Annotated in this window: 60 protein-coding genes (2 of these 60 running past the window's edge); 37 read left to right on the plus strand and 23 right to left on the minus strand. The window is 38.7% G+C overall.

The features are described from left to right. Together atpD and WBF63_RS07185 are read left to right on the plus strand one after the other, a co-directional pair. Positions 1 to 1145: the 3' portion of a F0F1 ATP synthase subunit beta gene (gene atpD / locus WBF63_RS07180; RefSeq protein WP_424369033.1), read on the plus strand. The gene continues 367 nt to the left of window position 1, outside the view; the window shows 1145 of its 1512 coding nt (coding positions 368-1512); the start codon falls outside the window, past its left edge; the stop codon is at positions 1143 to 1145. 77 nt (positions 1146 to 1222) lie between these two features. Continuing rightward, complete coding sequence (locus WBF63_RS07185) at positions 1223 to 1516, plus strand: F0F1 ATP synthase subunit epsilon (RefSeq protein WP_424369034.1); 294 nt, start codon at positions 1223 to 1225, stop codon at positions 1514 to 1516. A gap of 147 nt (positions 1517 to 1663) precedes the next feature. Here the strand turns inward: WBF63_RS07185 and ahcY are convergent, their stop codons facing one another. Further along, on the minus strand, positions 1664 to 2977 hold the full coding sequence (ahcY, locus tag WBF63_RS07190) for an adenosylhomocysteinase (RefSeq protein WP_424369035.1): 1314 nt from the start codon (positions 2975 to 2977) through the stop codon (positions 1664 to 1666). Positions 2978 to 3055: 78 nt separating this feature from the next. Between ahcY and WBF63_RS07195 the strand changes: the two genes are divergently transcribed. From WBF63_RS07195 to WBF63_RS07235, 9 genes are all read left to right on the plus strand, one after another. Then, positions 3056 to 3685 carry a 4'-phosphopantetheinyl transferase family protein gene (locus tag WBF63_RS07195; RefSeq protein WP_424369036.1) on the plus strand — a complete coding sequence of 210 codons (630 nt, stop codon included), beginning with the start codon at positions 3056 to 3058 and terminating at the stop codon, positions 3683 to 3685. Between the two features lie 54 nt (positions 3686 to 3739). Further along, positions 3740 to 4435: a Bax inhibitor-1/YccA family protein gene (locus tag WBF63_RS07200; protein WP_424369037.1), complete on the plus strand. Its 696-nt coding sequence runs from the start codon at positions 3740 to 3742 to the stop codon at positions 4433 to 4435. A 52-nt stretch (positions 4436 to 4487) separates the two neighbouring features. After that, the gene (gene pnuC / locus WBF63_RS07205; RefSeq protein ID WP_424369038.1) at positions 4488 to 5159 is read left to right on the plus strand and encodes a nicotinamide riboside transporter PnuC; all 672 of its coding nucleotides are present in this window, start codon (positions 4488 to 4490) and stop codon (positions 5157 to 5159) included. 53 nt (positions 5160 to 5212) lie between these two features. Further along, on the plus strand, positions 5213 to 5905 hold the full coding sequence (gene radC, locus WBF63_RS07210) for a RadC family protein (protein ID WP_424369039.1): 693 nt from the start codon (positions 5213 to 5215) through the stop codon (positions 5903 to 5905). A gap of 87 nt (positions 5906 to 5992) precedes the next feature. Then, the gene (locus WBF63_RS07215) at positions 5993 to 7240 is read left to right on the plus strand and encodes a polysaccharide deacetylase family protein (RefSeq protein ID WP_424369040.1); all 1248 of its coding nucleotides are present in this window, start codon (positions 5993 to 5995) and stop codon (positions 7238 to 7240) included. 31 nt (positions 7241 to 7271) lie between these two features. Further along, positions 7272 to 7703, plus strand: a complete 432-nt coding sequence (locus tag WBF63_RS07220) for a hypothetical protein (protein ID WP_424369041.1) — start codon at positions 7272 to 7274, stop codon at positions 7701 to 7703. A gap of 95 nt (positions 7704 to 7798) precedes the next feature. After that, a complete protein-coding gene (locus WBF63_RS07225) occupies positions 7799 to 7909 on the plus strand; it encodes a hypothetical protein (protein ID WP_424369100.1) in 111 nt (36 codons plus the stop codon). Continuing rightward, positions 7909 to 8823 (plus strand): hypothetical protein, encoded by a 915-nt coding sequence (locus WBF63_RS07230; protein ID WP_424369042.1) that lies wholly within the window; start codon positions 7909 to 7911, stop codon positions 8821 to 8823. Before WBF63_RS07225 ends, WBF63_RS07230 begins: the two co-directional genes overlap by 1 nt. 93 nt (positions 8824 to 8916) lie before the next feature. After that, a complete protein-coding gene (locus tag WBF63_RS07235; RefSeq protein WP_424369043.1) occupies positions 8917 to 10071 on the plus strand; it encodes a hypothetical protein in 1155 nt (384 codons plus the stop codon). A gap of 1 nt (position 10072) precedes the next feature. On the opposite strand, the gene WBF63_RS07240 is transcribed toward WBF63_RS07235, so the two are convergent. Together WBF63_RS07240 and WBF63_RS07245 are read right to left on the minus strand one after the other, a co-directional pair. Continuing rightward, entirely contained in the window at positions 10073 to 10705 is a 633-nt protein-coding gene (locus WBF63_RS07240) for an acyltransferase (RefSeq protein ID WP_424369044.1), read from the minus strand. Then, entirely contained in the window at positions 10683 to 11951 is a 1269-nt protein-coding gene (locus tag WBF63_RS07245; protein ID WP_424369045.1) for an oligosaccharide flippase family protein, read from the minus strand. The genes WBF63_RS07240 and WBF63_RS07245 overlap by 23 nt, the downstream gene beginning before the upstream one ends. 82 nt (positions 11952 to 12033) lie before the next feature. Between WBF63_RS07245 and WBF63_RS07250 the strand changes: the two genes are divergently transcribed. Further along, positions 12034 to 12732 carry a YjjG family noncanonical pyrimidine nucleotidase gene (locus tag WBF63_RS07250; RefSeq protein ID WP_424369046.1) on the plus strand — a complete coding sequence of 233 codons (699 nt, stop codon included), beginning with the start codon at positions 12034 to 12036 and terminating at the stop codon, positions 12730 to 12732. Between the two features lie 6 nt (positions 12733 to 12738). Here WBF63_RS07250 and WBF63_RS07255 read toward each other — a convergent pair whose 3' ends face one another. Genes WBF63_RS07255 through WBF63_RS07265 form a run of 3 tightly spaced genes read right to left on the minus strand, consistent with a single transcriptional unit; the run spans position 12739 to position 16905 of the window. Then, on the minus strand, positions 12739 to 14037 hold the full coding sequence (locus WBF63_RS07255; RefSeq protein ID WP_424369047.1) for a phenylacetate--CoA ligase family protein: 1299 nt from the start codon (positions 14035 to 14037) through the stop codon (positions 12739 to 12741). Between the two features lies 1 nt (position 14038). Further along, the gene (locus tag WBF63_RS07260; RefSeq protein ID WP_424369048.1) at positions 14039 to 15685 is read right to left on the minus strand and encodes a C45 family autoproteolytic acyltransferase/hydolase; all 1647 of its coding nucleotides are present in this window, start codon (positions 15683 to 15685) and stop codon (positions 14039 to 14041) included. Further along, positions 15685 to 16905: an NAD(P)/FAD-dependent oxidoreductase gene (locus WBF63_RS07265; protein WP_424369049.1), complete on the minus strand. Its 1221-nt coding sequence runs from the start codon at positions 16903 to 16905 to the stop codon at positions 15685 to 15687. The genes WBF63_RS07260 and WBF63_RS07265 overlap by 1 nt, the downstream gene beginning before the upstream one ends. 87 nt (positions 16906 to 16992) lie before the next feature. On the opposite strand from WBF63_RS07265, the gene WBF63_RS07270 reads away from it, so the two are divergent. From WBF63_RS07270 to WBF63_RS07370, 21 genes are all read left to right on the plus strand, one after another. Next, a complete protein-coding gene (locus WBF63_RS07270) occupies positions 16993 to 18510 on the plus strand; it encodes an HAL/PAL/TAL family ammonia-lyase (protein WP_424369050.1) in 1518 nt (505 codons plus the stop codon). 26 nt (positions 18511 to 18536) lie between these two features. Beyond that, on the plus strand, positions 18537 to 19670 hold the full coding sequence (locus WBF63_RS07275) for a WG repeat-containing protein (RefSeq protein ID WP_424369051.1): 1134 nt from the start codon (positions 18537 to 18539) through the stop codon (positions 19668 to 19670). Then, positions 19667 to 20407: a 3-oxoacyl-ACP reductase FabG gene (gene fabG, locus WBF63_RS07280; protein WP_424369052.1), complete on the plus strand. Its 741-nt coding sequence runs from the start codon at positions 19667 to 19669 to the stop codon at positions 20405 to 20407. The genes WBF63_RS07275 and fabG overlap by 4 nt, the downstream gene beginning before the upstream one ends. A gap of 12 nt (positions 20408 to 20419) precedes the next feature. Next, positions 20420 to 21640, plus strand: a complete 1221-nt coding sequence (locus WBF63_RS07285; RefSeq protein WP_424369101.1) for a beta-ketoacyl-[acyl-carrier-protein] synthase family protein — start codon at positions 20420 to 20422, stop codon at positions 21638 to 21640. A gap of 17 nt (positions 21641 to 21657) precedes the next feature. Further along, on the plus strand, positions 21658 to 21909 hold the full coding sequence (locus WBF63_RS07290; RefSeq protein ID WP_424369053.1) for an acyl carrier protein: 252 nt from the start codon (positions 21658 to 21660) through the stop codon (positions 21907 to 21909). An 11-nt stretch (positions 21910 to 21920) separates the two neighbouring features. Continuing rightward, the gene (locus WBF63_RS07295; protein WP_424369054.1) at positions 21921 to 22790 is read left to right on the plus strand and encodes a lipid A biosynthesis acyltransferase; all 870 of its coding nucleotides are present in this window, start codon (positions 21921 to 21923) and stop codon (positions 22788 to 22790) included. A 97-nt stretch (positions 22791 to 22887) separates the two neighbouring features. Further along, entirely contained in the window at positions 22888 to 24027 is a 1140-nt protein-coding gene (locus WBF63_RS07300; protein ID WP_424369055.1) for a beta-ketoacyl-ACP synthase III, read from the plus strand. Continuing rightward, positions 24024 to 24467, plus strand: coding sequence for a hypothetical protein (locus tag WBF63_RS07305; RefSeq protein WP_424369056.1), 444 nt, complete (start codon positions 24024 to 24026; stop codon positions 24465 to 24467). The genes WBF63_RS07300 and WBF63_RS07305 overlap by 4 nt, the downstream gene beginning before the upstream one ends. 92 nt (positions 24468 to 24559) lie before the next feature. After that, entirely contained in the window at positions 24560 to 25465 is a 906-nt protein-coding gene (locus WBF63_RS07310) for a dialkylrecorsinol condensing enzyme DarA (protein WP_424369057.1), read from the plus strand. Positions 25466 to 25479: 14 nt separating this feature from the next. After that, a complete protein-coding gene (locus WBF63_RS07315) occupies positions 25480 to 26619 on the plus strand; it encodes a beta-ketoacyl-ACP synthase III (protein WP_424369058.1) in 1140 nt (379 codons plus the stop codon). Positions 26620 to 26628: 9 nt separating this feature from the next. Further along, complete coding sequence (locus tag WBF63_RS07320) at positions 26629 to 27084, plus strand: hypothetical protein (RefSeq protein WP_424369059.1); 456 nt, start codon at positions 26629 to 26631, stop codon at positions 27082 to 27084. A 51-nt stretch (positions 27085 to 27135) separates the two neighbouring features. After that, positions 27136 to 27540 carry a helix-turn-helix domain-containing protein gene (locus WBF63_RS07325; protein WP_424369060.1) on the plus strand — a complete coding sequence of 135 codons (405 nt, stop codon included), beginning with the start codon at positions 27136 to 27138 and terminating at the stop codon, positions 27538 to 27540. A gap of 81 nt (positions 27541 to 27621) precedes the next feature. Continuing rightward, positions 27622 to 28617 (plus strand): BtrH N-terminal domain-containing protein, encoded by a 996-nt coding sequence (locus WBF63_RS07330; protein WP_424369061.1) that lies wholly within the window; start codon positions 27622 to 27624, stop codon positions 28615 to 28617. 221 nt (positions 28618 to 28838) lie between these two features. Next, complete coding sequence (locus WBF63_RS07335; protein WP_424369062.1) at positions 28839 to 29585, plus strand: ABC transporter ATP-binding protein; 747 nt, start codon at positions 28839 to 28841, stop codon at positions 29583 to 29585. Next, the gene (locus WBF63_RS07340; RefSeq protein ID WP_424369063.1) at positions 29578 to 30870 is read left to right on the plus strand and encodes an ABC transporter permease; all 1293 of its coding nucleotides are present in this window, start codon (positions 29578 to 29580) and stop codon (positions 30868 to 30870) included. The genes WBF63_RS07335 and WBF63_RS07340 overlap by 8 nt, the downstream gene beginning before the upstream one ends. A 63-nt stretch (positions 30871 to 30933) precedes the next feature. Then, positions 30934 to 31347 carry an acyl-CoA thioesterase gene (locus tag WBF63_RS07345; RefSeq protein ID WP_424369064.1) on the plus strand — a complete coding sequence of 138 codons (414 nt, stop codon included), beginning with the start codon at positions 30934 to 30936 and terminating at the stop codon, positions 31345 to 31347. A gap of 33 nt (positions 31348 to 31380) precedes the next feature. Then, a complete protein-coding gene (locus WBF63_RS07350) occupies positions 31381 to 32502 on the plus strand; it encodes a beta-ketoacyl synthase N-terminal-like domain-containing protein (RefSeq protein ID WP_424369065.1) in 1122 nt (373 codons plus the stop codon). 71 nt (positions 32503 to 32573) lie between these two features. Then, positions 32574 to 33221, plus strand: coding sequence for a ribulose-phosphate 3-epimerase (gene rpe / locus WBF63_RS07355; RefSeq protein WP_424369066.1), 648 nt, complete (start codon positions 32574 to 32576; stop codon positions 33219 to 33221). A gap of 102 nt (positions 33222 to 33323) precedes the next feature. Beyond that, positions 33324 to 33926 carry a hypothetical protein gene (locus WBF63_RS07360; RefSeq protein ID WP_424369067.1) on the plus strand — a complete coding sequence of 201 codons (603 nt, stop codon included), beginning with the start codon at positions 33324 to 33326 and terminating at the stop codon, positions 33924 to 33926. Between the two features lie 21 nt (positions 33927 to 33947). Next, positions 33948 to 34613 (plus strand): hypothetical protein, encoded by a 666-nt coding sequence (locus tag WBF63_RS07365; protein WP_424369068.1) that lies wholly within the window; start codon positions 33948 to 33950, stop codon positions 34611 to 34613. A gap of 23 nt (positions 34614 to 34636) precedes the next feature. Then, positions 34637 to 35278: a hypothetical protein gene (locus WBF63_RS07370; protein ID WP_424369069.1), complete on the plus strand. Its 642-nt coding sequence runs from the start codon at positions 34637 to 34639 to the stop codon at positions 35276 to 35278. A gap of 44 nt (positions 35279 to 35322) precedes the next feature. Here the strand turns inward: WBF63_RS07370 and WBF63_RS07375 are convergent, their stop codons facing one another. From WBF63_RS07375 to WBF63_RS07440, 14 genes are all read right to left on the minus strand, one after another. Continuing rightward, entirely contained in the window at positions 35323 to 36291 is a 969-nt protein-coding gene (locus tag WBF63_RS07375) for a YheT family hydrolase (protein WP_424369070.1), read from the minus strand. Next, the gene (locus WBF63_RS07380) at positions 36291 to 36584 is read right to left on the minus strand and encodes a DciA family protein (protein WP_424369071.1); all 294 of its coding nucleotides are present in this window, start codon (positions 36582 to 36584) and stop codon (positions 36291 to 36293) included. The genes WBF63_RS07375 and WBF63_RS07380 overlap by 1 nt, the downstream gene beginning before the upstream one ends. Further along, positions 36581 to 37660, minus strand: a complete 1080-nt coding sequence (gene recF / locus WBF63_RS07385; protein ID WP_424369072.1) for a DNA replication/repair protein RecF — start codon at positions 37658 to 37660, stop codon at positions 36581 to 36583. Before recF ends, WBF63_RS07380 begins: the two co-directional genes overlap by 4 nt. A gap of 103 nt (positions 37661 to 37763) precedes the next feature. Beyond that, positions 37764 to 38717 carry a PorP/SprF family type IX secretion system membrane protein gene (locus tag WBF63_RS07390; RefSeq protein ID WP_424369073.1) on the minus strand — a complete coding sequence of 318 codons (954 nt, stop codon included), beginning with the start codon at positions 38715 to 38717 and terminating at the stop codon, positions 37764 to 37766. Positions 38718 to 38793: 76 nt separating this feature from the next. After that, positions 38794 to 41802 (minus strand): choice-of-anchor L domain-containing protein, encoded by a 3009-nt coding sequence (locus tag WBF63_RS07395; RefSeq protein WP_424369074.1) that lies wholly within the window; start codon positions 41800 to 41802, stop codon positions 38794 to 38796. 172 nt (positions 41803 to 41974) lie between these two features. Beyond that, the gene (locus tag WBF63_RS07400; RefSeq protein ID WP_424369075.1) at positions 41975 to 42949 is read right to left on the minus strand and encodes a TerC family protein; all 975 of its coding nucleotides are present in this window, start codon (positions 42947 to 42949) and stop codon (positions 41975 to 41977) included. A 109-nt stretch (positions 42950 to 43058) separates the two neighbouring features. Beyond that, on the minus strand, positions 43059 to 43931 hold the full coding sequence (gene atpG, locus WBF63_RS07405; protein ID WP_424369076.1) for an ATP synthase F1 subunit gamma: 873 nt from the start codon (positions 43929 to 43931) through the stop codon (positions 43059 to 43061). An 88-nt stretch (positions 43932 to 44019) separates the two neighbouring features. After that, on the minus strand, positions 44020 to 45597 hold the full coding sequence (gene atpA, locus WBF63_RS07410; RefSeq protein ID WP_424369077.1) for a F0F1 ATP synthase subunit alpha: 1578 nt from the start codon (positions 45595 to 45597) through the stop codon (positions 44020 to 44022). Positions 45598 to 45665: 68 nt separating this feature from the next. Next, positions 45666 to 46226, minus strand: coding sequence for an ATP synthase F1 subunit delta (gene atpH, locus WBF63_RS07415; protein ID WP_424369078.1), 561 nt, complete (start codon positions 46224 to 46226; stop codon positions 45666 to 45668). Position 46227: 1 nt separating this feature from the next. Further along, positions 46228 to 46728 carry a F0F1 ATP synthase subunit B gene (locus tag WBF63_RS07420; RefSeq protein WP_424369079.1) on the minus strand — a complete coding sequence of 167 codons (501 nt, stop codon included), beginning with the start codon at positions 46726 to 46728 and terminating at the stop codon, positions 46228 to 46230. 107 nt (positions 46729 to 46835) lie between these two features. Next, positions 46836 to 47036 carry an ATP synthase F0 subunit C gene (gene atpE / locus WBF63_RS07425; RefSeq protein WP_424369080.1) on the minus strand — a complete coding sequence of 67 codons (201 nt, stop codon included), beginning with the start codon at positions 47034 to 47036 and terminating at the stop codon, positions 46836 to 46838. Between the two features lie 33 nt (positions 47037 to 47069). After that, positions 47070 to 48185: a F0F1 ATP synthase subunit A gene (atpB, locus tag WBF63_RS07430; RefSeq protein ID WP_424369081.1), complete on the minus strand. Its 1116-nt coding sequence runs from the start codon at positions 48183 to 48185 to the stop codon at positions 47070 to 47072. A gap of 70 nt (positions 48186 to 48255) precedes the next feature. Beyond that, positions 48256 to 48624 carry a hypothetical protein gene (locus WBF63_RS07435; protein ID WP_424369082.1) on the minus strand — a complete coding sequence of 123 codons (369 nt, stop codon included), beginning with the start codon at positions 48622 to 48624 and terminating at the stop codon, positions 48256 to 48258. Then, positions 48621 to 48845, minus strand: a complete 225-nt coding sequence (locus WBF63_RS07440) for an AtpZ/AtpI family protein (RefSeq protein WP_424369083.1) — start codon at positions 48843 to 48845, stop codon at positions 48621 to 48623. The genes WBF63_RS07435 and WBF63_RS07440 overlap by 4 nt, the downstream gene beginning before the upstream one ends. Before the next feature lie 30 nt (positions 48846 to 48875). Between WBF63_RS07440 and dusB the strand changes: the two genes are divergently transcribed. Genes dusB through WBF63_RS07460 form a run of 4 tightly spaced genes read left to right on the plus strand, consistent with a single transcriptional unit; the run spans position 48876 to position 51834 of the window. Next, on the plus strand, positions 48876 to 49865 hold the full coding sequence (dusB, locus tag WBF63_RS07445) for a tRNA dihydrouridine synthase DusB (protein WP_424369084.1): 990 nt from the start codon (positions 48876 to 48878) through the stop codon (positions 49863 to 49865). A gap of 3 nt (positions 49866 to 49868) precedes the next feature. Beyond that, on the plus strand, positions 49869 to 50252 hold the full coding sequence (locus WBF63_RS07450; protein WP_424369085.1) for an acyl-CoA thioesterase: 384 nt from the start codon (positions 49869 to 49871) through the stop codon (positions 50250 to 50252). Between the two features lie 46 nt (positions 50253 to 50298). Further along, complete coding sequence (locus tag WBF63_RS07455) at positions 50299 to 51168, plus strand: tetratricopeptide repeat protein (RefSeq protein WP_424369086.1); 870 nt, start codon at positions 50299 to 50301, stop codon at positions 51166 to 51168. A 12-nt stretch (positions 51169 to 51180) separates the two neighbouring features. Continuing rightward, the gene (locus WBF63_RS07460) at positions 51181 to 51834 is read left to right on the plus strand and encodes a DUF1287 domain-containing protein (RefSeq protein ID WP_424369087.1); all 654 of its coding nucleotides are present in this window, start codon (positions 51181 to 51183) and stop codon (positions 51832 to 51834) included. Positions 51835 to 51868: 34 nt separating this feature from the next. On the opposite strand, the gene WBF63_RS07465 is transcribed toward WBF63_RS07460, so the two are convergent. The 3 genes from WBF63_RS07465 to WBF63_RS07475 form a co-directional block, all read right to left on the minus strand. After that, complete coding sequence (locus tag WBF63_RS07465) at positions 51869 to 53836, minus strand: putative porin (protein ID WP_424369088.1); 1968 nt, start codon at positions 53834 to 53836, stop codon at positions 51869 to 51871. A 94-nt stretch (positions 53837 to 53930) separates the two neighbouring features. Next, positions 53931 to 55424, minus strand: a complete 1494-nt coding sequence (locus WBF63_RS07470; protein WP_424369089.1) for a RagB/SusD family nutrient uptake outer membrane protein — start codon at positions 55422 to 55424, stop codon at positions 53931 to 53933. Between the two features lie 8 nt (positions 55425 to 55432). Next, positions 55433 to 57671, minus strand: the 3' portion of a protein-coding gene (locus WBF63_RS07475; protein ID WP_424369090.1) for a SusC/RagA family TonB-linked outer membrane protein. Its footprint extends 806 nt past the window's final position; 2239 of the gene's 3045 nt are visible here — the last part of the coding sequence; its start codon lies off the right edge, out of view; its stop codon occupies positions 55433 to 55435.

A 57671-nucleotide genomic window follows, 5' to 3' on the forward strand; every position in this document is an offset into this window, starting at 1 on the left:
AAGATTTATCTACTTCATCAGAAGTTTTATATACAGGTATCAAAGTTATCGACTTGATTGAGCCTTATGCAAAAGGAGGTAAAATCGGATTGTTTGGTGGTGCCGGAGTAGGTAAAACCGTATTGATTCAGGAGTTGATTAACAATATTGCAAAAGGACACGGTGGTTTGTCTGTATTTGCCGGGGTAGGTGAAAGAACCCGTGAAGGAAATGACTTACTGCGTGAGATGTTGGAAGCAGGTATCATCAAATATGGTGATGAATTTATGCATTCTATGGAAGAAGGAGGATGGGATTTGTCAAAAGTAGACAAGGAAGTGATGAAAGAATCCAAAGCGGCTTTCGTATTTGGTCAGATGAATGAACCTCCGGGAGCACGTGCACGTGTAGCATTGTCCGGATTGACTTTGGCTGAATATTACCGTGATGGTGATGGTTCAGGACAAGGACGTGACGTACTTTTCTTCATCGACAACATCTTCCGTTTTACACAGGCAGGTTCTGAGGTATCGGCGCTTTTGGGTCGTATGCCATCGGCGGTAGGTTATCAGCCTACGCTTGCAACTGAGATGGGTGCGATGCAGGAAAGAATTACTTCGACAAAAAGAGGTTCCATTACTTCCGTTCAGGCGGTTTACGTACCTGCGGATGACTTGACTGACCCAGCTCCAGCAACGACCTTTGCTCACTTGGATGCCACAACGGTATTGTCTCGTAAGATTGCATCTTTGGGTATTTATCCGGCGGTGGATCCATTGGATTCTACCTCCAGAATTTTGACTCCACAGATTTTGGGAGACGAACATTACAACTGTGCACAAAGAGTAAAAGAAATCTTACAACGATACAAAGCACTTCAAGATATCATCGCGATTTTGGGTATGGAAGAACTTTCTGAGGAAGACAAACAAGTTGTACACCGCGCAAGACGTGTTCAGCGTTTCTTGTCTCAGCCTTTCCACGTGGCCGAGCAGTTTACAGGAAACCCGGGAGTTTTGGTTGATATCAAAGATACCATCAAAGGATTTAACATGATCCTTGACGGTGAAGTAGACCAATATCCGGAAGCTGCGTTCAACCTGAAAGGTACCATCGAAGATGTGATCGAGCACGGAGAAAAAATGTTGGCTGAAGTTAATGCTTAATTCGTTTAAAGTTTCAAGTTTAAGGTTTCAAGTTGAACTTTAAACATTGAACCTTAAACCTTAAACAAGATTTAGAAATGAAATTACACATCATAACACCACAACATGTGATTTTTGAAGGAGAAGTGGATTCGGTGTCGGTTCCTGGTAAAGACGGTGAATTCCAGATGCTGAACAACCACGCCCCTATCGTTTCTTCGCTTGACAAAGGAACCATCAAAATCAAGTTGCACTCTAAAACAGTTGCCGATTTTGACAATGTTTCAGGGAAATTGGAGAAAGCCCCGGGTAACGAATTGGTTTATCTCTTTGAAGTATCAGGCGGCGTAGTAGAAATGAGCAATAATGTGGTGACAATTTTGGCGAATTAATTCAATCCAAAATAGATACAAAATCCCGAAAGTTGCCTTTCGGGATTTTTTTATTTTCAGAATTTTGAACTCGTTGTGCCACAAAAAAACCTGTCAGGATTTTAAATCCTGACAGGTTTTAATTTAACTTCGAACTTCGTAAATCGATTAATATCTATAATATTCCGGCTTGAAAGGTCCTTCTACTTCCACCCCGATGTATTTCGCTTGTTCAGGCGTCAATGTTTCCAGTTCTACACCCAGTTTAGCCAAATGCAAAGCCGCTACTTTTTCATCCAGATGTTTCGGTAAAGTATAAACTTTGTTTTCGTATTTGTCGGAATGATTCCACAATTCGATTTGAGCCAAAGTTTGGTTCGAGAATGAATTGGACATCACAAAGGATGGATGACCGGTAGCACAACCCAAATTCACCAAACGGCCTTCGGCCAAAATGATGATTTCGTTTCCGTTGACATTGTAAACATCCACTTGAGGTTTTACTTCGTATTTGGTTGAACCAAAGTTTTCATTCAGCCAAGCCATATCGATTTCATTGTCGAAGTGACCAATGTTACAAACGATGGTTTTGTCTTTCATTTTCTCGAAATGTTTTCCCTGAACGATGTTGAAGTTTCCGGTCGTTGTGATGATGATATCGGCTGTTTGCACAACGGTATCCAGTTTTTTCACTTCATAACCTTCCATCGCAGCTTGCAAAGCACAAATCGGGTCGATTTCCGTTACGGTTACGATCGAACCTGCTCCACGGAAAGAAGCCGCAGTTCCTTTGCCCACGTCACCGTATCCACAAACGACTACTCTTTTTCCGGCCAACATCACATCCGTTGCACGACGAATTGCATCCACTGCCGATTCACGACAACCGTATTTATTATCAAATTTGGATTTGGTTACCGAGTCATTTACGTTGATGGCCGGCATCACCAAAGTTCCGTTGACCATTCTTTCGTACAAACGGTGAACACCTGTAGTGGTTTCTTCTGAGAGACCTTTAATTTCAGCGGTTAATTCCGGGTATTTATCAAAAACCATATTGGTCAAATCCCCGCCATCGTCCAAAATCATGTTCAATGGTTTTCTGTCTTCACCAAAAAACAAAGTTTGTTCGATGCACCAATCGAATTCTTCTTCATTCATTCCTTTCCAAGCATAAACCGGAATTCCGGCAGCTGCAATTGCAGCCGCAGCATGATCTTGAGTCGAGAAAATATTACAAGAAGACCAAGTAACTTCAGCGCCCAAAGCAACCAAAGTTTCAATCAGAACAGCCGTTTGGATGGTCATGTGCAGACATCCGGCGATTCTTGCTCCTTTCAGCGGTTGTGAAGGCCCGTATTCTTCACGGATGGCCATCAATCCGGGCATTTCGGCTTCCGCCAATTTGATTTCTTTTCTTCCCCAGTCAGCCAGCGATATATCTTTTACTTTGTAAGGAATGTATTCAACTTGTGTACTCATATTCGGTTTATTTATTATAATTTTGAAATGTTTAAGTTTTCGGAGTGCAAAGGTACAAACTAATTTTACAAAGTTAAAATGCCCCTTATCAATTCTTTACATCATGATGAATTCACACGGATCGTGGGTTGGAAAACTACGGAGTCCGACGAGGAATTGCTGGAATATCTTCAGTTGAGTCCGTATCGGATTATGAAATACCTGACTTTGGGTCCGAAACAAGCCAAAGAATATTTGGGACTGCGCGCTTGTCTGAAAGAATTAGATTTGGATTTTGATGTCTATTACCACAAAAACGGAAAACCTTATTTGCCGTCGAGCAAACAACTTTCCATCACGCATTCATTTGATATGGTATGCATCGGACTTAGCAAGTTCAACATTGGGATTGATATTGAAAAAAGCCGTCCGCATAAAATTTTAAACATCAAGGAGAAATTCATTCGTGAGGATGAAGCCGATTGGATTCCCAAGGAAAGAGAAGAAGAATACCTGCATGTGATTTGGGGAATTAAGGAAGGATTGTACAAACTAAACGGCGGAAACCTCTGGAATTTCTTGCATCATTATCGGGTAGAACCCTTTGAGTTAAAAGAAAACACACCGATTTCAAGTTGGATTTCCGATGAAAGGAAAAGCGAGAAATTTATTTCCTACTACACCAAAGTGGAGGATTATTACCTGGTTTGGGTGCTGGATGTAGAATGAATTAAAAACTTATTCACATCTGATTAATTTTTTATCTTTAGCAAAATTTAACTAATGGAATACACTAATAACCCTATTCTGGTAGCCCAAGCTACTGAGATTGAAAAAGCAACATTTTATAGAAAAACATATTCACATGTGGCGCTTGGGGTAGCTGCTTTTATCCTTATCGAATCGTTTTTCTTACGATCAGAAACCATTGTCAACATGATGTTGTCTTTACAAGGATACTCATGGTTGCTTTTATTGGGTGGTTTTATGGCCGTGACTTGGTTTGCTCAAAATTTAGCTTACAAAACCGCCAATAAAAGCCAGCAATATTTAGGTTATTTACTCTATATCGTTGCTCAAGCTTTGATTTTTGTTCCGATTCTTTATATCGCAATGTATTACGGCGGTGGCCCTCAAATGGTGATGCAAGCCGGAATTATTACAGCAGGTATGTTTTTAGGATTGACAGCGGCAGTTATGTTAACCAAAACCGATTTCTCATTTTTACGAACCGGACTCACCGTTGGTTTTTTTATCGCCTTAGGTTTAATTGTCGCAGGCGTCGTTTTTGGATTTAATTTAGGTTTATGGTTTTCGGTTGGAATGGTTATTTTAGCCTCGGGCAGTATTTTATACTCAACTCATCAAATCAAAAATGAGTATTCAACCGACCAATATATCCCCGCTTCGCTATCATTATTTGCTTCCTTGATGCTATTGTTTTGGTACATCTTGCGTATTTTTATGTCTAGAGATTAATTATTTAATAATACCTTAAGCTCGACTACTGTCGGGCTTTTTTATTGGATTTATGAGTGAAATTTTAGCGTATTTGATAGAACCCTACAAAACCTACGAAAACTTTCAAATCATCCTGGAATGCATTGCGGCATTTTTGGGAATTGCCAGTGTTTTCTTTTCCATGAAACGAAACATTTGGGTATATCCCACCGGAATTGTTTCTACGTTTTTGTATATCTATTTGTATTTTAACTGGGGATTGTACGGAGAAAGTTTGATTAATTTCTACTATACGATTATGAGCGTTTACGGTTGGGTTCTTTGGCGAAAAAACACGGAAGAAGACCATGTACATGTTCAGGTATATTGGGCTTCTAAACAAGATTATCTGAAAGCAGCCGGATTATTTGTTTTCACTTTTTTATTCATACTGGCGGTTTATTATTATCGCCCTTTGATTGACAGCGGATTTAACTTCGCGCTCGATCATCAATTGGGTTTCTTTTATACAGCAGTGGATTATATCGATGCTTCTCTGACCGGAATTTTCTTAATTGGTATGTGGATGATGGCCAAACAAAAAGTAGACAACTGGATTTTTTGGATTATTGGTGATTTAATTATGATTCCTTTATTGCTCTACAAAGGTTATGCGATTTCGTCTATTCAGTATTTGGTGTTCACCATTTTAGCGGTAAATGGACTGATCGAATGGAAGAAAAACGCTCGGATGAGCCAATAATTTGTTTTCAGGAATTTATTGGCTAATTTTAGACTACCCAAAACCTGAAACAAATGAATTACCAACAGAAATCCATTAAAAATTGGGCGGAGGATGACCGTCCGCGTGAAAAACTTTCACTAAAAGGAGAGCGTGCACTTTCCGATTCGGAACTATTGGCCATCATCATGGGAAGTGGTTCCCGGGAAGAATCGGCGGTGGAACTTGCCAAACGAATTCTGAATTCGGTCGATAATAATTGGAATAATCTTTCACGGCTCAGTATCAAGGATTTGTGCAAATTCAAAGGAATCGGTGAAGCCAAGGCCATTAGTATCATTACGGCCCTTGAAATCGGTCGGCGAAAAGCCATTCAGGAATTGCCTGAAAAACCCAAAATTACCCGAAGTCGCGATATTTTCCAGGTCATGCAGAGCATCATTGGCGATTTGAATGTGGAAGAATTCTGGGTTTTGTTCTTAAATCAAGGAAATTTCGTAGTGAAAAAAGAACTCATCGGTCGAGGTGGCATCAGTTATGTGGCGGTGGACGTTCGGATTATCATGAAAATTGCCTTGGAAGAATACGCCACCGGAATTATTCTGGCGCACAATCATCCGTCCGGGAATCTCAATCCCAGCCGTGACGATTATAGACTTACCGAAAAAATCAAAACGGCAGCCCGAACTTTGGACATCGAACTGCTCGACCACCTGATTTTAAATCAGAAATCGTACTTTAGCTTCGCCGATGAAGGGAAATTGTGAGTTAGAACATAGAGAATAGAAAACTTTCTGCTGTCGTGTCAAATACAATTAACTTTGAACCTTAAATTTTAAACATCAAACTTTTAAATGCAGAAAATCCTGATTTATACCGAGAAAATTTCACCACGTGTTCAGTATATTTTTGATTTTATATTGCGTGAATTCTCGGGATTGGATTTTGAACTGACAAGTAATGTCCAGTTTTTTGAAGCATCGGATTTGCCTAAAATAAATTATTCAAAAGATCAATTTTCCGATGAAATTCATTTGAAATCCGATGAGTTTATGCAGGAAACCGGGATTTTTGGTTCGGTGAAATTTGAAGCATTGCATCCGGTCGGGAAACTGTTTTTTGCCTTGAGTCGATACGAAGAATATTTACCGCAAGAACGAGATTTGCACGGTCGGATTTCCGGCAAAGGAAAAGTGTATAAAACGCCTTTTGTGGACAATTGGATTTTGGAATTTCAGAAAGAATTGAAATCGAAACATCCGCAAATGGAATTTAAAAAAAGGAAATTTGAACTAGTTTTAACTTGTGATGTTGATCAGGTTTGGAAGTATCGGAACAAAGGTTTCAAACGAACCTATGGCGCTTTTCTGAAAGATTTCACCAAGCTGAATTTCAAAGAATTGGCGAAGCGAAGAAAAATTATTTCAGGAAAAGAAAATGATCCTTTTGATACATTTGAATTCTTTCAATCTTTTTTAGATTCCTCGATTCCTCGGAATGACAAAAAAGACAATAACATCAGCATGATTTTTTTTTGGTTGATGGCCGATTATGGAAAGTTCGATAAAAATAATCCGGTTGGGAATTTGAATTTTGCACAAAAAATAAGAGAAGTTTCGCAGTGGGCGGAATCAGGAATTCATCCTTCCTATGCTTCCAATTCGCAGCCTGAAAAACTGAAAAAGGAAATCGAAAGATTGGAAAAGATCCTTGGTCAGAAAATCAAGAAATCCAGACAACATTATATCATGCTTCGTTTTCCTGAAACTTATCGAAACCTGATTCAGAACGGAATCTGGGAAGATTATTCGATGGCTTATGCCGATGAAACCGGATTCAGAGCCGGAACTTGTACACCGTTTTTCTGGTATGATTTATCGAAAGAAATTAAAACCAAATTAAAAGTTCATCCTTTTTGTGCGATGGATGTGACGTTGCGCAACTATATGAACTTATCGGTAGAAGAATCGATTGATGAGGTTCAAAGATTAAAATCGGAAATCGAAAAAGTCAATGGAGAAATGGTTGTGCTTTTTCATAATTCCAATTTCCGCGAGCAGTGGGAAGGTTGGGGAAAAGTGATGGAAAGTTTGGTTGAATAAAAATTTAGTAACTTTGGGAGGATTGAATTCCATGAAAAATTTAAAAAATGAACTACAAAATCTCATTTTCGGAAATGAATCGAAAGGCAGAAGCAAATCTTTCAAAAAATTCCAGCTATACCTTAGAAGAAATGAAAAAGCAAGTTCAGTTTCTTCAAAAGAAAAGTACTTCAAAAAAGAAGAAGCAATCTATTTATCAGAGTTTATAACTAAGGAAGACTTTTGGTTTGAGTCAGAAATTTCTTCAGATAATTATTTAACAGAAGGTGCTGAGCAAAAGGTTTATCGGCTAGATGATCAATATGTTATTAAGCTTAATGATGCTATTTTTTATGAGTCTTGGTCAGATTATTTCAACAGCCTACTAATTCACAATTACTTTTTTCCTTCTACTGAATATGAACTTTTAGGATTTAGAAAAATAAATGAAGAATTACATTCAGTTGTAAAACAAAGTTTATAACTTCCACTGAAATGGCTGATTTGAAGCTTGTTGAGCTATTTTTGTCAAACAATCATTTCGAGAGAACCCGAAATAATGACTAATTTAATAAAGAAATTGGATTAATTTTCGAAGATTTGCACGATGAGAATGTGATCTCGAATAATGGAATATTATATTTTATTGATACAGTATTTTATTTAACTCCGGAATTTTATCAGTCATAATGTTCAAACTCCAAAAAATAAAACGCAAAGATTTAGATGTAGATAAATATTCGAAAGCCTTAAATGATGCTTCGAATTATAGGATTTATGCCGAACATTGGTATTTGGATATTTTGACAGAGGAAAAATGGGAATGCTTGGTGTTTGGTGATTATGAGGTAATTATGCCGATTCCTTTGCAATATAAATTTGGGATTAAATTTGTTTTGCAACCGATTTATTGTCAGCAGTTAGGTGTTTTTTACAAAGAAGAAATTTCGGATGAGCTTTTCCGTGAATTCGAAAAAAAACTGCATCGATACAAGGTTCGAGCCTATCATTTCAACGAGGAAAATACGGAACGTTATCAGCCAGAAGGAGAAAGAAGAACCAATTTTATCCTGGATTTAAGTTCCGAATATAAAGCTATTCGTACGGGTTACAAGGACAAAAGGAAGAAAGATATAAACCGATCCAAAAATCATAATTTAGAAGTTGAGAAAAGCTGGAATCTTAACTTTTTTTATAAGCTACAGAAAGATTTTTATTCGCTTCTCAATCCTATTTCTGAAATGGAAATGAAGTCCAGTTTACTTTTAAAGCTTTTGGAAAAGGATTCCTTGCGATTATTTTATATAAAAAAGGAGGGCAAATATATTGCAGCCCAAGCCTTCGTATATTCAAAGAACAGAATCTATTGTCTTGCTTTTTACCGTCATAAAGAATTAGATAAGTATAATTCATCTGCTTTTATCAAAAATCATTTAATTGAAACAGAAGCGACTCAAAACCTTTTATTGGACTTTGAAGGTTCTATGATTCCCGGCGTAGCTTCTTTCATCGAAGGATTTGGTGCTGAAAAAAGATATTTTAAAAATTTTTCAAACTTTGAATTCCCGGCTTTTTTAAAAAAAACACTTAGCAAATTAAGGTAAACCTTTTTAATGATCATTTATAATTAGAAATAGAGTTGGTTTTTCGTAAAGTATAGTTTTTGTAAATTGCAATGACTAAAATGTAGAACTCCAATGAAAAAAATTCTGGTATGCTTGTTTTTAAGTTTTACAATGGGTCTCATAGCGCAAAAAAAAGATCCTGAACATTATAGTTATCCTTTTGCAGAATCCTATCAGCAATTGACCATTCGAGTTAATGCTGTGATTTTATATAAAGATGACGGAACAGGGAATTTTGATTTAAACAATCCGGAAGAAAAAAGTTTATTGCTAGAATATCTGGATCAATCAAATAAAACTTTTTCAAATTTTCAAAAACCTGCCGATCTTACAGGTTGCTATACGGGGACAGATTTTATAAAAGATGCAAAAATCCGTTTTGTTTATAATATCATTCCGGTTAAAAATAGCTACTACTGGGATTATCTCAACAGTGGAGCCCTACCGGAAGAAAAGAAATTTGGAGGATTCAGTCCAACTGAACACTGGTATATAAAGCCGCTAGATGACTCAATCTCTAAACTGAACCTACCCAAGGCTATAAATGTCTATTTTACTCAAAACGGAAAACGGTTTGATGATTTGGTGAAGAAAAAAGGTGAAGGTTATGATCTTGCTGGGAATCTTGCGGCTCAGTTACCAAGCTCCACGGATTTAAACAGGAGTTCACAGCTTCATGCACCCAACAGGTATCCCGCATATTTAATGCAAAAATATCAGTCACCTAAAAATTATGACACAGATTGGTCCGTCACAAAAGGATGGTGGTTAGGGCATGCATTGGCACATGAACAAGGTCATAATTTAGGGCTTTCTCATTCCAATGAATATCATGGAGCCAATAAATGTGTTTTTTCTCTAATGTCGCAAAAGCACAACCACAAAAGAAACTGGCTCCCCCCTACCGAAATCAAGAAAATGCACTGGAACCTGACAAGAACAAACCTTATACAATTTGTCACTCCGGAGTCCGCATACGGTGCAGTCTGGTTCCTGAAAGAAGACACCGTTTGGGACAGACCACGCAGATTTTATCATAATTTTGAACTGGCACGGGACAAAACGCTCGTTATTTCAGATTCAATCATCTTACCGCCCCAATCCTATATAAAACTGAACAAAAACTCAAAAATAATTTTCAAAGGAAAAGGAAAAATCGTGGATGCACACGGACGGGATTTCAAAAATTTCGAAAAACACCGTACATCAATAATACGGAGTGAATAACTCAATAAGAACTGAAGTAATCTTTATACTTTTCCGGAATTTTTCGGTTAAATTCAATCTGATCGAATCTCTCAATATAAGGCTGTTTCTCCTTGATTACTTTGCAAGGATTTCCCACCGCTATAGAATTGGAAGGAATATCTTTTGCCACCACTGACCCCGCTCCTATTACTACATTATTTCCAATCTGAATTCCGGGAAGTATAACTGAATTGGCTCCAATAAAAACATTATTACCGATTCTTATCGGTCGGACTTCATCATGAACCGAATGGTCATTATGATTGTGATTCGAAGAAATAAGCGCCGAACCGGCACCTATTCCCACATTATGGCCGATTTCTATCCCCATGTTTGCCTGTATATAAATCCCGATATTATCTCCTGGATCACTCATAATCCCAGTCTTGATTTTTTCAGGATTTCCTACACGGGAAGTAAAATGAACTGGCCAGGGGACATGACGATTGATTCCAAAAATTTTCTGAGGAATTAAGTTATAAATAAAAATATTCCTATAAGATTTATAGCCATATTTTGGCCGATAATATTCCGGATACGCCCAGTTCACAATCCAGCCAAACAACCAAAAATCCAGTTTCTTTTTCCAGTTAACTTTCTGATACTTTGACATTTTTTTTCAAATTGTATAAAACCATTCCCAGCAATACTAAATAACCGATTCCAGACAGAATCGAGAAAATCCAAACGCAATATAGAAAATCATTTTTCAGCACACCTAAATAAATTGCAATCAAATTTGACAATAATAAATAGATATTGAAAATCAACGAATAATGATTTTTTTTGAGCACAACTACCAAAGGCGCAATCGGATTCATCGCACTTCTTGCAAGAATCCAGAAAGACAAAGCCAGAACATAAGCTCCCACTCCGTCCCAGGCGTCTTTCAGAAATAAGTCGAGCAAATAAATTCCCAGTGTATTCATAAAAATCACAAAGACAAAAATGATGGCCACATTTGAAACAATTACCTTATAGGTCAGTTTCTCCAAACTCTTTTTATTGGAATGATTAAGCGAAACAGCTTTCTGAAAATAAACTCTCGAAACAGATCCCGACAGCAAAACAAGTGGAACCGAGAGAATTTTGAAAGCCATCCCGTACAACCCTACTTCTGCCGATGTAAAATAGAAAATCACCAAAATAGGAAGTATATTATTGGCAATAGCGTTCAAGGAATCAGACGGATAAGTGAATTTGACAATTTCAATATGCTCCTTCACACTTTGTCTAAACATCGGAATATTTACTTTTATAATTTGACCTTTGGAAACTCTCAAATTATAAAGAAAAGAAGCGATCAGCCCCAAAATCCAGCCATAAATCAAACCATTATCAGTCAGACCGATGAAATAAAAAATCGTCTGAAATACAACCGAAAAAACAGAAGAAATCACAAACGCAGTAGAAATTTGTTTAAAAAGTTTATACTTCGTAAACATGTTGTTTTGTGTCAGGTTCCAAGCCGTCAGAATTGATCCAAGTCCCGTAAGAAAAAGGAGAAAATAAGACATCTGAAACGAAAACACATTCAAGAGTTTCATAACAGCCATCACTGTTATCATCAGGAAACTCAGTAAAAAGGAAATGACTATAATTCCGCTGAAAAGATTCCGAACCTCTTTGCTTCCCCTCTGCAAAATCATGATGTTGTCAAGCCGCAGACCTGATAAAACAGGTAAAATCAAAACATAGCTCAGGAAAACATTGTAAAAACCATAACTCTCAGGCCCGTAATAATTTGCGAGAATCATCCCTCCAATCGTCACGATGACCTTGGAAATCGTATTTCCCGCAAGCAAGGAGAGCACGCCTTTGAAATTTTTGGTTTGAAATTGTTTCCGGTTGATTCGCAAATCAAAATGAATTTAAAACAAAACTAATAATTAACCCCGAACATTGAACTTTAAACATTAAACTTTATACTTTTGCAGGCTTATGGAAAACATCAAGCACATCTTTTTTGATTTGGACAACACACTTTGGGATTACAGACGAAACGCCAAAATCACACTTGTCAAACTTTACGAAGAATTTCAGATAAAAGATACCTACGGATATTCATTCGAAGAATTTTATCCGCATTATTATGAAAGCAATGAACAGCTTTGGGCAGATTACCGTGACGGAAAACTGACCAAAGAACAGCTTCGTGCCCGTCGTTTTCCCGAAGCTTTTGCCAATATGGGAATTCCGACAGCAGATTTTGCAATGGAGTACGAACAAAGATTTGTGGATGAAGTAACCACGTCCAATTATGTGGTGGAAGGAACCGAAGAAATCCTCAAATACCTGCACGGAAAGTATCAATTGCACATCCTTTCCAACGGATTTGAAGAAGTCACACACCAAAAAATAAACGGTTGTCTCATCAAAGATTATATGGAAACGATTACCACCGCCGAGGAAGCCGGCGCACCAAAACCGGACGCCAAAGCATTTCTTACAGCAATCGGAAAGTCAGATGCCAGAATTGAAAACTCAGTTTACATTGGTGACGACTGGATTGCCGATATGGTAGGTGCTCATCGCTTGGGTATGCAAGCCATTTTCTTCAACCCGCTCAATGAAAATCATATGTGGGTGGAAGAAATCCCGGTTATCCACAAACTGACCGAACTCAAAAACCACCTCTAAACGGTTTTAACTCTTTCTATTGTCTAAAAATGTGATGGCTTTCCTCGAATTTTCAGGAAATTTTATTTTCAGTATTTCCGGTTCGGAAACAAATTGAATCCGCGGACTCACCCGGACTTTGGCGCGGAAACGGTCTTTGATTCGATCCAGCATCTCATCCGTTTCATTGGTGGAAAAAACTTTGACCTGAATTTCATCTTCGTCAATTTCACTCGAAAAAACTTCAATTACATAATGTTTCACCTCCTCAAAATCATTCAATAAATCGAGCAAAGACGGCGGATAAAGTGAAGTTCCTTTGTATTTAATCATCTGCTGTTTCCGCCCCACAAGTGGCCCCAAACGAAAAGTCGTACGGCCACAACTGCATTTTTCGTGATAAGGCTTTACAATGTCTCCGGTTTTATAACGCAACAACGGCATTCCCCTCACACCCAGCGTCGTAACGACTAACTCACCGGCTTCGCCCTCAGTCACCGGCTGATCATTTTCATCCAGAAATTCGCAGATAATCAATTCCGGATGATGATGACCGCCCATTCCGGCTTCGCATTCGGTAAAAGCCGTCGCCATTTCGGTGGAAGCATAGGTCGAATACAATTCCAAAGGCCATTTTGATTTAATTTTGGACGCCAGAACATTGTCCGAAAAATCCTGATTGCGCAAAGGTTCGCCAATGCAAATTACCTTTTTCACACTTGAATTCCGATAATCGATGTTGTTTTCTTCAGCGTATTCAATCATTTTCAACAAGAACGAAGGAACACAAATCAGCGCATCGGGTTTGATTTTTCGGATGGTGTCCCATTGTAGTTCCGGTACGCCCGAACCCACCCTTACCACGCCAATTCCGGCTTTTCGAGCTCCTAAAAAATACGCCAGTCCGGCCATAAATCGACGATCCAAAGTCGTCGTAAGCTGAAGAGTATTTCCAGTATTTAACCCAGCACAATCATAAGACAAAGCTTCATTGTACGCCAATCGCTCCAAATCTTCATCGGTCATCGCAATCAAGACCGGATCACCCGAAGTACCCGAAGTCGAAACATAATCAGCAATCTCAGATTTGGGAACGCAAAGAAATTTCTCATTGTATTTCTGAAGTTCATCTTTGGTCGTAACCGGAATTTTTATAAGATCTTCTACCGAATTAATTGACTCAATATCAATATTTTGATTCTTAAATAATTCCGAATAATATGCTGAATTTTCTTGAAGGTAACCCAATTGCTTTTTTAGAAGTTCATTTTGAAAAGCTTTGATTTCTTCTTTTGATTTTCTTTCTATTTCGGGTAGTTTTATCATTTTATTTCATCTTTCGTTCCGATTTCCGAATTCTTTTTTCCAAAAATTCACGGTCGGGAACGGTTGTAATTTCCTTTTCCAGAGCAATTTTATAATTTTCCAGGGCTTTTTTATAATTTTTTCTTTCGAAATAATATTCGCCCACCAAAAAATAGGTTTTCCAAAATTCCGGATTTAATTGGATGAACGAATGAATTTCCTTTTCCGAAATCATTTCATCTGTTTCAAAACGTTTCATTTCTTTTTTAAATGCTAAATAATTTTGGAATTCGTCTGAATGCAAAAATTCATCTTCGGGAATGATCAATTCTTCCACCGAAAAATCTCCCCAATCGCCGTTTTCCATTTTTTCAAACACCTCATTCAGGTCATAAGCCACAAAAGCGCCCAGCTGATAGGGATTGGCCGAAACCCACATCAAGCGGTCTTCCGGTTTAAAAATCACGGCGTGATGCGACAAAAGCTGATTGATTGCTTTTTCGTTTCCATATCCGATTTCCAGTTCATTCAATCCTGATTTATTTCGTAAAAAATCGGCTGCAATTTCCGGTGAAACCGGTGGATTTTCAGCGATTAATTCATTCATTTTTTCAAATCGATATTGCGAATGCGACTCAGCAATGGCTTTCTGATTTTTTTTATCGGACTGATAAATTTCGCTTTGAAAATGATTGGAACAAACCAATAAATCGGCGGAACTCGCCACCCGATACACATCGAATTTCCTTGGTGAAACCTCGATTAAAATCGCTGATTTTTCCTCGGCACTGCCGACCATAATCGACTCGGCTACAAAAACTTCTCTTTTTTTAGCGATTTCTATCGCTTCTTCAAAATTTCCGGCATATTGCAAAATCTCTCTCGCCACCAATGAAATTGGCGTTTTAGCGACTAACGGAATGGAAGATTTTCCGGCGTTGATCGTGACGGTAATTCCTATTTCGTTCATTCCGGAAACCGCGCCCACAAATCCCGGCCAAGTGACGATGGCGTGTTTATGACCTTCGTCAGGATTGATGAAAGCAATGATTTTATTTTCAGAAAATTCATCATTGATATAAAAATCGAAGTTTCTACCGAGGATTAATTTTCCATCGGCCGAATTCTCGCCCCAAGCCGCAAAGGAAGTACATCCGACCATTGCCAGATCTTGCAAAGCATGGCCGATGTCGTGTGCAGCGTGAAAGTACAAAGTTCGCCAGAAAACCGGCGCCACGAAATTAAATTCCTCTGATGTGAATTCGGAAATTCCATAAATTTCCGCTGTGTATTCTTCCGTGACATGTTTATGTAATTTCCGATTGAAAAACTTCAGAAAACCACGCACCAGATTTTGTTGAAATTTCGAAGGAACCAATTCTTCGATTTTGGAAACGAAGATTTTTTCCTGTTCGTACATCAATTCTTCGGTGAGATTTCCGTTTGCCAGTCCTCTTTCCAGCGGATTTCCTTCGAGATACAATTCCCAGATATCGTATGAATTCTTTTGCAAAAGATTATTTCCCAATAATTTAAAATCACCGGAATCAATTTTTTCTGGAAAAGGTTCAACCGTGTAATTGAAAGTAGGTAATTCTTTAGGAGCCGCACAGGAAATCAGTGTAAAAACTGAAATCCAGAGCATGATATGTTTTACTAGAAAATTCATCAAGTCAAAACGTGTGCAATGGCCTGAACCGCTCTGTCATGCTTGGACACAAAAGGGTTGGTCTTGTCCCATACATATCCGGCAAGTACTGAACAAAGTTTGCTTTTGATGTCCTCATTTACTTCGGGATGGAAAAACAAGCGTTGCAACTCTCCTGTGTACCAAGTTTTTACATACGAGCGAAATACGCCCACGCCTTCCATGATGTACTGCTCATATTCACTTTCCCAATCAACTGATTCACCTTTAAGTTGTTTGGATATCAGTCGTGCGGCCGTTGCTCCGGACTCAGAAGCAAAACAAACACCTGATGAAAACACAGGATCCAAAAATTCCGCACTATTTCCGGTTAGTGCATAACCCGGACCGTATAATTTTTTGACGGCTGACGAATAAGCCACCAGTTTTTTAGGTTCAAATATAAATTCAAGTCCGTCAAATCTTTCTCTGTAATAATCTGATTGTCGGATGATTTCCCGGAATGTTTCCTCATTATCGCCTTTATCGACTGCTTCCAGGTATTCTTTTGGTGCAACAAGTCCAAGTGAAGAAATATTTTCTGAAAAGGGAATGACCCAAAACCAGTTTTTCTGCGAAAGCACATCAAAGGTAATTTGAGTTCCTTCCACTCCTTTGGGTCTTCTTTCGTCTTTTAGGTGAACAAAAATAGCCGACATCGGATCCAGCGAGCTGGGCACATCCAAATTAAAAAGTCGTGGCAAGACCCTTCCGTACCCACTACTATCGATGATGAATTTCGCATGAATTTCTTTGGTTCCTTTTGCGTTTGAAACGGTTGTAACCGAATCACTTCCGTTGAAAATCACATTTTCCACGGTTGTTTCAAATTCAATGTCCACTCCACGACTTTGGAGTATATCGGTCAGTGTTTTATCGAATTCGGCACGTGGCATTTGCCAGGTCCAGTCCCAGCCTTTTGTATATTTCTGACTAAAATCAAAATGGCAAACTTCCTCTCCGCGAAGAAAACGTGCGGATAGTTTTTTTTCGAAACCTTTTTCCAAAATCCCCTCGATAAATCCCGCTTCATCAAAGTTATCCATACACCTTGGGATAAGACTTTCTCCGATTACAAATCGGGGAAACTTCTCTCTTTCAACTACTTTTAAATTGATTCCATTTTTTTCCAGGATTGCAGCAGCGACAGCTCCGGACGGGCCTGCCCCTATGACGAGAACGTCTACGTTTTCAGTTTTCATTTTTTATTTAAGTCCTAATTCCCACCAAATTTATACAGATATTATTAAATTTGCGACTTCTCTGTAAAAAATATAGAGCTCATTACTATGATTCAAATTAAAGGTTCGGTTTCACTGGGAGATTTCCGAAGTATTGTTTTTGATAATCAGAAAGTTGAATTATCAGAATCCATCCAAAATCAGGTCAGAAAAAGTTTTGATTTCCTGACTGGTTTCGCAGAAGATAAAATCATTTATGGTGTCAATACCGGATTTGGACCTATGGCACAATACCGGATTAATGACGAAGACCGGATTCAATTACAATACAACCTCATCCGAAGTCATTCAAGCGGAATGGGAGAAATTCTTCCGGAAATTTATGTGAAATCCTCCATACTTGCGCGTATGAACACGCTGAGTCTGGGACATTCGGGCATTCACATTTCGGCCATAGAACTGATGAAGGAACTCATCAACCGAAATATCACTCCCGTAATTTATCAGCACGGTGGAGTTGGCGCCAGCGGCGATTTGGTTCAGCTTGCCCATCTTGCACTAACGCTCATTGGCGAAGGTGAAGTTCTTTACAATGGTGAAATAAAATCAACAAAAGAAGTTTTTGAAAAAGAAGGTTTGGAACCGATGAAAATCCACCTGCGCGAAGGACTTGCTTTGATGAACGGGACGTCGGTAATGTCGGGAATCGGAATTGTAAATCTGATTTATGCTGAAAAATTATTTGATTATGCGATTAGCTGTTCAGCACTTATCAACGAAATCATGGGCGCTTATGATGACCATTTGTCAGAAAAGTTGAACTCGGTGAAGAAACATTCCGGACAGCAACATGTAGCCAGCAAAATGCGCGAATTTATTTCGGGTAGTAAACTGATTCGAAAAAGAGAAGAACACTTGTACAACGGGAAGGTCCAGGAAGAAATTTTCAAGGACAAACTGCAGGAGTATTATTCCATCCGCTGTGTACCGCAAATTCTCGGGCCTATTTACGAATGTATTGAAAATGCCAAAAAAATTCTGATTGAAGAAGTCAATTCGGCCAATGATAATCCGATTGTGGATGTGGAATCCCAAAATGTTTATCATGGAGGCAATTTCCATGGCGATTATGTTTCATTTGAAATGGACAAACTCAGAATTGCCATTACCAAGCTGAGCATGTTGCAGGAGCGTCAATTGAATTATTTACTGAATCCTTCCCTGAACGAAAGGCTTCCGGCATTTGTCAATTTGGGAAAACTGGGACTCAATTTCGGAATTCAAGGTGCGCAGTTTACAGCAACTTCCACAACGGCAGAAAACCAGACACTTTCAAATTCTATGTACATTCACAGCATCCCGAACAACAAAGACAATCAGGACATTGTGAGCATGGGAACAAATGCAGCCTGGCTGACCAAAAAAGTCATCGAAAATTCATTTGAAGTAATTTCAATTCAATTATTGACACTCGTTCAGGCGATTGACTATTTGGATTGTTTTGAAAAACTCTCTCCGAAATCACAAAAAATTTATTCAGAAATACGGGAAATTGTTCCTATATTTAAGGATGATATAGTTCTGACGCCTTACCTTCAGAGCATTAAATCATTCATTATGAATTAATTAAAACACTTCTAAAACAAATGATTATGAAAACAAGATTAACAATTTTGCTGAGTTTAATACTTGGAATCCTTTCTGCTCAGCAACTAGCTGTAGTGGGAAAGGGCAAAAATTATGGTTACATGGACAGTTCTGGAAAAATTGTAATCCCCATAGAATACAAAGCTGCCGGAAATTTCTCGGACGGTCTTGCGGCTGTAAATGTCAATGGAAAATGGGGATTTATTGATGCTACTGGCAAAATGGTCATTGAACCTCAGTTTGACCGTGTGAAGAGTTTTAACAGTGGAATTGCATTGGTGGAATCAAACAAAAACTGGATGTACATCGATAAAACAGGAAAAGAAATCACAGGATTTCCTGCTTCTGACAAAAAATATGATTTCGAAGACGGAATCGCATTCATTCGTCAGGGCGATAAAGTCGGGTTTATAGATACCAAAGGAAATACTGTACTGGCGCCTGCATACAAAGACATCAAACCTTTTTACAAAGGATGGGCAAAATTCAACGACAACAATAAGTGGGGGTTGCTCAGCAAAGACGGGAAAATATATATTCCGGCTGAATATGATGATATAAATGTATCGGACAACAAAGTTATCATTGCCAGAAAAGGAACTGACTGGGGTCTGATTGGCGCTGACAAGAATTTCAAAGTAGTAAACGGAGCCTCTAAAATATGGGAATTCTTTGGGGAAAACGGCACACTGACGTATGCAAAGAAAAACGATAAAATCGGATTTATTGATACCACGGGAAATTGGGTCATAGAACCTCAATTTGAAAAAGTTCGTGCTTTCAATCAGGGTCTTGCTCCTGTTTTTAAAGATAAAAAATGGGGATATATTGACACCAACGGAAATATGGTTATCCCGAATCAGTTCAAAGACGCCGAAATTTTCAGCAACGACGGACTTGCTCCTGTAAAAAAGGATAAACTATGGGGATTCATTGATAAAACAGGAAATATGATAATTCCTGATCAATATGATATTTCGACTGCCTTCATAGGATTTCTACAAGGAGGCGACCAAAAAGGATTTATCAATGGACTTGCCCGAGTAAAATACAAAAAACAATGGGGCTTTATCAGCAAATCGGGTCAAGTTGTAGGCGAATGGTTTGATAATGCCGAAAATTTTGCAGACACAAAATGAGTAAAGAAAAATATGCATTGATTACGGGTGCTTCACGTGGAATCGGACGTGAAACAGCCCTGAAAATTTCAGAAGAATTGGGTTATGCCATCCTGATTAATTATCAGTCCAACCAAAAAGCAGCAGAAGAAACACTCAAAGCAATTACCGACAAAGGCGGAAAGGCAGAACTACTTCAGTTTGACGTGAACAATGCAGAAGAAGTCAACACCCGGCTTAACGAATGGAAAGACGCAAACCCAGATGCCATAATTGAAGTCATCGTCAACAATGCCGGCATCACGCGCGACGGACTGATGATGTGGATGGAAGAAGAAGACTGGCAGAAAGTTTTGAACACAACTTTGAATGGATTTTACAATGTTACCCGGAATTTAATTCAGGATTTATTGAAAAACCGATACGGTAGAATCATCAATGTAGCTTCGGTTTCTGGGATGAAAGGGACCCCCGGGCAAGTCAATTATTCCGCTGCCAAAGCAGGATTGATCGGCGCTACCAAAGCACTCGCACAGGAAATTGCCAAACGCAAAATTACCGTAAATGCCGTCGCTCCCGGATTTATCGAAACCGATATGACCAGTGATTTAAACCAATCCGAATTAAAAAATTTAGTACCTTTAAATCGTTTCGGCAAAGCGGAAGAAGTTGCCGATCTGATTTGTTTTCTGGCTTCACCTAAAGCTTCCTACATAACCGGCGAAACCATAAACATCAATGGCGGAATTTACGCCTAATGAATGAGCGGAATGAAAAGAGTTGTGATTACAGGGATGGGAATTTATTCCTCTTTGGGGAAAAATCTTGGAGAAGTAACAAAGTCATTGACGGAAGGAAAATCCGGGATTATTTTCTCACAGGAGCGTAAAGATTTTGGCTTTCGATCAGCGTTGACTGGATTTGTAGAACCTGTGGACTTAAAAGGCTCACTTTCAAGAAGACAAAGAATCTCGATGGCCGAAGAAAGTGAATTTGCGTTCGTCGCCACTGAAGAAGCCCTAAAAAACGCCGGAATTTCACCTGAATTTTTCGATGAAAACATCGTCGGACTTTTGTATGGAAACGATTCAGTTTCAAAATCGGTCTGGGAATCGATTGAAATTGTCCGTGAGAAAAAAGATACAACACTTGTAGGTTCCGGTGCGATTTTCAAATCGATGAATTCCACAGTGACGATGAATCTATCAACGATTTATAAAATCAAAGGAATCAATATGACCATCAGCGCTGCCTGTGCCAGTGGTTCACATTCCATCGGTTTGGGATTTATGATGATTAAACAAGGTTTGCAAGATATCGTTATTTGTGGTGGTGCACAGGAAACCAATAAATATTCGATGGGTAGTTTTGACGGATTGGGCGTTTTTTCAGTTCGTGAGGACGAGCCTGCCAAAGCCTCACGTCCGTTTGACACCCAACGTGACGGACTGGTTCCGGGCGGTGGTGCAGCAACCATCATTCTGGAAGAATATGAATCCGCAGTGAAAAGGGGCGCAACTATTTTGGGAGAAGTAGTAGGCTATGGATTTTCTTCCAACGGCGACCATATTTCCACACCGAATGTTGACGGCCCAAAACGCGCTATGGAAATGGCTTTGCGCCAATCCGGGATGAGCCCCGAAGAAATCCATTATATCAACGCTCATGCGACCTCAACGCCCATCGGTGATGCCAACGAAGCCAAAGCTATAGACAGTGTTTTTGGGAGCAATCCTTACGTCAGTTCTACCAAATCAATGACCGGACACGAATGCTGGATGGCAGGAACCAGCGAAGTGGTTTATTCGATGCTGATGATGCAGAACGGATTTATTGCACCGAATATTAATTTGGAAGAAGTAGATGATGCAGCTAAAAATTTGAATTTAGTTAAAAATACGTTAAACCAAAATTTTGATGTATTTTTGTCGAATTCTTTTGGTTTTGGCGGAACAAATTCTGCCTTGATTATTAAGAAACTAAAACAATAAGTATATTTCTAAGAACTATGAATAGAGAAGAAATTATTCAGACAATTAATGATTTTTTGGTGGATGAATTCGAGGTTGAAGCAAGTGTTATATCCCCCCAAGCCAACATGAAACAATCTCTGGATCTGGACAGTCTTGACTATGTAGATCTGGTTGTGATTATCGAATCTAACTTTGGCGTAAAACTCGAAGGAAAAGATTTTGAACATATTCACACATTTGATGATCTTTATAATGTTGTAGAAAGCAAGTTTCATGCACTTGCCTAAATAAAATCAAAATGGCAGAATGGGAAGGAAAATCCAAAGGCACGGCCACCGGATATAAAATTTTCATCATTCTCATACAAAAAGCAGGAATCGGCGCCGCATACTTTTTGCTGGCGTTTGTTTCTTTTTATTACTTTCTGTTCAATACGAAACAAACCCGTGTTATCTACAATTATTTTCGTCAGAAACACAAACAAACCGTTTTCCGAAGTCTGATGAATACCTATCGGAATAACTATATTTTCGGACAGACACTCATTGACAAAGTCGCCATTGCAGCCGGATTGGAGAATAAATACACTTATGAATTTGACGGAATCGAAAACATCCATCAGTTGGCCAAAGACGAATCAGCCGGGATTATGATCAGCGCACACGTCGGGAATTTTGAGCTGGCACAACATTTCATGGGTGAGTTCGACAAAAAAATTCACTTGGTAACCACCGACGAAGAAAGAGTCGCAATCAAATCCCTTCTGGACAGTGTGATGGCAAAACCCAATGTCGAATTCGTAATTGTAAAGGACGATATGTCGCATATTTTCGACATTCACAATGTAATTGAAAATCAACAAATTATTTGTTTCACAGGCGATCGTTATTTCCCTGAAACCAAAACCCTTGAAGCAGAGCTTTTTGGCGAAAAGGCAAAATTCCCGGCCGGTCCTTTTTTACTCAGCTCCCGACTCAATACACCGGTTTTATTTGTTTATGTAATGCGGGAAAGAAACCGACATTATCATCTCTACGCTCGCAAAGCCGAATTCAAAAATCGGGATGCACAGTCACTTTTAGAAAATTACACAAAAAGCATAGAAAAAATATTGGAGAAATATCCGCTCCAATGGTTCAATTATTACGATTTCTGGAAAAAGGATTAAACTTTACTCAAAATAAGTTTAAACGAGGTTTTTATTTTAAAATCTTATCTTTGCGTTCTTTTTAAAACTCAAGGAAACAGAACTCAAAAACTTTAAAATGCAAAACGTTTATATCAAAGCGATATCTAAATTCCTTCCAAACGAACCTGTAACCAACGACAGGATGGAAAGCATTTTGGGTATGGTAAACGGAAAACCCTCGCGTGCCCGTTCAATCGTTTTGAGAAACAACCGCATTTTACAACGCTTTTATGCCATCGACAAAAATGGTAATCTGACGCACAATAACGCAGAACTTACCCTTGAGGCAATTAAAAAACTGATCGAAATATCCGGAATTTCTCCCGAAGAAATCGAAATTTTATCCTGTGGGACTTCCACTCCAGACCAGCTTCTGCCCTCCCACGCAAGTATGGTGCATGGCGCCTGGCAACAAAAACCGCTGGAAGTAAATTCCGCAACCGGAATCTGCACTTCTGGAATGAATGCTTTGAAATACGGATTTATGTCCATTGCTTCGGGCAGTGCGAAAAAGGCTATCGCAACAGGTTCTGAACGTGTTTCATCCTGGTTAAAAGCCGATAAATTCAACAATGAAGCAGAAAAATTAGCAGAACTTGAACAAAATCCGGTTATTGCATTTGACAAGGATTTTTTGCGCTGGATGCTTTCGGACGGAGCCGGTGCAATGCTGCTGAGCAACGAACCTAATTCAGACAACATTTCTCTGAAAATCAACTGGATAAAAGGGATTTCTTTCGCCAATGAACTCGAAACCTGTATGTATGCCGGTGCCACCAAAAATCAGGATGGAAGTTTGACTTCCTGGAGTGATTCCGATCCGGAAAAATGGCTGACTGAATCCATTTTCGCCATCAAACAGGACATCAAATTACTGGACGAACATATCATCAAAAAAGGAGCTGAAAGCCTACAGAAAATATTAAACGAAAACCATACAAAACCGGAAGAAATCGATTATTTCCTTCCACATATTTCTTCCTATTATTTCCACGACCGCCTAAATGAAGGCTTTCACAAAGCCGGAATCAATATTCCGCTTGAAAAATGGTATGTCAATCTGGAAAAATTCGGAAACATTGGCTCTGCCTCAATTTATCTGCAATTGGAAGAATTATTTTATTCGGGAAGATTAAAAAAAGGTGAAAAAATCCTTTTATCCGTTCCTGAAAGCGGCAGATTTTCTTATGTTTACGGCTTATTAGAAGTTGTATGACCCAAGCCATCATATCATCGCCCGAACAAATCCTAAATCTCATTCCACAAAGACCTCCTTTTGTGTTGGTCGATGCCATTTATGAGCATTCAGAAAAGGAGATTTTATCAGGATTTACGGTGCCCGAAGATCATATTCTGGTTAACAGTAAAAATGAATTGCTGGAGTCGGGCATGATTGAACATTTTGCTCAAAGCATCGCACTTCATCAGGGTTATAATTTCTTTTTACGAAATGAACCTGCGCCCGTCGGATACATCGGTTCTATCAAAAACATTGAAATTTTTGCAGTTCCCAAAGTAGGCGAAGAAGTCCGGACGCGAATTAGGGTTTTACAACAAATCATGGGTGTAACCATGGTTTCAGGTGAAGTTTTTCTAAATGGAAAACTGATTGCACGAGGCGAAATGCGGACGATTGTTGCAAAAGAAATGGAGTAATACTTTTTCAAAATAATTTTAGAAAGATTCAGCCTAAATTAAAATCTCAAAATTTAATTAATTGGTTATTTTTGTAAAAATCCTGCAACGAAATGGCCAAAAACATTCTTGTCACTTATTATACCCAAACTGGACAATTAGAAGAAATCGTCAAAAATCTAACGAAACCTTTCCGGGATAATCAGGAAGAATTCACAGTTACTTATTACCAGATCAAACCCAAAAAAGATTTTCCCTTTCCTTGGCCGAAAGATGTTTTTTTTGATACTTTTCCCGAATCTTATCTTCAGGTTCCGGTGGAATTAGAAAGGCCTTCAGATGAGGTTTTGAACAAAGATTACGACCTGATTATTTTTGGGTATCAAGTTTGGTTTTTAACACCATCCATTCCAATTATTTCTTTTCTGAAAAGTGATTTCGCTCCGAAATTATTGTCGGGAAAACCACTTATTACCGTTTCGGGCACCCGAAATATGTGGATGCTTTCACAGGAAAAACTGAAAGTTTATTTCAAAGAATTAAATGTAAATTTAGTCGGAAACGTCGCATTGGTAGATCGACATGATAATTACACCAGCGTCATCACCATTCTCAATTGGCTTCAAACCGGAAATAAAGTTTCACCCAAACCTTGGCCCAAGGCAGGTGTTTCGGACGAAGAAATTAATTCCGCTTCCAAATTCGGAGAGATTATTTTTCCTTTTGCAAAATCAGAAAACTATGAAGGGATGCAAGAAGAATTGGTCAAAAACGGCGCAGTGGAAATCCGTCCTTTTTTAGTTAAAGTAGAAAAAGTCGGCAACCGTTTGTTTACGGTTTTCTCTCGGATTATCAGCAAAAATCCACAAAAACGAAAGTTTTGGGTCAGCGTTTACAAATTTTATTTGATGCTTGCAATTTGGGTAATTTCGCCAATTGTTTTAATATTGTTTAACCTTACAACCCCTATATTTTGGTGGAAAAGGAAAAAACAAATTAAGTATTATCAAGGAGTTTAAAATTAGTTTAAAAGATGAATGAAGTATATATCACCAAAGCGTCCACCTATCTACCCAATGATCCTGTTCAGAATGATGAAATGGAAGAATACTTAGGTCTCGTAAACGGGAAACCCTCCAAAGCCAAAGCTTTGATTTTGCGTAACAACGGAATCAAAACGCGCTATTATGCCTTGGATAAGGAAGGAAAACCTACCCATACCAATGCCGAAATCACTGCCAAAGCCGTAGAAGGACTTTTTGACGAAAATTTCACAAAAAACGATATGCAATTGCTTTCCTGCGGAACGACTTCGGCCGATCAGATTCAGCCCTCGCACGCTTCCATGGTGCATGGCGTTTTGAAACCCAATCAATCCATAGAAATCAATACTTCAATGGGACTCTGTAATTCGGGAATGAATGCTTTGAATTACGCCTTCCTTTCGGTAAAAGCCGGCGCCGTGAACAATGCAGTGGCAACAGGTTCGGAGCGGTTTTCGATTTGGATGACGGCCGATAAATTCAACCATGAAGTGGAAAATCTGAAACTTTTGGAAGAGAAACCCATTGTGGCTTTTAAAAGAGAATTTTTGCGTTGGATGCTTTCCGACGGTTCAGGTGCTTTTTTATTGGAAAATAAACCAAGAGAAAACCAGTTGAATTTAAGGATTGAATTCATTGATTTTTATTCGTATGCCCATGAAATAGAAGCCTGTATGTATTCAGGAAGTGAAAAACAGGAAGACGGAAGTTTGAAGTCCTGGGCGGAATATCCGGCTGACGAATGGCTGAATCAATCCATTTTTGCCCTGAAACAAGACACAAGGTTACTGGATGAATTTATTCTGAAAAAAGGAGCGCAATCTTTGCGGGCTTCATTTGACAAACACAATCTCGACCCCAACGACATGGATTATGTGTTGGCGCATATTTCTTCGAATTATTTCAAAGACGGATTGCGAGAGGAGTTCGCTGCGGTAGGATTGGATTTCCCGGTGGATAAATGGTATTATAATTTATCGGAGGTTGGAAACATTGGCGCAGCTTCCATTTTCATCGTAACCGAAGAATTGATGAATTCAGGAAAATTAAAAAAAGGACAAAAAGTTTTGCTCTGCATCCCCGAAAGTGGAAGATTTGCTTATTCCTGTGCGGTTTTGACGGTGTGTTAAAATTAAGTAATGAAAAACTACCCTGAAATTGAAACGCTTATTCCGCACCGAAAACCGATTTTGTGCATTGACAAAGTGATTTCGGTGGAGGATCTAGTTGCAAAAACCCAATATAAAATCGATGAAAAGGCTTTGTTTTGTACAAATGGATCTTTTTCCGAATTGGGTTTACTGGAAAATGCGGCCCAAAGTAGTTTCGTTTTTCTAAATTTTTTTCTCAAAGATGCCAAGGAAAATTTATGGAGCGATGGCAAAGATTCCATAGGGTTCATCAGCCATATCAATTCCATGACAGTAAATTTTTTGCCAAAAGTGCATGACAAACTTCTCACTACCACCACTACCGAACTTGTTTTTGATGCCGAAAATTTAAAAATTTGTAATGTGGTAGCCGAAACAACTGTAAATTCAGAACTGGCTTTTACGACCGAAATGAAAATGATTTTGCAAATACGCGAGTTGTAATTTTGTTGTAAATTAGAGAATCTTGAGGGATTAAGTTGAAAAATTAAAATCATGAAAAAAGAGGAAGTGCCGCAGGACAATGGAAGTTTATCCAAAGTAGCTCAAGAAATTTGTTATGCAATTGACGAAAATGGAAATTACACCACTGTTCAAAGTTCGGGATGGAAAGTAAAATCTACTGCCTTGGACGAATCCATAAAATTAATAGAAGAACGAGTTGAGCAAACCAAAAAAGAAATTACGGCAGGCAAACTCAGTCCCCTCGCCTATTTTATGGAAGTTCACCGAATGGACATTTCGATTCTGGCAAGTTATGTGGGCATTCATCGCTGGTTTGTCAAACGCCATTTCAACCCCAAACGTTTCCGGAAATTATCGGACAAAACTTTGAAAAAATATGCCGATGTTTTTGAAATTTCTGTGGAGGAACTGAAAAATTTTACCGTAAATAATTAGATTCGCAATTATTTTAAACCGAATGAAAACTTTGGCAAGTCTTTTCATAATTAAATCTTGACAAAGTAAAAAACCCGATTCATGCAGATTGAATTCCAACACAAACAATCCGCTCATTGTGAAAATGGCGTGATTTCAAATTTGATGAACCACCAAGGCGTAAAAGTTTCCGAACCTTTGGTTTTCGGAATCGGAGCCGGTTTATTCTTTGTATATCTACCTTTTTTGAAAGTGAATTTCGCTCCGGGATTCAGTTACCGACCGATGCCCGGATACATTTTCCGACGTTTTGCCAAACAATTGGGCATCAAAGTCATTCACAAACGATTTAAATCGGAAGCAGAAGCCCAGAAAATTCTGGACGAAAAAATCAGAGAAGGAATTCCCGTGGGACTTCAAGTCGGAGTTTATAATTTGACTTATTTTCCAGACGAATATCGTTTCCATTTCAACGCGCACAATCTCGTTGTTTTCGGAAAAGAGGACGACCGCTATTTGATTTCCGATCCGGTGATGGAAACCCCAACTTCACTCACCGAGAAAGAGTTATCCAAAGTTCGATTTGCGCAAGGTGCGTTGCCGCCAAAAGGACATTTGTATTATCTGGAAAGCGTTCCAACGCAATATGATTGGGAAAAAGCCGTACGAAAAGGCATACAAAAAACCTGCAAAGACATGCTGGCACCCGTTCCCATTGTGGGCGTCAATGCCATAAAATGGGTAGCGAAAAGCATCCGAAAATGGCCAAAAAAATTGGGCACTAAAAAAACCAATCATTATCTGGGACAATTGATCCGAATGCAGGAAGAAATCGGAACGGGCGGTGGCGGATTTCGCTTTATTTATGCGGCTTTTCTGGAGGAAGCTTCTCAAATTTTAAACAATCCTAAACTAAAAGAATTATCCAAAGAAATGACCGAAATCGGTGACGAATGGCGGGATTTTGCACTCAATATTTCCCGGGTTTACAAGAACCGCAGTGGAGAAGAAAATGTGTATGAAAAACTTTCCGATCAGTTAATGGGATTGTCTGAGCGCGAAAGAAAGTTTTTTCAGGAGTTGAAGAAAGCGATTTGATTTACGAAGTACGATTTACGAAATACGATTTATGAAAGATATACATGAAATTCTAATTTTTTAACTACAAAGCCACAAAATAAAAGGCTATACGAAGCAATTTATTGGTAAAAATTCTGCGTAAATCTGTGTTATTTACGGGAAAACAAAAATTTAGCTTTAAACCACTTCTTCAATCAAATTTCGCCCTATTTGAACTAATTTTTTTACTTTCGCAATCGATGGAAGCCATTCAATGCCATAATCTGAGCAAATCCTATGACGGAAAGAAAACCTTTGTCATCCGCGATTTCAATCTCGGCATTTCAAAAGGTGAAATTTTTGGTTTGCTCGGCCCCAACGGAGCGGGAAAAACTACGCTGATTTCCATGATGTGCGGACTTCTTGCACCTACTTCAGGTGAAATCAAACTCGGCGGATTGAATGTTAAATCCAATCGGACTGAAATTCAAAAAAAAATCGGTGTGGTACCGCAAGAATATGCGCTCTACCCTACGCTTACGGCTTATGAAAATCTGGAATTCTTCGGAAGTTTATACAATCTCCACGGAAATGATTTGAAAAATAGAATCGAATCGGGATTGGAAAAAGTCAATCTTTCTGATTACCGAAATCGTCCGGTAAAGGATTTCTCCGGCGGAATGAAAAGAAGAATCAACCTTTTGACCGGAATTCTTCACCAACCCGAAATTCTTTTTTTGGATGAACCGACTGTGGGTGTTGACATTCAGTCCAAAGAAGTGATCATCGGAATACTGGAAGAACTGAACGCAAAAGGAACGACCATTGTTTATACTTCTCATCATTTGGCGGAAGCCCAAAATTTTTGCACACGACTCTGCATCATCGACAAAGGAAAAATCATCATTCAGGGAACTTCTGACGAACTGATTCAGCAAGTGAAAGAGGCTACCAATCTGGAAGAAGTTTTTTTGGAATTAACAGGAAATCAAATTCGCAATGTTTAAACTCAGGGCTGCCATAAAAAAGGAAATCTTGCTTTTGATGCGCGATTGGGGCGGATTGGGAATCTTGTTTATCATGCCTTCCATCCTTTTGGTGACCATTACTTTGATTCAGCAAAGCACCTTTAGGGAAGCCGGGAACAGTGTGATGCCGATTGTTTTGGTGAATAATGATGGTGGCGAATTGGGCAAAACCATTGAAAAAAATATTTCCGAAACCGAATCCCTGAAACTGATTCAGAAACAGGATGGAAAAACCATTGACGAAATCAACGCACGAAAACTCGTCAGCAGCGGGAAATACCAAATTGCACTGGTGATTCCTGAAAATCTTTCTGCCGAATTGGAGTCGAGAATTAATTCAAATGTGGAGAAAATTCTGGCCGAATTTTCATTGGACGAATCCGATTCTGCCCAAACCGATGTTGCGGAACAACCTCAGGAAAAATTAGCCAAAATCAAATTGTATTTTGATCCGGCGGCCGGTGAAACTTTTCGGAATTCTGTCAAAAATGACATCGAAAAAATGATGTCCAAAGTGGAATCCAAAAAGATTTATACGGTTTTTGAAGAGCAAATGGGCATAGAAACCGAAGGAAATATGATGGATGACAATGCAATTCAATTCGAAGAAATCATCGCCCAGAAAGGAGAAGACGGAATCGTACCCAACACGGTTCAGCACAATGTGCCGGCCTGGATTCTCTTTGGTATTTTCTTCATTGTGGTGCCGCTTGGAATCAACATCGTCAAAGAAAAAAATCTGGGAACCATCATCCGAATCCGGACAAGTCCGGTTTCCTATGCGACCATTGCTTCCGGCAAAATCATCACTTATACCCTGATTTGTCTGATTCAGTTTGTGCTGATGTTGCTGATTGCGAGATTTATTTTTCCAGAATTGGGACTGATACCTTTCAAACCCGGCGGAAAATTAATTCCGATGACCATCGTGGTGATTTTCTCGTCTTTTGCGGCTATCGGATTGGGAATTTTAATCGGAACGATTATGAAAACCCAGGAACAAAGTGCACCGTTTGGAGCGATTTTTACGATTATCATTTCGGCTATCGGCGGGATTTGGGTTCCGGTTTATCTGATGCCTGAAATCATGCAGAAAGTGGCGGTTTTCTCGCCGATGAATTGGGGGATTACGGCTTTTTATGATATCATTCTGCGGAATGGAAGTCTGATGGATATTTCAAAAGAATTATTGTTTTTATTTCTGTTTTTTGTCGGAACTTTTATGCTTTCAGTTTGGATTAATAAGAGGAATAACTTGATTTGAGTTACGAAGTTCGTTTGACGAAACTCGAACCTCGAATTTCGATTACCGTTTAAATAAATAAAAATGCTTTCACATACATCAAAATTCAGAGTACGATTTAACGAGACGGATCCGTTGGGGATTGTCTGGCACGGGCATTATGTGACCTATTTGGAAGACGGGCGGGAAGCATTTGGTGAGAAATTCGGGATTTCTTACAAAGACATTCAAAATGCGGGATTATTTGCGCCGATTGTGAAATGTACCGTAGATTATAAATTGCCATTGCGGCATGGAGATTGGGCGAGCATTGAAACCCAACACATTCCGGAAATTGCGGCAAAACTGCATTTTACGTATAAAATTTTCAACGAAGAAGGCCAACTCGTTGCAACCGGCGAAACGATTCAGGTTTTTACAGACCAGGAAAAAGGCGAATTGTTTTTGTCCAATCCGCCGTTTTTTGAGGAATGGAAAAAGAAATATGATTTAATTTGATCTAAACCTGACAGGTTTCCGAAAATATAAAATATGACCGAAATTTTCATATCAGCAGATTCTTTGATCACTCCTTTCGGGATCGGGAGCGAATTGGCATTTGAAAAAATCAAATCGGGTGAAAGTGCAGTAAAAAAACATTCCAATCCGAAGCTTTCGCAAAATGAATTCTATGCTGCGCTGATACAGGAAAACGAGGAATGGTTTTTCGGATTAAATTTAGACGAATCCTTTACCCGACTCGAAAAATTGATCATTCTTTGTTTGAAGAATTTACTTTCAGATGAAATAAAATGGACAGAAAAAACATTGGTGGTTCTGTCTTCTACCAAAGGAAATATTTCGGTTTTGGAAAATCCCGAATTTAATTTCCCGAACGAACGGGCTTTGCTGACTTCATTGACCCGAAAAATTGAAAATTATTTCGAATTAAAAAACCCTGTTCAAATCATTTCAAACGCTTGCATTTCAGGTGCTTTGGCGATCGAATTTGCCCGAAGATTATTGCAATCGGATTCCTACGAAAATGCCATCGTCATCGGTGCCGATGAAGTTTCGAAGTTTATTTTATCGGGATTTGAATCTTTTCAGGCGGTGAGCGATTCCGTTTGCAAACCTTTTGACCGCGACCGAAACGGGATTAATTTAGGCGAAGCGATAGCAGCTGTTTACCTCACCAAAATCCCCACCGAAAATTCGGTAAAAATTCTCGGAAGCGGTACATTTAACGATGCCAATCATATTTCCGGGCCTTCCAGAACCGGCGAAGGTTTGTTTCGAAGTATCCAAAAAGCTTTGGAAAATTCCGAAGTGGAAATTGATTTTATTTCAGCTCATGGAACCGCTACGCTTTACAACGACGAGATGGAATCGATTGCTTTTCATCGCTCGGGATTATCGGAAATTCCAGCCAATAGTTTGAAAGCTTGTTTCGGACATACATTGGGCGCAAGCGGTTTACTGGAAACGATTTTGAGCATTCATTCTCTGAAAAATAATCTGCTGATTCCATCGCTTGGATTTGAAAATCAAGGAACGACTTATCCGATTAATTTGATTCGAAATACAGAAGAAAAAGAATTAAAAACCTTTCTGAAAACGGCTTCAGGATTTGGCGGAAGTAATATCGCAAGCGTTTTTGAGAAATTCATCTGATTCCATTCTTTTCTGATAATTATTTCAGCAAAATTTCAGTATAGTTTTATCTTTGTCAAAAACAAAGAATTATGCCCATCATTGCTCCTTCCGTTTTAGCCGCAGATTTTGGAAATCTAAAGCGTGACATTGAAATGCTGAACCGTAGTGAGGCTGAATGGATTCACCTGGATGTGATGGATGGTGTTTTTGTTCCGAATATTTCTTATGGAATGCCGGTTATCAAAACCATAGATGAATTGACCGACAAAGTACTAGATGTACATTTAATGATTGTGCAACCTGAAAGATATATCTCCACATTCAGAGAGGTCGGGGCTGATGTTCTTACAGTTCATTATGAAGCTTCCATACATCTTCACAGAACCATTCAGCACATTAAAGATGAAGGAATGAAAGCAGGTATTGCTTTGAATCCGCATACACCGGTTCATTTACTGGAGGACATTATCAAGGAAATCGATCTTCTTCTGATTATGAGCGTGAATCCGGGTTTTGGCGGACAGAAATTTATCCAGCATACCTATGAAAAGATTGTTCAGGCAGCGGAACTTATAGACCGGAAAAATGCTGATGTCCTGATTGAGGTCGATGGTGGTGTGGGTCCGGGTAATGCTGCTCAGCTCATTCAGCTGGGCGCGGATGTACTGGTAGCCGGCAATGCAGTATTCAGCGCCCATGATCCAATCGGAGTTATAAGTGAAATGGCTGGTTATTGATTCCTAGACACTCAGACAGCTGAAATTTTCATTTTTTCAGAAATAGTTTTGGATTTCTGTTAATAATTTATACCTTTGCACCTCTACTAAACTAATCTTACTATGAAAGGACTACTATTCCTATTTTCATTATTTTCAGGTATTTTCCTGTTTGCACAAGTCGGCATAAACACCGATTCGCCACGTCCCGGTTCCGCATTAGATGTTAACGGATCCATGAAATCAGCCAATGTATTATTACCTTCAGATCTGCCGCCCATCACGGCAGCGGAAAGAGAATCATTTGTTTATCTGGTACAGAATCAATCCACAGGCGCAATTGAGCACCTGGACTTATCTGCATCAGGCACCGGTGGCATTTCTTCCATTATGACTTATCAGTTATCTAATGTAAATGGCGACTGGGTATTGGATTTTGACACCAAAATCAGTTCAACCGATTATGCATTGGTTATTCTTTCTGCTTGGTTTGATCAAGATTTAACTGGCAGCAACCCTGCTCCTCCTGTAGCCCGAACCAAAGCAATAGATGGAACCTGGCATCTGGAAGCAGACTATTCAGCAGTTTCATCTGACACCAATGGTGCATGGAATATAACCTGCGCAGTTTATCCTAAAAACTACGCTAAAATATTTCCATTGCAAACAGTCAACATGAACGGAAACACTACTGCAACAGCTGCAACAGCAATTATCAGTTACTAACAACCTAAATATCCTATACTTATGAAATCTTACCTATTAATATGGTTACCATTTATGGTATCCTTAACCGTTCAGGCACAAGTTGGAATTGGCGTTACAAATCCCACAAATATGCTTGAGGTAAACGGATCTGATGTATATGTCGCAGACAAATTTTACATTAATAATTTACCTGCTTATGACGGAACAGCATTGGGTCCCGATAAATTTCGAATTGTGGCAATTGATACCAACAGCCAGGCAAACGGATCTGCTGTTAACGGAAGAGTGATGGAATTTGTGGGAAATCAGGAGATGATGCCCATTATTATTCAGCCCTATAATGTTACCAATATAAATGCCGATAATCTGAATGATTTGAATCTGAATATCTCCACTTCAAAATATGTAATTGCGATTTCAAATTTTGAAGCCATTCCGCTTAATGGTGCACAGGGGATTTATAGGAAAAGCGTCAGTAATAACGTATATGTTTATGATAACTTTGTTATCAGAACATTTGAAAACGGCGGAAGCTGGCACGTGGAAATAGGAGCTAGAGAAGCAAATCCACAAACCGGTTCTTATCAATATAATTTTGATATTGTGCTTTTCCCTAAACGTTATTTCCGTAATCTTGGTCAAATAAATTATGATTTAGGTGGTTCAAATACAGGAGCAGCTGTTACAGCTCCAAGTGGAATCTGACAATTAACCCCAAACTTATGAAAATGAAAACAACCTTATTTACAATTTTTTCTTTACTCTCCTTATTGATATTCGGACAAGTCGGAATTGGTTTACCTGCCAATCAGACTCCAACAGAAACACTTGAAGTTAACGGCGTTTTCCAGTTGCATGACGGAAATGAGTTATTTCTTGAAAATGCCGGACCCTATATGGGAACTTCAGGAAATTCAATCATGATGGTCCATAATACCGACACCAATACATTGAATAAATTTGATCCCGGCTCCATGCCTTTTGCAGCCATTACATTTATTCCCTATCATTTTGACAATGTAAGCGCACACGGACTGCACAATTATGATACAAAAATTGATGCCAGTAAATTTTACATTACGATAGGAGGATTTTTTGTATTAAAAGAAGACGGTAATACATCTATTGAGATGACCGGGAGCGATAGTCATTTCCCTTTGTATTCGGCTCGTGCGTTTGTACAGAATGGGACATGGCGTTTAAAGTTTGATCTGAACAACGACCGGCAATTTGATCACCTGGTTGATATTTATTTAAATGTTTCGGTTTATTATAATAATTTCCTGACCAAAACAAATACGGTAAAATCTGTAAACATGAATGGGAACACTTCGGGTTCTACTTCGAAGCCAGACGGAGCGATAGAGTAACCTATCTATATACACTAAACTTTGCCATAAATCAGGAGACTGAATTATGGCTTTTTTGTTGATTGAGAAAAGAATTCATGTGCCCTGATCTCTGAATAGAAAAAATCGGGGTTTTTTGTTGGAAAAGCGCAATGCCCACCGTGTTGAGGTGTTTCCAGATAAACAAATTCATGTTTACGCGCAAACTCTACCGGATAACATTCTTCGCCTAGAAAAGGATCATCCAGGGCATTGATCACCAAAATCGGTGTTTTGATGTTTTCCATCACAAAAGCTGGTGAGGCACGTTTATAATAGTCTTCTCTTCCTTCAAAGCCATGCAGAGGCGCCGTAAAAAACTCATCAATTTCATCAAAAGTTTTGATAGATTTAAGTCGGCTCCAATCAATCACATCAGGATATTGTTCAGATTTCGTACGAAGTTTTCTTGAAATTTTCCGTGTGAAATTTTTAAGATAAACCTTGTTAAATCCAGTTTTAAGAGTTTCTGCACTTGATTTCAGTTGAATGGGTGTCGAAACCGCTACCGCTGCTTTTACCCGTGGATTTATTTCCATTGACCCGAGATAGTTCATAATCTGAGCGCCACCCATTGAAAATCCGAGTAAAAAGATTTCCGGAAAACCTTTTGACAAAACATAATTCATCATATCACGGAAGTCTTCCACTACCCCGTGGTGATAAAGCTGTGGGAGTCGATTCATTTCCCCGCTGCAACTACGATTGTTCCAGGCAAAAACCGAATATCCAGCATTCAAAAAGAATCTAGCGCTTGTATTATTGTAAGTACGTGTGGAAGCTCCTTCCAAACCATGGCAAAGCACTACAGCTTTTTCCGTGCTCTTGATCAAAAAATCAATATCAATAAAATCTCCGTCTTCCAATTCTATACGTTCACGCTGATAATCCGGAGCAGTGGTTTTCTTAAATCTTCCAATGTATATGGTGGATATATGCGGATTTTTATAAATAAATGAAGGGGGCTGATATTTTGAATTTTCTATGTAAGGCATTACAGAAATTTTACATCCAACAAATATGCTTTCCCAATTCCTTCGTTTATATGGGCAATTATTTTGGATTTGCCATACTGCAATTCATTTTTCAATTCGGGAGAATTCATTTTCACAAACAGCACACGTTTGTTAACGTAAACTTCCAGTACATATTTCATGATAACACCTTTCATCATATCGGCAAAAAGCTCTTCAGCTTGAACAGAAAGCAATTTTTCTTCCATGCCCAAATCAGAAATAAGTGATTTTATGGCTTCGCCAAGTGTTTGCTTATTATCCTTTCTTTTCATAGACGAAAAATTTTACTTTCAGCATTAATCCTTTTCACAATATTCTCTGTACGTTCCGGATGGGTGTCTGATATAAAAATTTGACCGAAACGTTCTTCATTTACCAACTGTACCAGCTGTTCCACTCGTGTTTCATCGAGTTTATCAAAAATATCATCTAGCAAAAGTAACGGCATTATATCCAGATTTTTGCTGATCAAATCCAACTGGGCCAGTTTCAAAGCAATCAGATAAGATTTCTGTTGTCCCTGGGAACCAAACTTTTTCACTGGATAATTCATAATACTTAAATTTAAATCATCTTTATGAATTCCCTGAGTGGAATACTGAGCGCTTCTGTCCTTTGCTAAATTTTCGCTTAGGAGTTGGTTGAAATCTGTATAAGTTAATTGTGATTCGTAAGTAATATTTACCGTTTCATTTCCCTGCGATAAAACCTGATAATATTCTCTGAAAATCGGTACGAATTCTTTTATAAACTTATTGCGTTCTTCGTAAATATATGTTCCCAAACTCACTAATTCATCATCATAAATTTCCAGTGAAACTTTGTCAAATGTATTGTTCTGAAAGAAATATTTCAAAAGTGAATTTCGCTGAACAAGCACACGGTTGTACCGCATGAGGTTTTGCAGATAATCTTTGTTGGACTGTGAAATTATATTGTCTATAAATTTTCTTCGGACTTCACTTCCTTCTTTAATCAAATCCAGATCATAGGGTGAAATCATCACTACCGGAAAAAGTCCGATATGGTCAGAAATGCGTTCGTAGGTTTTGGCATTCCTTTTAAAAACCTTGGCTTTATCTTTCTGAACTCCGCAAAATATTACTTCTTCGGTTTCATTTTTGGCAAAAACTCCTTCCAATGAAAAAAAATCTTCTCCGAAATGTATATTTTGTGCTTCTGAATAATTTAGATAACTTTTTGTAAGCGCCAGATAGTGAACAGCGTCAAGCACATTGGTTTTTCCCACACCGTTTCTTCCCACAAAAGCATTGATTTTAGGAGTAAATTCAAATTCAGATTCTGTAAAATTTTTAAAATTCCGAAGTATGATGGATTTGAGAAACATCTGTCAAAATTACAATTTTTTAGCGGATTCGGTCAGGAGGAATTTCATAAAAAAAGGACAGCTAAGCTGTCCCTTTTAGTATAAATGTCTTGTGATTATGGGATTATTCGGCTGCCGGTTTAAAGAAATTCTCTATGTCATAACCCAAAACAGCGGTAAAGCCATTACTTCCATCAAAGGTCATATCGCTAAGTCCAATGTTGTAAGCAAAACCCAGATTCAGTCGGCCGATTTCGGCTCCAATCATAGGGGAAACGCTCAGTGACTGACTTTCTCCGTTGAAGAAATCCATACGATAGTTTGCGCCCAGCCAAACTGCATTGTCTTCAAATTTAGCTTTTGCACGCAAGTTGGCATCTAAACGGCTGTCTTCATCAAAATTTGAACGATAGGCCACCATCGGTTCCAGTTCAAACTGGGAGGAAACACTGATGACTTTCCCAAGCATTCCATAATAGAAAATCGGGCTTGGCTCATATTGGTTAACAATCGGATCATTATAGCTCAATGGAATATCCAGAACGGAAAGCCCCAGCATCCATCCCTGATAAGTTGCAGAAGCCCCAAAGTTAATGTAAGGAACATATACTCTGGTTTCCATGTCATTGTAAACAGGGTCATTTGGATTTTCTGTGATTCCGTTAAAGTGCATTCCGGCAAAACTCAGTGAAGTACCAAATGAGAACTGATTTTTCTGTTTAGGGTTTTGTTTGTTCCCATCGCCAATTGGAATATGATATGCCGCCGATAAGTTAAAACTGTTGGTTTTTGTGTTACCGTTATGGTCATTCATAAAATAAACCCCTAAACCTACGCGGTCCACTATGTTGGCATGTGCACTCGCAATGGTAGTAACGGGTCCGTTGGGCATATTGTCCCATTGTCTTCTGTGTGAAGCTTTGAAGACAATGTCGTCAGTAGCTCCTGTAAAAGAAGGGTTAACGAGAAATTTATCCATAATGAAATATTGCTCATCAAACGGTAAACTTGATTGTGCAAAGGTGCAAATGGATATAAAACTCATTGCAATTGTTAAGATTATATTTTGTTTTTTCATTTTAGGAGTTTTGTATTATTCTGCTAAAGATTTCTTATCTGAAAAATCCCGGAGGGAATTCCCTCCGGAAGTCTTTTTATTGTTTCTCGCCTCTACTTTTTACAGTGATATGACCAGTGAACTGTCTACCGTCTGAAACATTAATTACATACCAGTAATCCTGTGTCGGTGCTTTCTGGCCGTTCATAAAGAATCCGTTCCAAATTACATGAGAGCTCAGTTCTGACTGATAAACCATTCTGCCGGTACGGTCATAAATTGTGACGTTTGATCCCGGATAAATTTCAAGTCCCGGAATGTTCCATGTATCATTTATGCCATCCCCATTTGGTGTAAACATCGTCGGGATAAAGAACACTGCAAATTCCTGAGAAGTAATACATCCCTCCGCTGAACGAACATATACGGTATGAATTCCAGGCTGCAGATAGTTGAACTGATTGCTGTCCTGCCAAACATATCCGGTAAGTGAATACTGGTATGGTGTTACACCTCCTGTTGCTTCAACAATCACATAGTCCGGCCCAACGTTCACTGCTGTAATCACAGGACTTTCTCCTTGTGTCACTGTAACAGTGTCGGATCCTGAGCAGCCTTCATCTGTGGTTACCGTCACGCCATAAGTTCCGGGTTGAGTCACGATCAGTGTCTGACTTGTTTCTCCTTCGATTATGGTATTGTTTCTCGTCCATGTATAAGTAACGTTTGTAAATCCAGAGAAATCTCCACTTGCGGTAATCTCAAATTCTCCTTCACACATAGAGAATCCTTCTCCTAAATCCACGGCCAGGTCACCTACTTCAATGTTGATTTCGACTACATCAAAACATCCGTTTTCATTTTCAATACGAACATATACAGTCGTTGTTGCGGTTTCGTACGATACAGGATTTGGAATGAATGCCGCATTTCCATCGACAGCATCTTGTTCATCCTCATAATATCGGATAGTATAATTTTCGGGATTTGCAATTACATCAATCGCTGTCAAATCAATGATTTCAACGTTATCATCTCCTAAATCACAAATAAAGAATTCAGCATCCTGTGCACCAGTTACTCCGTCAAAAATTGTAAGCGTAATCGTAATTACTTCCTCAACTTCTCCGATTGTGTTTTTAATCTGTCCATAAATGGTATCAGGTGAAGTCGCGTTTGTAACCGTATACGGAGCAGTCGGGATTATATTCAATCCAGTGTCATTGGTTGCGTCTTCTTCTGTTTCATAGAAGGTAACCTGAGCAGCGTTTCCATTTGAAATATCATTTGCAATTCCTGCAAGGTCAAACTGAACCTGACCATCCTGATCATCATCACAAGCTGCATAACTCTCATCTCCTGTTACAATAGAACAGTCAAAAGTTCCGGTAGAAGTTTCTTCATCAAAAATCAGGTTTACATACCCAAACTGTCCATAGCTACCTGCATAATTGGTAATCAGCATAATGTAAATTTCACCTGATTGAGCATTCGGAATAGAAGCATACTCTTCATAATCTGCAGAATAACTACAATCTACAATGAGTGGTGTTGTTAAGTCTTCATAATCACAAGGCACTTCTTCAAATGGTCCCCAAATAATAAAATCCACATCGATTCCGGTTCCGCCCATATCGGGTTCGGTATATTGGTTCATATAAAAATTCAATGTTCCTGGTTGATCTACCTGAAAATAAAAGAATCTTGGGTAAGGTTGATTGAACAGACATCCATAATCCGGGCCCGGAGGTGCTGTAGTCGGAATCTCACCGTCGTTCTGGAAAGGAATATTCAAACCGAAATCATCTCCCGGACATGCAGCTTCAGGATTAATACAGTCATCCAGCAATTCAAGATGAATGGTTACTATTTTAAAACAACCCTCGTCATTTGTAACTCTTGCATAAACAATGGTTCCATGAGCCGCCTGATAAGCGGTCGGAGTTGCAATAGGGTTTACCTGATTATCAGCATCAGACTGCGAAGTATAATATTCAAATGTATGAGAAGCGGGATCATCCACTACGTCATCTTCAAATTCTGTTAAATCAAAAATCTCAAGTCCGTCTCCGTTGAAATCCACTTCCTCAAGTAAAAACTGAGTTCCGTTTGTATCCAAATCGCCAAAAAGTACATCCACTTCATCAGATGCAGCGCAATCTCCGCTGGTCACTTCTATTTTATAAACTCCGCTTTCGGTAATGACCAAAATATTTGTAGTTGCTCCGGGAATGATAACTCCGTCTTTGTACCACTGCAATTCCACAGATGGGTCATCAACGTTTACATGTAGTGTGTACTCATCTTGTCCGCAAACCATCAAGTTATCACCGATGTCTACGCCGGTTTCATCCACAATGGTTGAGCCCAGACTGAAAGAGCCTGCCTCCAGAAATACGGCGGAGTCATAACTTGTGTCACTCGCATCTGCAACCAATAAACGTATATGATAGGTCGCTCCCGGTGTAACTTCTGAATATGCAGTTAACGGAACTGTTCTACCTCCATATTGATTGGATGTAAAAGGTCCGTGTACATAATAAGTATCATCACCACAAGACTGATTATTTACATTGTTTATGGTAACAGGGTCGCCGTTTGGCAATAATGCGATGTTTTTACCAGACAAACCTGGATCGTTTACGATGCCGGGCCCACTGATGATAAAAGCAAAAATATCATTGTACTGAGAACAAGCCCAGTCGGGGTATTCCTCAGAAGCAAAAATATAATTGAAAGATATTTCATTTCCCTGCGGAATGAAATCAAATTCAAATATAGTTACGTTATTGGTTGTAATCCCGGCCAATTCAGTTGCGTCTGAATCACCTCCCCAGGAATAATCCCCATCAGAAACAGTTCCAGTATCCGGGCCCTGAGCATTTCTGGCAAAGCCCGATGTTAAAACGATTCCTCTTTCAAAAGGAAAGTCTGAATTACCTTTTTTGAAATACCCCCAACTGCGATCTGCACTTGGAAAAGGAGCCGCCGGATTATCCATTAATTGGAAATTAGAAGTTGAGGAGCACAGCCCTCCGTCCAGTAGCACATCTGTAAGTAATTGTTCCGCTCCAAAATTGCTTTCAGAATCTGCAGCATTGTTCACAAGGATACTTTGAGCAGAGCTAAAAACTAAAAATTGAAGGAAAAAAATTACGAGTAAAGTTTTTCTCATAAGTAAAATAAATTATTTTGAATACTTGTGTTAATTTAGAATTTTAAATTTAAGTCAATTTTAACGAAAATTTGGCATTTTCACAATATCTTTTTCAGGAAAGTTACTTTTTAACAATTTCTTCCTGTTTATTCTTATACAATGAATAAAGAATTCCACCTCCAAGTGAAACTATAATTATGCCAAGTGAAAGTAATTCGGGAATCTCTAAACTATTGGCTTTTAGATAATGATGCAATATCATCTTGATACCTACATACACCAAAATGACCGCAAGACTGAACTTCAGATAGGAGAATTTATCTATAATATTGGCCAGAAAGAAATACATCGATCTCAGCCCCAGAATCGCCATAATATTAGAAGAAAATACAATAAAGGGATCTTCTGTAATAGCCAAAATCGCAGGAATACTGTCGAGTGCAAAAAGAATATCGGTAAATTCAATGATAATCAATGCCAAAAACAATGGGGTTGCCGCCCAGATTCCCATTTTCTTGACGAATAATTTTTGTCCGTGAATGCTTTTGGTAATCGGCATAAATTTCCGGGTCAATTTAAATACACGACTTTCTTTTGGGTTAAATTGAGCTTCCTCACCTGCAAAAGCCATATTGTAAGCTGTGTAAATCAAAAATGCTCCAAAAATATACGTGATCCAGTCGATTTTTTCTATCAACCAGATTCCAAAGAAAATCATAATCGCACGGAATACTATTGCACCGATGATTCCCCAAAACAATACTCTGTGTTGGTATTTTTGCGGAATACTGAACGAGCGGAAAATTACTGCAATCACGAAAATATTGTCCACCGAAAGCGAAAGTTCCAGTAAATAACCTTGGATATATTTCCAAAATGCGGTGTTGGCGGAATAATTGTCGGGGTTCTTAATGTAAAGATCGTCGTGACTGTACAGCCAATAAATGACGGCTGAAAAAGACAAGGCCAAGGCCACCCAGAAACTCGTCCATTTGGTGGCTTCTTTTTGTGAAATCACATGAGCTTTTCGGTTAAATACGCCCAAATCCAAGGCTAACAAAACACAAACTACTGCAATAAAAATCCACCAAACCATTGTCAAAATTTTTACAAATATCAATAATTCCGTTGGAATGACAATTGTTAAATTTCAAACATAAAAAAAGACGGAATAAATCCGTCTTTATATTAATTTTAATTATATTTTATCCACCCAAAGCTTCGGCACCACCTACAATTTCCAAAATTTCGTTGGTAATGGCAGCCTGACGTTCTTTGTTGTATTGAAGCACCAATTCTTTACGTAACGCGTCAGCATTATCGGTTGCTTTGTGCATGGCCGTCATACGCGCTCCATGCTCAGCAGCGTTGGAGTCAAGAATTGCTTTGTACAATTGGGTTTTTAAAGTTTGAGGAATTAAATCGGTAACAATTCTTTCCTTTGAAGGTTCGAAAATATAATCTACCGAAGATGTAGCAGCCTCTCCTTCTTCTGCCTGAATCTGAACCGGCAGATATTGTTCGTTCATCACAATCTGCGTTGCCGCATTTTTGAACTGATTGTAAACGATTCTCACCTGATCAAATTCACCTGAAGCAAATTTCTGGGTTACTTCTTCTGAAATCAGCGACAGTTCGTCAAAACTTAAATTATCCCAAATGGAAGAACTGTTCTTATAAACCTTGGCTTGTTTTTTCAATAAATCAAATCCTTTCTTTCCGATGGTCAATAATTCCACTTCAATTCCTTTGTCTTTTGCTTCCGAAATAATTGAATTCGATTTCTTTACAATATTGGAATTAAAAGCACCTGCCAGACCTCTGTTGGAGGTAACTACCACCAATAAAATCTTTTTGACTTCTCGCTGAACCGTTAGTTCTCCACCTGCGCTTGCATCGAGTGTGGAACTGATGTTGGAAAGAATATCACGCAATTTATTTGCATAAGGGCGAAGCTGTGTAACAGCATCTTGTGCACGTTTCAATTTGGCAGCCGAAACCATTTTCATGGCACTCGTAATCTGCATCGTTGAACCTACCGATGTAATCCTGCTTCGTATTTCTTTTAAGTTTGCCATTCTTTAAATTATAATGTACAACTAAATCCGTACAATGACATTTATATAATTGCGGACCTGAAAGGACAGATCCGCAAATTTTTAAAGATTAATTATAAGCTACTGTCGTATCGTTGATAATTGCTTTCAGCTTATCTACGATTTCGTCAGAAAATTTTCCTTCGCGAAGTTCAGTCAGCAATCCGCTGTGCTGGCTTCTCAGAAGTGAAAGGAAACTATCCTGCCATTCTTTTACTTTTTCAACCGGAACATTTCTCAACATACCGTTGGTTCCTGCAAGGATGATTGCCACCTGCTCCTCAACCGGAATCGGTGAGTTTACATTTTGCTTAAGGATTTCCACGTTTCTTTCTCCTTTCCCAATTACCGCCATAGTAGCCGCATCCAGATCCGAGCCGAATTTCGCAAACGCTTCCAATTCACGGTATTGCGCCTGGTCAAGTTTCAAAGTTCCCGATACTTTTTTCATCGGTTTGGTTTGAGCGTTACCACCCACACGTGATACAGAAATACCTACGTTGATCGCCGGGCGGATTCCCGAGTTAAACAAATCAGACTCCAGGAAGATTTGTCCGTCAGTAATCGAAATTACGTTGGTTGGAATATAAGCAGAAACGTCACCTGCCTGCGTTTCGATGATTGGTAAAGCAGTCAAAGAACCACCTCCTTTTACGATTCCTTTCAAAGATTCCGGTAAGTCGTTCATTTCAGCCGCTACTTTATCGTCACCGATTACTTTTGCAGCACGCTCCAACAAACGGGAGTGAAGGTAAAATACGTCACCCGGATAAGCCTCACGTCCCGGTGGACGACGAAGCAATAAAGAAACCTCACGGTAAGCAACCGCTTGTTTAGACAAATCATCATAAACAACTAGTGCAGGACGACCTGTATCACGGAAATACTCTCCGATTGCAGCACCCGCCATTGGCGCGTATACCTGCATCGGTGCCGGGTCAGAAGCGTTCGCCGCAACTACAACTGTATATTTATCTGCTCCGTGAGCTTGTAATGTATTTAAAATCTGAGCAACGGTAGAACCTTTTTGTCCAATTGCCACATAGATACAATAAACAGGTTCACCTCTGTCATAAAATTCTTTTTGGTTCAGGATCGCGTCAAGTGCAACCGAAGTTTTTCCGGTCTGACGGTCACCAATGATCAACTCACGCTGTCCACGTCCGATTGGAATCATCGAGTCAATCGCGACGATACCTGTTTGCAATGGCTCACTTACAGGCTGACGGTAAATAACGCCAGGCGCTTTACGCTCGATAGGCATCTCGTACAAATCACCTGCAATTGGGCCTTTTCCGTCAATCGGGTTACCCAGCATGTCTACAACACGACCCAACATTCCTTCACCCACGCGGATAGAAGTAATACGATTGGTACGTTTCACTGTATTTCCTTCTTTGATTTCTTTTGACTGGCCTAACAATACGACACCTACATTGTCTTCCTCCAAGTTCAGAACCATTCCTTCCAAACCGTTGGCAAATTCTACCAACTCACCCATTTGAGCATTGTCCAATCCGTAAACACGGGCAATACCGTCTCCAACACTAAGAACTGTTCCTACTTCCGACATTTCAACATTTGCGTCGAAATTGGAAAGTTGTTGTTTTAAGATCGCTGAAACTTCAGCCGGTTTTATTTCTGCCATTTTTACTTTGTTTAAAGTTTAAGGTTTCAAGTTTGATGTACTTGCAACTTTTATTTTTATTCTGCCAATTAAATTTTGGCTACGTAATCGTTTATTTCAAATTCTTTTTTCAGTTTGTTCAGACTAGCTCTCACGGTAGAATCGATTTGTTTGTCGCCCACACGTAAAATAAATCCTCCAATCAAATCCGGATTGACTTTACTTTCAATTTTATAAGTAAATTCTTCTCCCATTTTGGATTTTGCTTTGGCCAGGATTTCCTGAACCAGTTCGTCGTTCAGTTCAGAAGCGGAGATCACTTCAGCTGTACGAACATTGTTTGATTGGTCATACAATTGATTAAACTGATCTGCAATTTGCTTCAGCAATCCTTCTCTTCTTTGGCGAATTACCAAATTGATAAAATTTTGAGTCGCCGGGGAAAAGTCTTTGAACAATTCTCTGGCAATGTCATTCTTTTTTCTGGAATCCAGAACTGGAGAGCTTAAAAACTGCGCCAGTTCACGACTGTTTTGAATTGAATTTTTCAAATCAATCATTTCCTGGTTGATTTCAGTACCTTTTCCGGTTTCAGAAGCGAACTGCATCAAACCTTTTGCATATCGTTTTGCTGCGCGGAATCCTGTCATTTTAGTTCAGTTTTGCTTCGTTAATGATTTCTTTTGCCAAAGCTTCCTGAGCAGATTTATCGCTCAATTCTTTTTTCAGAACCTTTTCAGCAACGTCAATTGACAACTGCGCAACCTGATTTTTCAAATCGGTCATAGCAGCTGCTTTTTCGTTGTTGATCGCAATTTTTGCATTCTCCACCAAACGGTCTGCTGCAGACTGAGCTGTTTCTTTTGCCTGGGCAATGATGCTGTCTTTAGCTTCTCTCGCCTCCTTCAGTATGGCATCTCGTTCTATTTTAGCTTCCTTTAAAATCTTATCGTTTTCAGATTTCAAAAGCGCCATTTCTTCACGTGCTTTTTTTGCTTCATTCAAAGCATCTTCGATTGATTTCTCTCTTTCGTTTACTGCTCCTAAAATCGGTTTCCAAGCAAACTTTCTAAGAAGACCTAAAAACAGCAAAAACAAAAGTATCTGCCAGAAAAACAATCCAAATGAAAAATCGCCAAATAATTTCTCCATTATATTTAATTTATCTTTTACTAAATACCCTTCGACAAGCTCAGGATGACATTTGTTTAATTTTAAAAAACTCACTGCAACCAACCGTTGTTCAGTGAGTTTTAATTTTAGTTTTCAGCTACCGCAAACAATGCAGCAAATCCGATACCTTCAATCAACGCTGCTGCAATCAACATCGCTGTTTGAATTTTCCCGTAAGCTTCAGGCTGACGTGCAATACCTTCCATTGCACCTTTACCGATCAATCCGATTCCGATTCCGGCTCCGATTACCGCTAAACCTGCTCCTACAATTCTTGGAATTTCCATAAATATATATTTAAATAATTAAACAATTTCTAATTAATGTGCTTCTTCTGTGTCGTGATGTTCTTCCACCGCAAAGCCAAAATACAAAGCCGATAACATGGTGAAAATATAGGCCTGCAACAAGGCTACAAAGAATTCAATCAGGAAGATCGCAAATGACAATCCAAATGAAAGCGTTCCACCTAACCAAGATTTAAAAATAAAAATCATTCCGATCAAACTCATCATTACAATATGACCTGCCGTAATGTTGGCAAATAGTCGGATCATAAGTGAAAACGGTTTGATGAAAATTCCTAAAATTTCAATTGGAATTAATAAAATGTACAAAGGAATTTTTGCATACCAAGGCATTGAACTTCCCAATGGATTGAAAATATGACTCCAATAGGTTTTTTTTCCAGAAACATTGGTGATAATAAAAGTTATCAGAGCCAAGGCCGCTGTCACGGTAATGTTCCCTGTCGCGTTTGCAGCAAGAGGAGAAATACCTAAAATATTTAAAATCCAGATAAAGAAGAAAATGGTCAAAAGAAAGCTCATGAATCTTTTGTAGTGTTTTTCACCAATATTTGGAATTGCAATATCATCTTTTATATACAGAACAATAGGCTCCAAGAACCTTCCCAACCCCGAAGGAACAAGTGATTTTTTATATCGTTTTGCCATTCCGCCAAACATCAGCAACATGATTAATCCTGTAAGAATAATATTGGCTACGTTTTTTGTGATTGAAAAATCCAATGGTTTTTCGTTGCTCGGATGGTGTTTCTCATCGTAGTTAATAGCCCCCTGCGCATCTGTTTTGTAGATTTTGTTGTGGTATAATTTATAGAAATTACCATTTTTTTCCACAACTTTTTCGCCATGTCCGAATTTTGAAGAACAAAACATCACCAATCCGTTGTCAATCAAAATAACCGGAAGTGGAAACCCGATGTAGGTTTTGTGTTCCTTGTCGGAAAGGATGTTATAAAAATGCGAATCCTGTAAGTGATGCGGAATTACTTCATTGATTTCGGCTTTCATCTGATCTTGCTCAGACATTGCAGGCTGCTCGCCCTGAACGGGTGCTTCCACCGCAAAAATCGTCGAAAAAACAAAGAATATCAGAACGAATGAAAACAGTTTACCCATAGGAGTACTCATTTAACTCAATTTTGAGGTGCAAAAGTAAGGGTTATTTTGATAATAAAGAAACCTATTTTTCTGCTTTTTATCATTTTTCAGGATGAAGCAAAAGTTTAGCCGTAAAAAGTGTAATTAAAACTAAACTAATAAGATACAAAATTATAAATCCGAATTTGATCTGGCCATTGGACAAATCCAGTGAATTGTCCATAAAGACCTTTGCAGCCACGAGCTTTACCGCAATTATTCCAATAAACAAAAACCCAAGATATTTGTGAAAATAATTGTTTAGTTCGGCAATTAAAAGCAGTGTAAGTGCACAGACAAGTCCTGTGAAAATGTAAACAAGTGAAAAGTCGGTACCGGAATTCAGACCAAAACGCAGTACCATAAAGTGCACGCCAATACAAATCAGAAAGAAAATGATGTAACCAAATGCCTTTTTGAAATTCTTCATTTATTGATCCGCTTAAGTTGTTGTAAAATTATATACAAAGAAACACCCAATCCGGTTAAAGTTCCTAATAATGTATAATAATTTGTTTGAGAAGTGTTCCATTTTTCATCGGCCTTTTGCCCCAACCAAATGAATACAAACATGATAGCCATCATCTGAAAAGCAATGCTGGTCAGGTGAAGGTATTTGGCGTAGGGATTTTTTTTACGGTCTTGCGCCATAGGAATTTGTAACTTTGCAAAAAATTTGATTTGGTAAATATAGGAAACATAGAATTACCGGAATTCCCTTTGTTGCTTGCGCCGATGGAAGATGTGAGCGATCCGCCGTTTCGTCGTTTGTGCAAAATGCACGGAGCGGATTTGATGTATTCCGAATTTATTTCTTCTGAAGGACTCATCCGAGACGCTATCAAAAGCCGAATGAAACTCGATATTTTTGATTACGAACGTCCGGTGGGAATTCAGATTTTTGGGGGTGACGAAGAAGCGATGTCGCTTTCGGCCAAAATTGTGGAAACCGTTCAGCCCGATTTAGTTGATATTAATTTTGGTTGTCCGGTCAAAAAAGTAGTTTGCAAAGGTGCCGGAGCAGGTGTTTTGAAAGACATCGATTTGATGGTTCGACTGACCAAAGCAGTGATTGAAAGCACCGATTTACCGGTTACCGTAAAAACCCGATTGGGTTGGGATTATGATTCCATCAACATTCAGGAAGTAGCCGAAAGGTTACAGGAAACCGGCATTAAAGCTTTATCCATTCACGGACGCACGCGCTCGCAGATGTACAAAGGCGAAGCCGACTGGACGGAAATTGCCAAAGTGAAAGCCAATCCGAATATAGAAATTCCGATTTTTGGGAACGGTGATATTGATTCGCCTCAAAAAGCATTGGATTATAAAACCAAATACGGCGTTGACGGAATTATGATTGGCCGTGCGGCCATAGGGAATCCCTGGATTTTTAATCAAATCAAACATTTTGTGAAAACCGGTGAAATTTTACCGGAACCCAGTCTTGCCGAAAGAGCCGAAGCCGCCAAACAGCATCTGACCTGGGCGGTGGAATGGAAAGGTGAACGAACCGGAATTCTGGAAACAAGAATGCATTATACCAATTATTTCAAAGGAATTCCACATTTTAAACCTTATCGTCAGCGATTGGTGACTTCCGATGACTTGAATGAATTGTATGAAATTTTAGATGAAGTCGGGCAATTTGAAAATGCCATAGAATCTTGATTTATGCTAATTCACGAAAAAGAAATCCTGATAACTTCCGAATTCATCGACAGTAATAACCATGTGAACAACGTTCAGTTTGTGTATTGGGTGGAAATGATGGCCGGCGAACATTGGGATTTATTGAAACACAAAAGCAAATATGCTCAAAATGTCTGGTTTCTGGTCGATCATCATATTCAATACAAAAAGCAGGTTTATTTGGGCGAGAAACTTTTACTACGCACTTATCCTGAAAATCCGGAAGGCATCCGACAACCTCGAAGAGTTGAGTTTTACAAAGATGGAGAATTAGTGGTGGATTCCCGCACGCAATGGATTATGATCAACCCTACAACCGAAAGGATTGTGCGAATTGAAGAGGATTGGTTAGAAGAATTGAGATAATCTATTTTAAACAGATTATTTAGTATTTTTAAACAAATTATCTGTTATGAAAACCTTCTTCTCTCTATGCTTTTTGATTCTGTTTTCCCATATTTTTTCTCAAACTTTAAATACCGACACGGAATATTATGATGCTGTGGAAAAATGGGTGGCAATTCCTGTACAAGATTCGCTTAAAAATCAAAAACATCTTTATGGCTTTATCTACATAGACTCTGAAGCCGGTTTTACTTTTGAAGTTGGAAAATTTTTTCAAGAAAATACTTCGGGAAAATATGAATTACAAAATCCTAACGATACAACCCAGAATTCTATAAAACTCAGAATTCCGATTCAATGGGGAAAAGTTGCCTTACTTTCCGATCAAAGAATGAAAGAATTAAACCTTCCCAAAGTCCCGGACTGGTTAAAGCATTATAAAAAAGATGAAAAAACGGCCAAATATCTTTTGCAAATGGGATATTTTTATAACCATGTGGGCGCGAGTCATCATGCAATTTCTCCTTTGCTTCAAGCTAATTCAATGGATGCCGGACTGCAGGGACTGAGTTTTGAAATTGCTTATGCTTATAATGCCATGCAAGAATTTGACAAAGCCATTCCTTTCCTCAATTCTGCCATTCAAAAATCACCTTCCGACTGCTTTTTATACCGTGAATTACTCTATTCTTATCGACATTCGGGTAAACTTGAAAAAGCAGAAGACACCTATAATCAGGCATTAAATGGATGTAAAAACACAACAGCAGTTGCTGAAATGGGTGTAAACATGGCGCAGGCTTATTATCTAGAAAAAAATGAACCCAAATTTCAATTCTGGTTGGCAGAGGCCAGAAAGCATGCTCAAAAAGGATCCCAATATGATGATTTTTTGAATTTACTGGAATCAGAGTGGGGAAAAGAAAATTCTAAATAACTTGAAAGGAGTATGAAATCTTTTCTGATTACAATTTCATTTTTTCTAATTTCTATTTCTTGTAAAAAGGAAAATAATCTTCAAGTTCAAATTTCTTCAGAGCAAGAAATTGAGCAGGCAATTTCAATGTCGGATTTAACTAAAAAACAAAAAAGAATTTCTGATGCAGCGCTTTCCATTGTTAATCCCCGCATAGTTTACGATCCGACTTATTTTAAAATTGATTATCCGAATGGGGATGTCCCGGCCGGAAAGGGCGTTTGCACGGATGTAGTCATCCGGACTTACAGAAAGTTGGGGATTGATTTGCAAAAAGAAGTCCATGAAGATATGAAAATCCATTTTTCAGATTATCCGAAAATTTGGGGGCTTTCCAAACCCGATACCAATATTGATCATCGTCGTGTTCCTAATCTGATGGTCTATTTCGCCAGATTTGGAGTTGAAAAGACCATAACTGAAAACCCTGAAGATTATCTGCCCGGCGATATCGTTTGCTGGCGTTTGGGAAATGGAATGACGCACATAGGGATAGTTGTCGATAGGAAATCAAAGGACAATAAGCGATATAAAATCGTTCACAACATCGGAGGAGGACAAGTTGTGGAAGATATTTTATTTGCGTTTGACATCATCGGTCATTATTCGTTTGAAAATTTTGACTGAGTTTGAGTTTATGAATTCTCAACGTTGAAAATTCTTAAGTAAACAAATACCACTTCACACCAAACTGGATTTTAAAATCGCGAAAGGGCGTATAAGGTACGCTGTAATAATTGTTTTCTCCCCAAAATGTGTTGAAATGGTCGGCTCTGAGATAAATTCTCATTCGGTCCACCTTGATGTTCAGGAAAAAATCAAGCATGGGATTTCCACCAATCTTTTGAATTCCATAATCGGGATGCGTTCTTTGGAGCATAAATTCATTGATGACCGGAAAGAATTCTCTGGATTCAAATTCGCTAAAATAATTGGCATTGAAACCAATCTGAACTTCGGCGCGGTCGTTGAACATTTTGCTTTGCCAATAAATCGAAGCACGGGCAATCACATCAGGCAACGGCAAAAAGCCTTCGTTTTGGGTTACTTTCTGATATTGAGCTGTCGTTCTCAGGTGAAATTTTCGATAACTAATTAAGTTATTGGCTTTTATTTGAAATAGCGAAATATTTCCGTCTAATTGACGGGGGCGAAAATCTGTTCCTACATAAACATAATTTTCAACATTGTAAAGACTTGCTTCCACGTCGGTCTTTAATTTTTCCAGATTTAATTTCCCAAACAATTTCTGGGTATTGATATTGTCAAAACTATAATTGTAATAATTAAAATCTTTATAAAAACTTTGGTTGTAGAACAAATTAAGTGACGGGAAAGCCGATTCTGCCAATATTCCACCTACGATATGATAACCTTCTATGGGCTGAATATCCAACTCTCCGCTGACATGGTACTGACTTTTAAAAATTTCCCCCGATTTAAATTCTGCATCGGCAATCAGTTTAACTCTCTCATTCCAGTCAAAATAGAGTTTCGCTACTCCACCCAGCAAATTATCTTTGATTTCACGCGGAACGTTGATTAAACCTGATGAAAGTGGATGTGAGGAATAAAGTTTTAGGTTTTCAATCCTAACACCAGCTTCGAGTAAAAGACGTTCACCCCATTTAAATTCAACAGTTGAAGTATTCTGAAGGGTTTCGAAATTTTTACGGTTCCGCCGTTCTAAACCTGAAAAAACCGGACTTTCATAATAATCTTCTACCGCGGTTTCTTCATAAAAATATTTTTGTTTTTCATAAGTGAAAATATTTTTGATCAAAATAGGAGCTCCTAAATTTGTTGAATCTGATTTTGCTTTCCCAAACAATCCATAACTTGCCCCCAGATGAAACCTACGGGAATCATATTGGGTATCTGCCGATTCTAAATTCACGGCAATATTTTGGCGGTTGGTCGTACGCAAACTATCGTCCAACACAAATTCTTCCAAATGTTGAATTCCGCCGTTTTCTTCATTGTCCAGATTCTGCGAAGCAAAATGTGTCCATAATTTAAATCTTTCATTTTTGGATTTATAACTGATGGTTGCTATGAAAGCGTTGTTGGCCGCCAGGTTATTTTGATATCTTCCCATTGAGCGAAGGCCGCGGTAACGGACTGAATAATTCAGTTGTGGCGTTAAATTGTGAGTAAATGTTGTCGAAAGATACTGTCCTTCTCTTAATCCATTTTCAAAAAGAAATTCAGTTGTTGGTGTTTTTACATCATAATACCGGACATCTTCAGGAAAAAGGTAATTAAAGGATTTTCCGGTTGGTAAAAGATGAATTCTGTTTCGGCTTTCTTCATATTCCAATGGATTGAAAGTTTGACCGAAATTGGGAAAATACATCTTAGCAAAAACGTCTTTATGTGTGAAATTCTGGCGATAAAAACTCTCTACAGTAAGTGCTGTATCAACTACTGTGGGTGAAATATCACCCTGGCGCCAGTATTTATAATCTGAGATTACCGGGGTATGCACTTTAAGGCTGTCATTTGCTACTTCTCGTTTACCAAATTCCTGTAAGGAATCCTGAATTGCTTCAGGATTATTTGGGTCAATCTGGGCCTGTGTTTTCTGAAGAAAGAAGAACAGAAGCAAAACGCCTAGCAGGTATCTCATGAAAGTAAAATCAACCCGACAAAGTTAATCGAAATTTTTTCTAATAAAAAAAACCCACTCAATTGAGTGGGTTTAAATTATAATCTAATGTTATTTATTCATAACCTGGCGTCTGAGTCATATTCGGGTTACGAATGAAGACTGATTGAGTTAGAGGCCATTGCCATTCTCTTGCGTCAGGCGCTAATGTTTGAGTAATAGAAGGATTTCCTGTTCCATCTGCAAAATGCCCGTTTCCAGAACGAACAATTCCTTGCGCATAGTGAGAAGGAATACCAGGTACTCCCATTAATCTTTTCAACGTGAAGAATCTGTCACCTTCAAAAGCCAATTCTTTTCTTCTTTCGTTGATGATAGCTTCAAATAAAGCGTCTCCTGATTCACCACCTGCATAAGATGTATAACGTGCATCTCTCAAAATGTTCAATGTAGTCAAAGCATTTCCCTGCTGACCTGCCAAATACTGAGCTTCAGCAAGGTTAAGGATAACTTCTTCCACTCTCAGGTATCTACCGTAGTGAAGATTGATTGCCCCTAAAGCACTTTGAACATATTTTCTTACTACGTACATAGGATTGGAATTCTGAGGAGTGACAAGCTGAATAGAAGCATCTCTCCTAGCTGATTCAGTAGCAAGGAATGTGTCGTAGAATGCTTTGTCAACATTGTATTCAGAAACGGTATTACCACCAGTTCCCTGGCTATAGTTTATTCCGATCGCAGGATCTGAACTATCAACCAAAGTCTGGAACAATACACCATTGCTGTTTTGTGAACGCCACAATCCCAAAAGATCTGCACTTGGACAAGGGTTGACTGTACCAACAACTGTTGAAGCATAGGTCATAACTTTGTCATAGCGACCCATATACAAATAAACTCTTGACATAATTCCTGCTAAAGAGGATTTGTTCAATCTGAAAAGATTTGGAGATGTATTCGGAAGATCAACGTAAGCATCTTCTAAATCCTGAGCGATTTTGTTATAAACATCAGCAACAGTAGCTAGTCTTCCAGGAGTTGCATGTGGGTCGAATGTTTCAGGATAAGCAATACCTACAAAAGAGTTTGCATCTGCAGACTGTGTAGGGATTTTGATATAAGCTCTTGCAATTTCAAAATGTGCAATAGCTCTCAATGCTCTTGCCTCAGCCAACAACTGGTACTTTTTAGTTTTGTCTGCTTCAGAAATCAAATTATCATCCAATTTATAAGCATTGTCCAAAATAGCATTTGCTCTTGACACCATATGATAACCTGTACCATAAATACTTGAAGGCGCTCCTGTCCCTGCATTGTAGGTCCAGTTATGACCAGAAGTCATAGTACCTCTCCCCCCTGGGTTTTGTATAACGTTGTCTGATAATACATCACCAATTTTTATTACACCAGCTTCTGACGAATACAATCCGGCTCCAAAAAAAGCGTTATAAGTTCCATTTACGGCAGCTTCTAATTCCGGCAAAGAAGAATAATATACTTCATAAACCGCATCTCCCGGAGATGATAGTTGGATATCTTCATCTTCACAACTCATAAAGAAAGCTGCTGAAGATAGTACGATATATTTAAAATATTTTTTCATCATTTTTTCAATTAAAACGTTAGATTAATTCCAAATGTATAAGCTCTGGACAATGGATAAGTATATAAACTGAATGCACCAGAAACATACCCTTCAGAAGTTACGTTACTTGATTCACTTGCCCCTGTACCTACAATTGGATTACCATGGAATTTAGTCCACAATGCAAGATTTTGAATCTGACCGTAAATTCTCATACCTTTAATTGGAAGATTTCTGAACATATCATTGTCAAATGTATATCCAAGTTCCAATGTTCTGAATAAGATATAATCACCTTTTTCCAAAAACTGGTCAGTATATTCAAATCCGTTTACACTTGGCTTTTGGAAAACACCAGTGTCTCCAGGATTTTGCCAGTAATTTTCTGCTCCTTGGAAATAGTTGTAACCGTCGTTACTTGGCTCCAAGTTCATTCCAAAGAAGTAAGTGTTATTGTAGATATAGTTACCTCCCTGATAGTTGAAATCAGCTCTCAGGTTAAATCCTTTGTACTCTGCAGCAAGACCAAATCCACCATAATAGTTAGGGAATGGAGATTTTCCGTCCAAAGTTACAGCGTCAGTTGGATGGTACTCTTCAGTAATGTTTCCGTCAATATCAAAGTATTGAGCGTTACCATTGTCAGGATTTACACCTGCATATCTTACCATGAAGAAAGTAAACGGATCATGTCCGACTTCATGCACCATTGCTTCGAACGTATTGGCTGGAAAGATTTGAGTCAATCCGTCGTTAAGTTCTTTTACTTCATAGTTAATGTTTGTGAAGTTACCGTATACGCTAAGGTTTAAACCATCATTGCTTCTCAAGATATCATAGTTCAACTCAACTTCATATCCTCTTGTTTCCAATTCACCTGCGTTGACACTTACTGTGTATCCTCCAGCTTCTGAAGCTAATGACTGGTCAAATAAGAAATCTTTACGGTTGTCTTTGAAATAAGCGAAGTTACCGGTTAACCTTCTGTTGAACATACCAAAGTCAAAACCTAAGTTAAGTTTTGAGTTGGTTTCCCAAGTAACCTCATTATTTGCAATCCCACTAGGATAAGCAATTGGGTTTCCTGAACCTGTATGCGTGGTTTGCGCAATCGAAGTCAAGTTTGAATATACATCCAAAGCACTGTCATCACCTACTTCACCATAAGAAGCTCTGATGATCAAGTTGTTTAACCATCTTTGAGATTCAAAGAAAGATTCTTTAGCAACATCCCATCCTAATGACGCACCCCAGAAAGTTCCGTACTGATTATCGAAACCTGCCAATGAAGTTCCGTCTCTACGAATATAACCATCTACGAAATATTTGTTTCCAAAGTTATAGTTAACAGTTCCCAGATAACCGAAACGAGTGATCATCCATCTGTTAGTATAAGTATTACCTGGAACTACTGTACCTAGAATTTGTACATTCTGAATATTGTTTGGATATCCACGAGAATCAATTGCATTATAATAATTGCTTTCGTTAATATACTCACTCGCTGCAGTTACACTCAAGTTATGTCTTCCCCAGTTGTTTGCATAAGTAACCTCATTTCTCCAGTTGTAGTCTAAACGGTCTGCACTGCTATCAGTTTTATATCCGTTATAACCCAATTGTACAGAAAGGTAAGATCTAGGTTGACCAAAGCTTTCAATCTGAAGACGGTCATACGTAGCACCAAAAGTAGTTCTTGCAGTAACGTTTTTGAAAACCTCCAATGCTAAATACCCTGATCCGAACAAACGGAAGTTACGCTGACTTCTGTAAGTATATTTCATTTCGTCCAAAGCGTTGTAAGAGTTAGCGCTTACTGCCTGGTTAAATACAGGGTCTCCATATTGATCCAATACTACATTTCCATCAGCATCCATTTGGTAAACTGTAGAATAAGGAGTATTTCTCAAAATGTTGAAGAAAGCATTCTGACCATTAAAACGGTCTCTTGGGTTATCTCTTTCCGTATAACTTCCAGAAGCGTTCAATCCATAGCTGAATCTGTCATTTACCTGAACTATATTATTAAATGAAGAAGTAATTCTTTCAAATCCTTTGTAATAAATAATGTTACCAGTGTTTTTGTCATATCCAACAGAGAAATTTGTACTCGCTTTATCACTTGCATTTGCAATATTCAAATAGTGAGACATCATAAAACCTCCTTTGGTATAAACATCTTCCCAATCAGTATTGATTCTACTTAATTCCTCAATTTCTTCAGGGGTTCTTGCGATACCAACTCCCAAATCACCCGCTACATTAAAT

It is taken from the genome of Moheibacter sp., from assembly GCF_049672845.1.
Taxonomy (GTDB): Bacteria; Bacteroidota; Bacteroidia; order Flavobacteriales; family Weeksellaceae; genus Moheibacter.

What these genes read in the sequence shown, in the direction of transcription:
- WBF63_RS07285 (WP_424369101.1), top strand. Translation starts at nt 20,420, where the DNA reads ATGAAAAGAGTTGTGATTACAGGGATGGGAATTTATTCCTCTTTGGGG.
- radC (WP_424369039.1), top strand. Translation starts at nt 5,213, where the DNA reads ATGAATTACCAACAGAAATCCATTAAAAATTGGGCGGAGGATGACCGT.
- WBF63_RS07465 (WP_424369088.1), bottom strand. Translation starts at nt 53,836, where the DNA reads ATGAGATACCTGCTAGGCGTTTTGCTTCTGTTCTTCTTTCTTCAGAAA.
- fabG (WP_424369052.1), top strand. Translation starts at nt 19,667, where the DNA reads ATGAGTAAAGAAAAATATGCATTGATTACGGGTGCTTCACGTGGAATC.
- WBF63_RS07305 (WP_424369056.1), top strand. Translation starts at nt 24,024, where the DNA reads ATGACCCAAGCCATCATATCATCGCCCGAACAAATCCTAAATCTCATT.
- WBF63_RS07250 (WP_424369046.1), top strand. Translation starts at nt 12,034, where the DNA reads ATGGAAAACATCAAGCACATCTTTTTTGATTTGGACAACACACTTTGG.
- atpB (WP_424369081.1), bottom strand. Translation starts at nt 48,185, where the DNA reads ATGAGTACTCCTATGGGTAAACTGTTTTCATTCGTTCTGATATTCTTT.
- pnuC (WP_424369038.1), top strand. Translation starts at nt 4,488, where the DNA reads ATGAGTGAAATTTTAGCGTATTTGATAGAACCCTACAAAACCTACGAA.
- WBF63_RS07420 (WP_424369079.1), bottom strand. Translation starts at nt 46,728, where the DNA reads ATGGAGAAATTATTTGGCGATTTTTCATTTGGATTGTTTTTCTGGCAG.
- WBF63_RS07470 (WP_424369089.1), bottom strand. Translation starts at nt 55,424, where the DNA reads ATGATGAAAAAATATTTTAAATATATCGTACTATCTTCAGCAGCTTTC.
- WBF63_RS07260 (WP_424369048.1), bottom strand. Translation starts at nt 15,685, where the DNA reads ATGAATTTTCTAGTAAAACATATCATGCTCTGGATTTCAGTTTTTACA.
- WBF63_RS07215 (WP_424369040.1), top strand. Translation starts at nt 5,993, where the DNA reads ATGCAGAAAATCCTGATTTATACCGAGAAAATTTCACCACGTGTTCAG.
- WBF63_RS07200 (WP_424369037.1), top strand. Translation starts at nt 3,740, where the DNA reads ATGGAATACACTAATAACCCTATTCTGGTAGCCCAAGCTACTGAGATT.
- atpE (WP_424369080.1), bottom strand. Translation starts at nt 47,036, where the DNA reads ATGGAAATTCCAAGAATTGTAGGAGCAGGTTTAGCGGTAATCGGAGCC.
- WBF63_RS07270 (WP_424369050.1), top strand. Translation starts at nt 16,993, where the DNA reads ATGATTCAAATTAAAGGTTCGGTTTCACTGGGAGATTTCCGAAGTATT.
- WBF63_RS07185 (WP_424369034.1), top strand. Translation starts at nt 1,223, where the DNA reads ATGAAATTACACATCATAACACCACAACATGTGATTTTTGAAGGAGAA.
- WBF63_RS07360 (WP_424369067.1), top strand. Translation starts at nt 33,324, where the DNA reads ATGAAAGGACTACTATTCCTATTTTCATTATTTTCAGGTATTTTCCTG.
- WBF63_RS07440 (WP_424369083.1), bottom strand. Translation starts at nt 48,845, where the DNA reads ATGGCGCAAGACCGTAAAAAAAATCCCTACGCCAAATACCTTCACCTG.
- WBF63_RS07300 (WP_424369055.1), top strand. Translation starts at nt 22,888, where the DNA reads ATGCAAAACGTTTATATCAAAGCGATATCTAAATTCCTTCCAAACGAA.
- WBF63_RS07380 (WP_424369071.1), bottom strand. Translation starts at nt 36,584, where the DNA reads ATGAAAAGAAAGGATAATAAGCAAACACTTGGCGAAGCCATAAAATCA.
- WBF63_RS07350 (WP_424369065.1), top strand. Translation starts at nt 31,381, where the DNA reads ATGACCGAAATTTTCATATCAGCAGATTCTTTGATCACTCCTTTCGGG.
- WBF63_RS07195 (WP_424369036.1), top strand. Translation starts at nt 3,056, where the DNA reads ATGCCCCTTATCAATTCTTTACATCATGATGAATTCACACGGATCGTG.
- WBF63_RS07370 (WP_424369069.1), top strand. Translation starts at nt 34,637, where the DNA reads ATGAAAACAACCTTATTTACAATTTTTTCTTTACTCTCCTTATTGATA.
- WBF63_RS07330 (WP_424369061.1), top strand. Translation starts at nt 27,622, where the DNA reads ATGCAGATTGAATTCCAACACAAACAATCCGCTCATTGTGAAAATGGC.
- rpe (WP_424369066.1), top strand. Translation starts at nt 32,574, where the DNA reads ATGCCCATCATTGCTCCTTCCGTTTTAGCCGCAGATTTTGGAAATCTA.
- WBF63_RS07450 (WP_424369085.1), top strand. Translation starts at nt 49,869, where the DNA reads ATGCTAATTCACGAAAAAGAAATCCTGATAACTTCCGAATTCATCGAC.
- ahcY (WP_424369035.1), bottom strand. Translation starts at nt 2,977, where the DNA reads ATGAGTACACAAGTTGAATACATTCCTTACAAAGTAAAAGATATATCG.
- WBF63_RS07240 (WP_424369044.1), bottom strand. Translation starts at nt 10,705, where the DNA reads ATGTCAAAGTATCAGAAAGTTAACTGGAAAAAGAAACTGGATTTTTGG.
- WBF63_RS07460 (WP_424369087.1), top strand. Translation starts at nt 51,181, where the DNA reads ATGAAATCTTTTCTGATTACAATTTCATTTTTTCTAATTTCTATTTCT.
- WBF63_RS07455 (WP_424369086.1), top strand. Translation starts at nt 50,299, where the DNA reads ATGAAAACCTTCTTCTCTCTATGCTTTTTGATTCTGTTTTCCCATATT.
- WBF63_RS07345 (WP_424369064.1), top strand. Translation starts at nt 30,934, where the DNA reads ATGCTTTCACATACATCAAAATTCAGAGTACGATTTAACGAGACGGAT.
- WBF63_RS07400 (WP_424369075.1), bottom strand. Translation starts at nt 42,949, where the DNA reads ATGGTTTGGTGGATTTTTATTGCAGTAGTTTGTGTTTTGTTAGCCTTG.
- atpH (WP_424369078.1), bottom strand. Translation starts at nt 46,226, where the DNA reads ATGACAGGATTCCGCGCAGCAAAACGATATGCAAAAGGTTTGATGCAG.
- atpG (WP_424369076.1), bottom strand. Translation starts at nt 43,931, where the DNA reads ATGGCAAACTTAAAAGAAATACGAAGCAGGATTACATCGGTAGGTTCA.
- WBF63_RS07275 (WP_424369051.1), top strand. Translation starts at nt 18,537, where the DNA reads ATGAAAACAAGATTAACAATTTTGCTGAGTTTAATACTTGGAATCCTT.
- WBF63_RS07320 (WP_424369059.1), top strand. Translation starts at nt 26,629, where the DNA reads ATGAAAAACTACCCTGAAATTGAAACGCTTATTCCGCACCGAAAACCG.
- WBF63_RS07295 (WP_424369054.1), top strand. Translation starts at nt 21,921, where the DNA reads ATGGCAGAATGGGAAGGAAAATCCAAAGGCACGGCCACCGGATATAAA.
- WBF63_RS07375 (WP_424369070.1), bottom strand. Translation starts at nt 36,291, where the DNA reads ATGCCTTACATAGAAAATTCAAAATATCAGCCCCCTTCATTTATTTAT.
- WBF63_RS07365 (WP_424369068.1), top strand. Translation starts at nt 33,948, where the DNA reads ATGAAATCTTACCTATTAATATGGTTACCATTTATGGTATCCTTAACC.
- WBF63_RS07230 (WP_424369042.1), top strand. Translation starts at nt 7,909, where the DNA reads ATGTTCAAACTCCAAAAAATAAAACGCAAAGATTTAGATGTAGATAAA.
- WBF63_RS07290 (WP_424369053.1), top strand. Translation starts at nt 21,658, where the DNA reads ATGAATAGAGAAGAAATTATTCAGACAATTAATGATTTTTTGGTGGAT.
- WBF63_RS07310 (WP_424369057.1), top strand. Translation starts at nt 24,560, where the DNA reads ATGGCCAAAAACATTCTTGTCACTTATTATACCCAAACTGGACAATTA.
- WBF63_RS07335 (WP_424369062.1), top strand. Translation starts at nt 28,839, where the DNA reads ATGGAAGCCATTCAATGCCATAATCTGAGCAAATCCTATGACGGAAAG.
- WBF63_RS07235 (WP_424369043.1), top strand. Translation starts at nt 8,917, where the DNA reads ATGAAAAAAATTCTGGTATGCTTGTTTTTAAGTTTTACAATGGGTCTC.
- WBF63_RS07390 (WP_424369073.1), bottom strand. Translation starts at nt 38,717, where the DNA reads ATGAAAAAACAAAATATAATCTTAACAATTGCAATGAGTTTTATATCC.
- WBF63_RS07325 (WP_424369060.1), top strand. Translation starts at nt 27,136, where the DNA reads ATGAAAAAAGAGGAAGTGCCGCAGGACAATGGAAGTTTATCCAAAGTA.
- WBF63_RS07255 (WP_424369047.1), bottom strand. Translation starts at nt 14,037, where the DNA reads ATGATAAAACTACCCGAAATAGAAAGAAAATCAAAAGAAGAAATCAAA.
- atpA (WP_424369077.1), bottom strand. Translation starts at nt 45,597, where the DNA reads ATGGCAGAAATAAAACCGGCTGAAGTTTCAGCGATCTTAAAACAACAA.
- WBF63_RS07265 (WP_424369049.1), bottom strand. Translation starts at nt 16,905, where the DNA reads ATGAAAACTGAAAACGTAGACGTTCTCGTCATAGGGGCAGGCCCGTCC.
- WBF63_RS07220 (WP_424369041.1), top strand. Translation starts at nt 7,272, where the DNA reads ATGAAAAATTTAAAAAATGAACTACAAAATCTCATTTTCGGAAATGAA.
- recF (WP_424369072.1), bottom strand. Translation starts at nt 37,660, where the DNA reads ATGTTTCTCAAATCCATCATACTTCGGAATTTTAAAAATTTTACAGAA.
- WBF63_RS07340 (WP_424369063.1), top strand. Translation starts at nt 29,578, where the DNA reads ATGTTTAAACTCAGGGCTGCCATAAAAAAGGAAATCTTGCTTTTGATG.
- WBF63_RS07435 (WP_424369082.1), bottom strand. Translation starts at nt 48,624, where the DNA reads ATGAAGAATTTCAAAAAGGCATTTGGTTACATCATTTTCTTTCTGATT.
- WBF63_RS07315 (WP_424369058.1), top strand. Translation starts at nt 25,480, where the DNA reads ATGAATGAAGTATATATCACCAAAGCGTCCACCTATCTACCCAATGAT.